The organism is Reyranella sp., assembly GCF_044224635.1.
Classification (GTDB): Bacteria; Pseudomonadota; Alphaproteobacteria; order Reyranellales; family Reyranellaceae; genus Reyranella.
Genome location: NZ_JBGAKA010000012.1, coordinates 1 through 56,111 on the forward strand (window position 1 = coordinate 1; position 56,111 = coordinate 56,111).

Annotated in this window: 54 protein-coding genes and 1 riboswitch (1 of these 55 running past the window's edge); of the genes, 33 read left to right on the forward strand and 21 right to left on the reverse strand. The window is 66.8% G+C overall.

Features of this window, described 5'->3' with window-relative positions; genetic code table 11:
- The first annotated feature begins 172 nt into the window (after positions 1-172).
- Positions 173-2,869 carry a DUF2339 domain-containing protein gene (locus ACILR9_RS13050; protein ID WP_395710367.1) on the forward strand — a complete coding sequence of 899 codons (2,697 nt, stop codon included), beginning with the start codon at positions 173-175 and terminating at the stop codon, positions 2,867-2,869.
- 189 nt (positions 2,870-3,058) lie between these two features.
- Positions 3,059-4,348 (forward strand): AMP-binding protein, encoded by a 1,290-nt coding sequence (locus ACILR9_RS13055; protein WP_395710368.1) that lies wholly within the window; start codon positions 3,059-3,061, stop codon positions 4,346-4,348.
- Between the two features lie 197 nt (positions 4,349-4,545).
- On the opposite strand, the gene ACILR9_RS13060 is transcribed toward ACILR9_RS13055, so the two are convergent.
- The 8 genes from ACILR9_RS13060 to ACILR9_RS13095 all read right to left on the reverse strand — a co-directional run bounded on the left by ACILR9_RS13060 (position 4,546) and on the right by ACILR9_RS13095 (position 11,932).
- Positions 4,546-4,809 carry a hypothetical protein gene (locus ACILR9_RS13060; protein ID WP_395710369.1) on the reverse strand — a complete coding sequence of 88 codons (264 nt, stop codon included), beginning with the start codon at positions 4,807-4,809 and terminating at the stop codon, positions 4,546-4,548.
- Between the two features lie 69 nt (positions 4,810-4,878).
- Entirely contained in the window at positions 4,879-6,291 is a 1,413-nt protein-coding gene (gene pyk, locus ACILR9_RS13065) for a pyruvate kinase (RefSeq protein WP_395710370.1), read from the reverse strand.
- Positions 6,292-6,300: 9 nt separating this feature from the next.
- Complete coding sequence (gene ltnD / locus ACILR9_RS13070; protein ID WP_395710371.1) at positions 6,301-7,215, reverse strand: L-threonate dehydrogenase; 915 nt, start codon at positions 7,213-7,215, stop codon at positions 6,301-6,303.
- 3 nt (positions 7,216-7,218) lie between these two features.
- Positions 7,219-8,004, reverse strand: coding sequence for a 2-oxo-tetronate isomerase (otnI, locus tag ACILR9_RS13075; protein ID WP_395710372.1), 786 nt, complete (start codon positions 8,002-8,004; stop codon positions 7,219-7,221).
- Between the two features lie 195 nt (positions 8,005-8,199).
- Positions 8,200-8,847, reverse strand: a complete 648-nt coding sequence (gene otnC, locus ACILR9_RS13080; RefSeq protein ID WP_395710373.1) for a 3-oxo-tetronate 4-phosphate decarboxylase — start codon at positions 8,845-8,847, stop codon at positions 8,200-8,202.
- Positions 8,844-10,100, reverse strand: a complete 1,257-nt coding sequence (gene otnK, locus ACILR9_RS13085) for a 3-oxo-tetronate kinase (protein WP_395710374.1) — start codon at positions 10,098-10,100, stop codon at positions 8,844-8,846. Before otnK ends, otnC begins: the two co-directional genes overlap by 4 nt.
- 10 nt (positions 10,101-10,110) lie before the next feature.
- Positions 10,111-10,530, reverse strand: coding sequence for a GFA family protein (locus ACILR9_RS13090; RefSeq protein WP_395710375.1), 420 nt, complete (start codon positions 10,528-10,530; stop codon positions 10,111-10,113).
- Positions 10,531-10,654: 124 nt separating this feature from the next.
- Positions 10,655-11,932 (reverse strand): glycerate kinase, encoded by a 1,278-nt coding sequence (locus tag ACILR9_RS13095; RefSeq protein WP_395710376.1) that lies wholly within the window; start codon positions 11,930-11,932, stop codon positions 10,655-10,657.
- Positions 11,933-11,961: 29 nt separating this feature from the next.
- On the opposite strand from ACILR9_RS13095, the gene ACILR9_RS13100 reads away from it, so the two are divergent.
- The 14 genes from ACILR9_RS13100 to ACILR9_RS13165 all read left to right on the forward strand — a co-directional run bounded on the left by ACILR9_RS13100 (position 11,962) and on the right by ACILR9_RS13165 (position 25,190).
- Entirely contained in the window at positions 11,962-12,729 is a 768-nt protein-coding gene (locus ACILR9_RS13100) for an N-formylglutamate amidohydrolase (RefSeq protein ID WP_395710377.1), read from the forward strand.
- 33 nt (positions 12,730-12,762) lie between these two features.
- Positions 12,763-13,539, forward strand: a complete 777-nt coding sequence (locus tag ACILR9_RS13105; protein WP_395710378.1) for an SDR family NAD(P)-dependent oxidoreductase — start codon at positions 12,763-12,765, stop codon at positions 13,537-13,539.
- Between the two features lie 3 nt (positions 13,540-13,542).
- Complete coding sequence (locus ACILR9_RS13110; protein WP_395710379.1) at positions 13,543-14,442, forward strand: polysaccharide deacetylase family protein; 900 nt, start codon at positions 13,543-13,545, stop codon at positions 14,440-14,442.
- Between the two features lie 16 nt (positions 14,443-14,458).
- The gene (locus tag ACILR9_RS13115; RefSeq protein ID WP_395710380.1) at positions 14,459-15,397 is read left to right on the forward strand and encodes a polysaccharide deacetylase family protein; all 939 of its coding nucleotides are present in this window, start codon (positions 14,459-14,461) and stop codon (positions 15,395-15,397) included.
- Positions 15,398-15,464: 67 nt separating this feature from the next.
- On the forward strand, positions 15,465-16,460 hold the full coding sequence (locus ACILR9_RS13120) for a Bug family tripartite tricarboxylate transporter substrate binding protein (protein WP_395710381.1): 996 nt from the start codon (positions 15,465-15,467) through the stop codon (positions 16,458-16,460).
- Positions 16,461-16,717: 257 nt separating this feature from the next.
- Positions 16,718-16,918: riboswitch (cobalamin riboswitch) on the forward strand.
- Between the two features lie 78 nt (positions 16,919-16,996).
- Positions 16,997-18,895 carry a TonB-dependent receptor plug domain-containing protein gene (locus tag ACILR9_RS13125; protein WP_395710382.1) on the forward strand — a complete coding sequence of 633 codons (1,899 nt, stop codon included), beginning with the start codon at positions 16,997-16,999 and terminating at the stop codon, positions 18,893-18,895.
- Complete coding sequence (locus tag ACILR9_RS13130) at positions 18,895-19,656, forward strand: carbon-nitrogen hydrolase family protein (protein ID WP_395710383.1); 762 nt, start codon at positions 18,895-18,897, stop codon at positions 19,654-19,656. The genes ACILR9_RS13125 and ACILR9_RS13130 overlap by 1 nt, the downstream gene beginning before the upstream one ends.
- Positions 19,653-20,507, forward strand: a complete 855-nt coding sequence (locus ACILR9_RS13135; protein WP_395710384.1) for an ABC transporter substrate-binding protein — start codon at positions 19,653-19,655, stop codon at positions 20,505-20,507. Before ACILR9_RS13130 ends, ACILR9_RS13135 begins: the two co-directional genes overlap by 4 nt.
- Entirely contained in the window at positions 20,504-21,460 is a 957-nt protein-coding gene (locus ACILR9_RS13140; protein WP_395710385.1) for a FecCD family ABC transporter permease, read from the forward strand. The genes ACILR9_RS13135 and ACILR9_RS13140 overlap by 4 nt, the downstream gene beginning before the upstream one ends.
- Positions 21,457-22,236, forward strand: coding sequence for an ABC transporter ATP-binding protein (locus ACILR9_RS13145; RefSeq protein WP_395710386.1), 780 nt, complete (start codon positions 21,457-21,459; stop codon positions 22,234-22,236). Before ACILR9_RS13140 ends, ACILR9_RS13145 begins: the two co-directional genes overlap by 4 nt.
- Positions 22,237-22,322: 86 nt before the next feature.
- A complete protein-coding gene (locus tag ACILR9_RS13150) occupies positions 22,323-22,622 on the forward strand; it encodes a DUF1244 domain-containing protein (RefSeq protein ID WP_395710387.1) in 300 nt (99 codons plus the stop codon).
- 116 nt (positions 22,623-22,738) lie between these two features.
- Positions 22,739-23,011: a DUF2312 domain-containing protein gene (locus ACILR9_RS13155; RefSeq protein ID WP_395710388.1), complete on the forward strand. Its 273-nt coding sequence runs from the start codon at positions 22,739-22,741 to the stop codon at positions 23,009-23,011.
- Between the two features lie 68 nt (positions 23,012-23,079).
- Positions 23,080-24,231: a YncE family protein gene (locus ACILR9_RS13160; RefSeq protein ID WP_395710389.1), complete on the forward strand. Its 1,152-nt coding sequence runs from the start codon at positions 23,080-23,082 to the stop codon at positions 24,229-24,231.
- A complete protein-coding gene (locus ACILR9_RS13165; protein WP_395710390.1) occupies positions 24,228-25,190 on the forward strand; it encodes a Bug family tripartite tricarboxylate transporter substrate binding protein in 963 nt (320 codons plus the stop codon). The genes ACILR9_RS13160 and ACILR9_RS13165 overlap by 4 nt, the downstream gene beginning before the upstream one ends.
- Positions 25,191-25,676: 486 nt before the next feature.
- Here ACILR9_RS13165 and ACILR9_RS13170 read toward each other — a convergent pair whose 3' ends face one another.
- The 4 genes from ACILR9_RS13170 to ACILR9_RS13185 all read right to left on the reverse strand — a co-directional run bounded on the left by ACILR9_RS13170 (position 25,677) and on the right by ACILR9_RS13185 (position 30,706).
- On the reverse strand, positions 25,677-26,351 hold the full coding sequence (locus tag ACILR9_RS13170; RefSeq protein WP_395710391.1) for a DUF429 domain-containing protein: 675 nt from the start codon (positions 26,349-26,351) through the stop codon (positions 25,677-25,679).
- A 7-nt stretch (positions 26,352-26,358) separates the two neighbouring features.
- Positions 26,359-27,576, reverse strand: a complete 1,218-nt coding sequence (locus tag ACILR9_RS13175) for an NADP-dependent isocitrate dehydrogenase (RefSeq protein WP_395710392.1) — start codon at positions 27,574-27,576, stop codon at positions 26,359-26,361.
- Between the two features lie 203 nt (positions 27,577-27,779).
- Positions 27,780-30,002 (reverse strand): NADP-dependent isocitrate dehydrogenase, encoded by a 2,223-nt coding sequence (locus ACILR9_RS13180; RefSeq protein ID WP_395710393.1) that lies wholly within the window; start codon positions 30,000-30,002, stop codon positions 27,780-27,782.
- 110 nt (positions 30,003-30,112) lie between these two features.
- The gene (locus ACILR9_RS13185; protein WP_395710394.1) at positions 30,113-30,706 is read right to left on the reverse strand and encodes a TIGR00730 family Rossman fold protein; all 594 of its coding nucleotides are present in this window, start codon (positions 30,704-30,706) and stop codon (positions 30,113-30,115) included.
- Positions 30,707-30,823: 117 nt separating this feature from the next.
- On the opposite strand from ACILR9_RS13185, the gene ACILR9_RS13190 reads away from it, so the two are divergent.
- The 7 genes from ACILR9_RS13190 (at position 30,824) to ACILR9_RS13220 (ending at position 35,423) form a co-directional block, all read left to right on the forward strand.
- A complete protein-coding gene (locus ACILR9_RS13190; RefSeq protein WP_395710395.1) occupies positions 30,824-32,020 on the forward strand; it encodes a LysM peptidoglycan-binding domain-containing protein in 1,197 nt (398 codons plus the stop codon).
- 29 nt (positions 32,021-32,049) lie between these two features.
- On the forward strand, positions 32,050-32,742 hold the full coding sequence (locus ACILR9_RS13195) for a phosphatidylserine decarboxylase (protein WP_395710396.1): 693 nt from the start codon (positions 32,050-32,052) through the stop codon (positions 32,740-32,742).
- A gap of 28 nt (positions 32,743-32,770) precedes the next feature.
- Positions 32,771-33,601: a CDP-diacylglycerol--serine O-phosphatidyltransferase gene (gene pssA, locus ACILR9_RS13200; protein WP_395710397.1), complete on the forward strand. Its 831-nt coding sequence runs from the start codon at positions 32,771-32,773 to the stop codon at positions 33,599-33,601.
- Between the two features lie 17 nt (positions 33,602-33,618).
- On the forward strand, positions 33,619-34,233 hold the full coding sequence (locus ACILR9_RS13205; RefSeq protein WP_395710398.1) for a CDP-alcohol phosphatidyltransferase family protein: 615 nt from the start codon (positions 33,619-33,621) through the stop codon (positions 34,231-34,233).
- 202 nt (positions 34,234-34,435) lie between these two features.
- Positions 34,436-34,582, forward strand: coding sequence for a Flp family type IVb pilin (locus tag ACILR9_RS13210; RefSeq protein ID WP_395710399.1), 147 nt, complete (start codon positions 34,436-34,438; stop codon positions 34,580-34,582).
- Positions 34,583-34,645: 63 nt separating this feature from the next.
- Positions 34,646-35,137: a prepilin peptidase gene (locus ACILR9_RS13215; RefSeq protein WP_395710400.1), complete on the forward strand. Its 492-nt coding sequence runs from the start codon at positions 34,646-34,648 to the stop codon at positions 35,135-35,137.
- An 82-nt stretch (positions 35,138-35,219) separates the two neighbouring features.
- The gene (locus tag ACILR9_RS13220; RefSeq protein ID WP_395710401.1) at positions 35,220-35,423 is read left to right on the forward strand and encodes a hypothetical protein; all 204 of its coding nucleotides are present in this window, start codon (positions 35,220-35,222) and stop codon (positions 35,421-35,423) included.
- Here the strand turns inward: ACILR9_RS13220 and ACILR9_RS13225 are convergent.
- Positions 35,420-36,190, reverse strand: a complete 771-nt coding sequence (locus ACILR9_RS13225) for a glucose 1-dehydrogenase (RefSeq protein WP_395710505.1) — start codon at positions 36,188-36,190, stop codon at positions 35,420-35,422. The two genes, ACILR9_RS13220 and ACILR9_RS13225, sit on opposite strands and share 4 nt — an antisense overlap.
- A 139-nt stretch (positions 36,191-36,329) precedes the next feature.
- Here ACILR9_RS13225 and ACILR9_RS13230 point away from each other — a divergent pair, with 139 nt between their 5' ends.
- Both ACILR9_RS13230 and ACILR9_RS13235 read left to right on the forward strand, forming a co-directional pair.
- Complete coding sequence (locus tag ACILR9_RS13230) at positions 36,330-37,898, forward strand: ABC transporter substrate-binding protein (RefSeq protein ID WP_395710402.1); 1,569 nt, start codon at positions 36,330-36,332, stop codon at positions 37,896-37,898.
- The gene (locus ACILR9_RS13235; protein ID WP_395710403.1) at positions 37,895-38,176 is read left to right on the forward strand and encodes a GNAT family N-acetyltransferase; all 282 of its coding nucleotides are present in this window, start codon (positions 37,895-37,897) and stop codon (positions 38,174-38,176) included. Before ACILR9_RS13230 ends, ACILR9_RS13235 begins: the two co-directional genes overlap by 4 nt.
- Here the strand turns inward: ACILR9_RS13235 and ACILR9_RS13240 are convergent, their stop codons facing one another.
- Together ACILR9_RS13240 and ACILR9_RS13245 are read right to left on the reverse strand one after the other, a co-directional pair.
- Positions 38,177-38,572: a DUF2177 family protein gene (locus ACILR9_RS13240; protein WP_395710404.1), complete on the reverse strand. Its 396-nt coding sequence runs from the start codon at positions 38,570-38,572 to the stop codon at positions 38,177-38,179.
- Positions 38,573-38,801: 229 nt separating this feature from the next.
- Positions 38,802-39,548: a hypothetical protein gene (locus ACILR9_RS13245; RefSeq protein ID WP_395710405.1), complete on the reverse strand. Its 747-nt coding sequence runs from the start codon at positions 39,546-39,548 to the stop codon at positions 38,802-38,804.
- A 321-nt stretch (positions 39,549-39,869) separates the two neighbouring features.
- Here ACILR9_RS13245 and egtB point away from each other — a divergent pair, with 321 nt between their 5' ends.
- Both egtB and egtD read left to right on the forward strand, forming a co-directional pair.
- Positions 39,870-41,006: an ergothioneine biosynthesis protein EgtB gene (gene egtB / locus ACILR9_RS13250; RefSeq protein WP_395710406.1), complete on the forward strand. Its 1,137-nt coding sequence runs from the start codon at positions 39,870-39,872 to the stop codon at positions 41,004-41,006.
- The gene (egtD, locus tag ACILR9_RS13255; RefSeq protein ID WP_395710407.1) at positions 41,003-41,968 is read left to right on the forward strand and encodes an L-histidine N(alpha)-methyltransferase; all 966 of its coding nucleotides are present in this window, start codon (positions 41,003-41,005) and stop codon (positions 41,966-41,968) included. The genes egtB and egtD overlap by 4 nt, the downstream gene beginning before the upstream one ends.
- Here the strand turns inward: egtD and ACILR9_RS13260 are convergent.
- The 6 genes from ACILR9_RS13260 to ACILR9_RS13285 all read right to left on the reverse strand — a co-directional run bounded on the left by ACILR9_RS13260 (position 41,946) and on the right by ACILR9_RS13285 (position 48,913).
- Positions 41,946-42,212: a hypothetical protein gene (locus ACILR9_RS13260; RefSeq protein ID WP_395710408.1), complete on the reverse strand. Its 267-nt coding sequence runs from the start codon at positions 42,210-42,212 to the stop codon at positions 41,946-41,948. The two genes, egtD and ACILR9_RS13260, sit on opposite strands and share 23 nt — an antisense overlap.
- A gap of 328 nt (positions 42,213-42,540) precedes the next feature.
- Positions 42,541-43,668: an amidohydrolase/deacetylase family metallohydrolase gene (locus tag ACILR9_RS13265; protein WP_395710409.1), complete on the reverse strand. Its 1,128-nt coding sequence runs from the start codon at positions 43,666-43,668 to the stop codon at positions 42,541-42,543.
- Positions 43,669-43,706: 38 nt separating this feature from the next.
- Positions 43,707-44,924 carry a winged helix-turn-helix domain-containing protein gene (locus ACILR9_RS13270; protein ID WP_395710506.1) on the reverse strand — a complete coding sequence of 406 codons (1,218 nt, stop codon included), beginning with the start codon at positions 44,922-44,924 and terminating at the stop codon, positions 43,707-43,709.
- Positions 44,924-46,492: a GMC oxidoreductase gene (locus ACILR9_RS13275; protein ID WP_395710410.1), complete on the reverse strand. Its 1,569-nt coding sequence runs from the start codon at positions 46,490-46,492 to the stop codon at positions 44,924-44,926. The genes ACILR9_RS13270 and ACILR9_RS13275 overlap by 1 nt, the downstream gene beginning before the upstream one ends.
- A gap of 11 nt (positions 46,493-46,503) precedes the next feature.
- The gene (locus ACILR9_RS13280) at positions 46,504-47,328 is read right to left on the reverse strand and encodes an aldo/keto reductase (protein WP_395710411.1); all 825 of its coding nucleotides are present in this window, start codon (positions 47,326-47,328) and stop codon (positions 46,504-46,506) included.
- A 208-nt stretch (positions 47,329-47,536) separates the two neighbouring features.
- Entirely contained in the window at positions 47,537-48,913 is a 1,377-nt protein-coding gene (locus ACILR9_RS13285; RefSeq protein ID WP_395710412.1) for an amidase, read from the reverse strand.
- A 55-nt stretch (positions 48,914-48,968) separates the two neighbouring features.
- Here ACILR9_RS13285 and ACILR9_RS13290 point away from each other — a divergent pair, with 55 nt between their 5' ends.
- From ACILR9_RS13290 to asnB, 6 genes are all read left to right on the forward strand, one after another.
- Positions 48,969-49,625 carry a DUF2161 domain-containing phosphodiesterase gene (locus ACILR9_RS13290; RefSeq protein ID WP_395710413.1) on the forward strand — a complete coding sequence of 219 codons (657 nt, stop codon included), beginning with the start codon at positions 48,969-48,971 and terminating at the stop codon, positions 49,623-49,625.
- Positions 49,622-50,557: a class I SAM-dependent methyltransferase gene (locus ACILR9_RS13295; protein ID WP_395710414.1), complete on the forward strand. Its 936-nt coding sequence runs from the start codon at positions 49,622-49,624 to the stop codon at positions 50,555-50,557. Before ACILR9_RS13290 ends, ACILR9_RS13295 begins: the two co-directional genes overlap by 4 nt.
- Before the next feature lie 139 nt (positions 50,558-50,696).
- The gene (locus tag ACILR9_RS13300) at positions 50,697-51,389 is read left to right on the forward strand and encodes a hypothetical protein (protein WP_395710415.1); all 693 of its coding nucleotides are present in this window, start codon (positions 50,697-50,699) and stop codon (positions 51,387-51,389) included.
- Positions 51,386-52,855 carry an O-antigen ligase family protein gene (locus tag ACILR9_RS13305; RefSeq protein WP_395710416.1) on the forward strand — a complete coding sequence of 490 codons (1,470 nt, stop codon included), beginning with the start codon at positions 51,386-51,388 and terminating at the stop codon, positions 52,853-52,855. The genes ACILR9_RS13300 and ACILR9_RS13305 overlap by 4 nt, the downstream gene beginning before the upstream one ends.
- A 218-nt stretch (positions 52,856-53,073) precedes the next feature.
- On the forward strand, positions 53,074-54,333 hold the full coding sequence (locus tag ACILR9_RS13310; RefSeq protein WP_395710417.1) for a sugar transferase: 1,260 nt from the start codon (positions 53,074-53,076) through the stop codon (positions 54,331-54,333).
- Between the two features lie 234 nt (positions 54,334-54,567).
- Positions 54,568-56,111: the 5' portion of an asparagine synthase (glutamine-hydrolyzing) gene (asnB, locus tag ACILR9_RS13315; RefSeq protein WP_395710418.1), read on the forward strand. The gene runs 295 nt beyond the window's last position; only the first 1,544 of its 1,839 coding nucleotides appear in the window; the start codon lies at positions 54,568-54,570; its stop codon lies beyond the right edge, outside the window.

A 56,111-nucleotide genomic window follows, 5' to 3' on the forward strand; every position in this document is an offset into this window, starting at 1 on the left:
CTGCGCTCGGGATGACACCATTGTTGTCATCCCGAGCGCAGCGAGGGACCTTTCTTTCTTCATCCTGCAGTCGACAGCACAGGCGTCGAAAAAGTCACAGGCTCTCAGGATGAGGTGGGGGTGTTGCGCGCGCCAGGCGTGTTGTGTCCCCTGGCTGGGCCAGGACTAGCCGGTGGACGAAGTCCTTTTGATCCTGCTGGGGATCGTCTGGGCCATCGGCACGCCGATCCTTGCGATCGTTGCCGTCGTGCGCACAGGGACGTTGCGTCGGCAGAACGAGCAACTGGTGGCGGAATTCGCGGCGCTGAAGCGTCAGCTGGCGAGCGGCGAGGCGCCGTTGCCGCCGGCTTTCGCCGAGCAGGGCCCGGCGTCGCTGGCGCCGCCGCCACAGGCGGAACCAGCGGTGGCCGCACCTGCACCCCCTTTCGAGCCGTCGGCACCGCCGGTCGAAGCCGCCGCATCCGCACCCAAGGCCGCGGCCGACGGAGCGGCACCACCCGCGCCGCCGTTCGAGCCGGCGCCGGAGCTGCCCGGCGAGCCTCTGCCGCCCCTCGTCGAGGCTGCAATGGTGCCGCCGCGCGTCGGTTGGGAGCAGCGGTTGGGCGCACGCGCCTTCGTCTGGGTGGGCGCGATCACGCTGGCGCTCGCCGGAATCTTCCTCGTCCGCTACTCGATCGAGGAGGGCTATCTCTCCGAGGAAGTGCGGGTGATCCTGGCGGCCGTGTTCGGCTTCGCCCTGGTGGGTATCGCCGAACGCGTCAGGTCGCGTGACGATCGCATCGCCCAGGCCCTGGCGGCCGCCGGTGTCGCGGCCTTGTACGGCGCGCTGTTCTCCGCCGTCACCCTCTACGAGATGGTCTCGAAGGCGGCCGGGGGCGGCGGCGCCATCGCGCTGACCGCCTTCGCGATCGGCCTGTCGCTGCGTCACGGTCCCTTCGTTGCCGGCCTGGCCTTCGTCGGCGGCTTCGTGAGCCCGGCGATCATCGGCAGCAATTCGCCCAACATACCCGCGCTGTTCGGCTATCTGCTGGCGATCGCGGTCGGCACGCTCGCGGTCATTCGCCTGCGCGGCTGGTGGCCGCTCGGCTGGGGCGTGCTGGCCGGCACGGCCATCTGGGCGATGCTGTGGATCGCCTCCGAGCCAGGCGGCCTGCACTGGGCCTGTCTGTTCCTGGTCGGCGTGGCCGGGTCGTTCGTGTGGGCGACCTGGCGGCGGATCAGCGAAAGCGAGAACCCGCCGATCGACGTCGTCGGCCTGGTCTGGTCGGCGCTCGTTGTCACCGGCGCCTTGCTGGTCGCGATCGTGGTTCGCGACGAGTGGACTCAGACAGCGGGGTGGATCGCGCTGGCCGCGCACGGCGTCGGCCTGTACGTCCTCGGCCGCTGGGTGCCGCGTTACCAGTACATAGCCGGCCTGGCGCCGCTCCTGTCGCTGGCCGGGCTGTTCCTGTGGTGGTCGACGACGCTCGGCAGCGGGCCCAACTGGGACGTCGATCGCTTCACCTGGGCGGCGGTCATGTTCGGCGGCTTCTATGCCGCCGCGGCCTTCGCCCTTATGTGGAACGCCGGCCGCCCGGGCTTCTGGGCGGCGCTGTCGGTCGGCACCGTCTTCGTGTATTTCCTGCTGTGCTGGTACGTCCTGCGCAACAGCGTGCCCGGCATACCGTGGGGCCTGATCAGCATCGGCCTCGCCGTTCCGTTCCTGGTCGGCGCCGAGCGCCTGACGCGCTGGCGCGAGTCGATGCCGGGCGGCACCGAGGCGCTGGGCTATCTCGCGATCGGCGTCGTCTTCTTCATCGCCGCCGCCATCGCCCTCGAGCTGCAGCGCGAATGGATCACAGTGGCGTATGCGGTCGAGTTTGCGGCGGTGGCCGTGATCGCCAAACGGCTCGACCTGCATGCGATGCGCCAGCTGTGCTGGCTGCTGCTCGCCGTTGTCGTGGTGCGGTTCGTGGTCAATCCGATGATCCTGAGCTATCCGCTCGGGGTCACGCCGATCTTCAACTGGATCCTGTGGGGCTATGGCCTGACGATTGCCGCGCTCTGGGTCGGGCTGCGGGCGTTGCGGCCGACGGGCGATCCGCTTCTGGTGCGCGCCACCGAGGCGGCCATCGCCCTGCTGGCCTTCGTGCTGGCGACGCTGGAGGTGCGCAGCGTCTTCCAGCCGGGCTCGATGACCAGCCCCGGCGCCGACTTCATGGAGCGCACCTTCTACGTTCTGGTGTGGGGCGGCTTCGCGCTGACCACGCTCTGGATCGCGCGCCTCAAGCACGATGTGGTGGCGCTGTGGGCATGGCGGCTGAGCGGCGCCCTGGCGGCGCTGACAGTCCTCGTGGTCCAGGTCCTGATCGCCAACCCGGTCTTCGAGAATGCGGGGGTCGGCCGGTTGCCGATCCTGAACGGGCTGCTGCTGGCCTATGCGCTGCCCGCCGTGATGGCCGCCCTGGCGGCGCGCTGGGTCGACATCGAGCCGAACAAGCACGTGGCTGCCCTGGCCGGCGGGACGGCGTCGATCCTGGCCTTCGTCTACGCATCGCTCGAGGTCCGGCATCTCTTCGATCCCGGCTTCGAGCGCAGCGGACTGGGAGCGGAGGGGCTCGAGCTCTACACCTATTCCATCGTCTGGCTGCTGTTCGGCGTCGCCTTGCTGGCCTGGGGATTCCGGCGCGGCGCGGCAATGCTGCGTCACGCCGGCATGGCGCTGGTTTGTATCGTGGTGTTGAAAGTGTTCCTGATCGACATGGCAGGCCTGCAGGGCCTGTTGCGCGTCTTCTCCTTCCTGGGGCTCGGCGCGGCCCTGATCGGCCTGGGCTATGCCTATCGCCGCTTCGGCTTCGACAAAGGTCAAGGGGGAGCAGGGGCCCCATAGGCGCTGGCTTTGCCGAAAAAAAGCGTCATGCGCCGGGAGCGCGCCACTCCGATGGCGCTCTTCTTGTTGATTGCACATCCTATGAGCGCCATCGGAGTGGCGCGCTCCCAGCAAAAGGGCGAAGTCGATGGCAAAAGTGAGCGCCTATGAGCAGGGGCCCCGAGGGGCGCGGAGCCCAGGGAAGCCGGCATGACGGCGCCGCGCTTCGATGAGCTCGGCCTGTCGCTCGATGCATTGCGTGCCCTGCAGCTCGAGCGGCTGAAGCAGGCGCTGGCGCACGCCTACGCCAACCAGGCGCCGTATCGTGCCAAGTGCCGGGCGGCCGGCATCCATCCCGACGACCTGCATCAGCTTGCCGACCTTGCCCGCTTTCCGTTCACCGTGAAGGCCGACCTGCGCGAGGCCTATCCGTTCGGCATGTTCGCCGTGCCGCGGGAGAAATGCGTGCGCGTTCACGCCTCGAGCGGCACGACGGGCCGGCCGACGGTGGTCGGCTACACGGCGGGCGACATCGCCCTGTGGGGCGACCTGATGGCGCGCTCGCTTTCTGTCGGCGGCGCGCGGCCTGGCGACATCGTGCACAACGCCTACGGCTACGGCCTGTTCACCGGCGGCCTGGGTGCGCACTACGGCGCCGAGCGGCTCGGCTGCACGGTGGTGCCGATGTCGGGCGGTTTCGGCGAACGCCAGATCCAGCTGATCCGCGAGTTCGGCGCCCAGGTCCTGATGCTGACGCCGTCCTACATGATGGCGCTGGCCGACGAGTTCGACCGGCAAGGCATCGATCCGCGCAAGACGGCGATCCGCGTCGGCTTCTTCGGCGCCGAGCCGTGGACGGAAGGCATGCGCACCGAGATCGAGGGGCGGCTCGGCATCGACGCCATCGATCTCTACGGGCTGAGCGAGGTGATGGGGCCGGGCGTTGCCTGCGAGTTCGCTGCGACCAAGGACGGTCCGACGATCTGGGAGGATCATTTCTATCCCGAGATCGTCGACCCTGACTCGGGCGAGCCGGTCGCCGATGGCGAGGCTGGAGAGCTCGTCCTGACCTCGCTCACCAAGGAAGCCCTGCCGGTCATCCGCTATCGCACGCGCGACCTGACGCGCCTGCTGCCCGGCTCCGCGGCGGTCATGCGGCGCATGGCCAAGATCACCGGCCGCAGCGACGACATGCTGATCGTGCGCGGCGTCAATCTGTTTCCGAGCCAGGTCGAGGAGCAGATCCTGCGCGACTCGGCCTTGAGCGGCCACTACGTGATCGAGCTCAGCCGGTCCGGCGCGCTCGATGATCTGCTGGTGCGCGTCGAGTCGCGTATCGCCTTGTCGGCAGACGAGAGGGCCCGCGCGACCGTCGACCTGTCACGTCGCCTCAAGGGCATGTGCGGCCTCAGCGCCGAGATCGAGATCGCCGCCATCGGCACGATCGAGCGCTCCATGGGCAAAGCCCGCCGCGTCATCGACAAGCGCCCGAAGGGGTGACGCATCGCTGGAGGCGCGCCACTTCAGTGGCGCGGTCTTCTTTGATCCCGGCGAAGACGCGCAACTGGAGTCGCGCGCCCCCAACGGCATGAACCGCAAAAGCAAAGGTCCCTCGCTACGCTCGGGATGACATCCTCTTTGTCATCCCGAGCGTAGCGAGGGACCTTTCTCTCGTTCCTTTGCGAGCTGTTGCGCGATCAGCCCCAAGGACCACCGGAGGCCAGCCTTATTCTTGCCTTGATCAGGTTTGCATCGCTCGGGACCAGGCCGATCTCGGAGCTGAATTCCGGGACGGTCGTGCGCTGATGCTGCGCGGACGCCTTGTTGCGGGTGATGGTCGTGCCAAGGACGACGGAAAACGTCAGAACTATGGCGCCAATCACCAGGAAATCGATCCAGGTCAGTGTCGGCCGACGATAGCGTCGAGCGACGGCTGCAGCCTTGTCGGTCGTGGTATCCACCTTCGCCTCACGATATGCACTGAACTCGTTACGGGTGGACCATCGCCCCCATCCCTGCAGATTTCAGGGTCATACGTAGGCGATTCTAAGAATATTTGTGGCGCCTGGTGTCCCGAACGGCACCCCGGCCGTTATGACCAGCCGCTCGCCGACCTTGGCCATCCCTTCCTTGCGGGCCACGCGCACGGCGCGCTGGACCATGTCGGCAAAATTCTGGGCGTCCTCGCCATGAATCGGATGGACGCCCCAGGTGAGGGTCATGCGCCGGGCGGTGTCGAGGCTCGGTGTCAGGCAGAGAATGCGCACGTCGGGCCGCTCCCGCGCGGCGCGCAGCGTCGTCGAGCCGGTGGACGTGTAGGTGACAATGGCGGCGGCAGCGAGGGTGTGCGCGCACTGCCGCGCGGCGGCGCTGATCGCATCGGCCGTGGTGGCTTCCGGCTCGCGCCGGCTTGCATCCATCAGCCGGCGATAAAGAGGATCGGCTTCGACGCTCTTTAGGATGCGGTCCATGATGGTAACCGCCTCGACAGGATAATCACCTGAAGCGGACTCGGCCGAGAGCATGACGGCATCGGCGCCGTCATAGACTGCCGTCGCCACGTCTGAGGCTTCGGCGCGCGTCGGCGTCGGCGAATGGACCATCGAATCGAGCATCTGCGTCGCCACGATCGCCGGCCGGCCGGCGGCGCGGCACGCGGCGAGGATGCGCTTCTGCAGCGGCGGCACGGCTTCCGGCGGCATCTCTACGCCGAGATCGCCGCGCGCCACCATGATGCCGTCGCTCTGCTCGATGATCTCGTCGAGATGCTCGATGGCTGCCGGCTTCTCGAGCTTTGCCATCACCGCGGCGCGCCCGGCGACGAGCTTCTTCAGCTCGGCGATGTCGTGCGCGTGTTGGACGAAGGAGAGCGCCACCCAGTCGACGCCGAGCGACAGGCCGTAGTCGAGATCCTTGCGATCCTTCGGCGTCATCGGCGACAGCGGCACGACCAGGTTGGGTAGGTTGACGCCCTTGCGGTCGCTGATTGGGCCGGCGACCTCGACCACGGTATCGATCGTGTCCTCGGTATGCGCCGCGATGCGCAGCCGCACCTTGCCGTCGTCGATCAACAGGAGCCCGTCCGGCTTGGCGGCGGCGAAGATCTCGGGATGGGGCAGGGGGATGCGCTTGGCCGTGCCGGGGGCCTTGTCCATGTCGAAGCGCAGCTTCTGGCCCTTCTTCAGCTCCAGCGGGCCCTTGGCGAAGGACCCCAGCCGCAACTTCGGTCCCTGCAGGTCCATCAGAATGGCGATCGGGTGATTGTATTCCTGCTCCAGGCCACGCAGCAGCTCGACGCGCTGGCGGTGATCGTCCTGCGTGCCGTGGCTGAAATTGAGGCGGAACACGTCGGCGCCGGCCTCGAACAGCTCACGCAGCCGTTCAACAGTCGATGAGGCCGGACCGAGCGTGGCGACGATCTTGGCGAATCGCTGACGGCGCATGCCCATAGTCTACTTCTTCGGCGACGACACTTTGAAGTCACCGGCCTGCTCGTAGACCTTGACGACAGCTGCGTCGTCGAGTCGCCCCCAGCCGGCGCCGGCAGCAGCGAGGAAGAGCTGATGCGCCGCCGCCGCCATCGGCAGCGGCAGGCGCAACTCGTGGCCGGTCCCCAGCACCAGGCCGAGGTCCTTGACGAAGATCTCGATGGCGGAGAGCGGCGAGTAGTCGTCGTCCAGCATGTGCGGCACGCGGTTGCCGAACATCCACGAGTTGCCGGCGCTTGCCGAGATCACCTCGTAGACGGCGCGCGTATCGGCGCCGGCCTTGGCGGCGAGCGCCATGGCTTCGGCGGCGGAAGCGATGTGTACCCCGGCGAGGAGCTGGTTCACCGTCTTCACCAGCGAGCCGATGCCCGGAGCATCGCCCAGCCGGAAGACCTTGGCCGAGGTCGCGGCCAGGATCGACTCGGCGGCGGCAAACGCGTTGGCCGTTCCCGAGGCCATGAAGGTGAGCTCGCCCGACTCGGCCCGTGCGCGTCCGCCCGACATCGGCGCGTCGAGCAGCGCGTGATCGGACCTGGCCAGGCGTTCGCCGAGCGTCTTCGCAAAAGCCGCCGGCACGGTGGCGCATTGCATGACCACACCGTCCTTGCGCAAGGTCGAGACGGCGCCGCCGTCGCCGAACAGCACGGCCTCAACCTGCTGGGCGTTGACGACGGCCACGACCACCGCATCGGCCGAGGCGGCCGCCTCGGCCGGCGACGTCGCCACGACGCCACCGGCGGCCACGAAGGCCTCGCGCGCCACCGCACTGGGATCGACGCCGATCACCTTGTGGCCGCTCTTCAGCAGGTTCTTCGCCATGCCGAGCCCCATCGAGCCCAGGCCGACGAACGCGACGACCGGCGTGTTCTTGTCCGTCATGCCTCAGGCCTCGATGCCGTATTTCCTGGCCCAGCCGAGACCGGCGCCCGTCGTGGTCTTCGGCTTGTACTCCAGGCCGACATAGCCCTGGTAGCCCAGCCGGTCGAGAACATCGAGCAGGTAGAGATGGTTGGCTTCGCCGACGTCCGGCTCGTTGCGGTCCGGATTGCCGGCGATCTGGACGTGCGCCGTGATCGGGAACAGCTTCTCCGTGCGCTTGGTGAGGTCACCCTCCGTGACCTGCATGTGATAAAGGTCGAGCTGCAGGCGCAGATGCGGCGCGCCGACCTCGTCGATGATCCGCCTCACTTGGTCCGTGGTGTTGGTGAAGTAGCCGGGAATGTCGCGATGGTTGATCGGCTCGAGCACCAGCGTGAGCCCGCTCTTGGCGGTCTTGTCGCACGCCATCTTGAGATTGGCGATGAAGGTGCGATGCATCGCCTTGGTGTCGGCGCCGGGTGCGATCATGCCCGACATGATGTGCAGCGTGCGGCACTCCAGGACCTTGGCATAGTCGAGCGCCGTCGTGAGGGCCGCCGCGAACTCGGCCTCGCGGCCGGGCAGGGCGGCGAGGCCGCGCTCGCCCTTGCTGGCGTCGCCCGGCGGCAGATTGAACAGCGCCTGGGTGAGCTTGTGCTTCTTGAGCTCGGCGGCGATGTCGGCCGCCGGCGCCTCGTAGGGGAACAGGATCTCGACGGCCTTGAAGCCGTGCGCGGCGGCGGCGGCGAAGCGTTGCAGGAACGGCACCTCCTGGTAGATCCAGGAGAGATTGGCGGCGAGCTTGGGCATGGCGTTCTGTCCGGTCAGGAGGCGGGATATTCGAATACAACAAAAAAACCGTCATCCCGACTGGAGCCGAGCGTAGCGAGGTGTAGTGGAGGAACCTTTCTTGTTGCACCAGCAAGAAAGGTCCCTCGACTGCACCGCCCTTCGGGCGGTGCCGCTCGGGATGACAGTATTTCTTTCATAGACAAACGCCCTGGGTCAGGAGGGAAAGGCTTCTTCGACCTCGCGCACCTGCATGTCGCTCAGGAGGCGGACCTTGAAGCCCTGCAGCAACAGGTGGAGCTTGGCGGTTTCCTCGAGTTCCTCGATCGACGCGGAGGCCGCCGACAGAGACGTGCCGGCGACGACCGGGCCGTGATTGGCCAGCAGCACCGCGCGATGTCCCTTGGCATAATCGCGGATTGCATCGGCGAGCTTGGGATCGCCCGGCTTGAAGTAAGGCACCAGCGGCAGCTTGCCGACACGCATCACAAAGTAGGGCGTGATCGGCGGCAGCGTCGTTTCGGCATTGTGATGGCAGCTTGGGTCGAGGCACGAGATCGCCACTGCGTGCGTGCAATGCAGGTGGACGATGGCGCCATCCTTGGGCCGCACGTCGTAGACCGAGCGATGCAGCAGCGCCTCCTTGGTCGGCGGATCGCCGCCGACATGCTTGCCCGACAGATCGAGCTTGGAGAGCTGCCTGGGCTCGAGCTCGCCCAGCGATGAATTGGTCGGCGTCATCAGCCAGCCGTCGGCGACGCGCGCGCTGATGTTGCCCGAGGTGCCGGGACACAGGCCACGCGCGGCGAGCTTGGCGCCCAGCGTGCAGATGGCGTCGCGCATCTTCGACTCGGTGGTGCTCATGCGACTTTGAACGCCTTGGTGAAGAAATCGACGGCACCGAAATTGCCGGATTTCAGCGCGAGCAGCAGCGGCCTGGCGCCGACCGACGCCGTCCATGGCACGCCGGGATCGATCTCCGGGCCGATGCGCAGCGCCGTCACGTCGAGCGCGCCGACGACGGCGCCCGAGGTCTCGCCGCCGGCCACCACGAGCCGGCCGACGCCGGCGGCGATGAGGCCCCTGGCCAGGGCAGCCATGGTCTTCTCGATCGCCTGGCTCGACTTTTCGATGCCGTACTTGGCCTGCAGGGCCTTGACCGCGTCGGGTTTGTCGCTGGCCGAGAGCAGGATCGGGCCGTTGCCGAGCTTGTCCCTGGCCCAGGCCAAGGCCTTCTCGCCGACCGGTTCGCCGCGGCAGATGGCGTCGGTATCGAGGTGAAGGTGCGGGCCGCCGAAGGCGGCGATCTGGTCCAGGGTCGCGGCCGAGCAGGAGCCGGCCAGCACCGCGGCCGCGCCCGCGACCCTGGGCAGCGTGTCGGCGTTGGCCTTGTGGGCCAGCAGGCCGCGCCGGCGATAGGCTGCGGGCAGGCCGAGCGCCACGCCCGAGCCGCCGGTGACCAGCAGATCGTCGCCGACCGCCTCGCCGATGATGCCGAGATCGGTATCGGCGATGGCATCGACCACGACATGCCGCACCGAATCGGCGGCGAGGCCGTCGAGCGCCGCGCGCAGGGTGGCCGATCCAGACTGCACCTGCTTCAGGGCCACGAGCCCGACCTTGTGCGGCGTCTGGCGCGCCAGCACGCGCACCAGGCTGGCGTCGGTCATCGGCGTGAGCGGATGGTGGCGCATGTGCGAATCGGAGAGCAGCACGCTGCCGACGAAAAGATGGCCGAAGAAGATCGTGCGGCCGTTCTCGGGGAAGGCCGGGCAGTAGATCGCCTGCCTGCCGTTCAAGGCATCGAGCAGGGCGTCGCCCACCGGTCCGATATTTCCGGCATCGGTCGAATCGAAGGTCGAGCAATATTTGAAGAAGAAGCGCTGGCAGCCCGCCGCCTGCAGGACGGCGAGGGCTTCGAGCGACTGGGCGATGGCATCCTTTGCGGCGATCGAGCGTGTCTTGAGCGCGACCACGACGGCATCGACGTCGTCGGGAATCGTGCCGGCCGCCGGCACGCCGATCGTCTGGATGGTGCGCATGCCGCCCCTGACCAGCATGCCCGCAATGTCGGTTGCGCCGGTGAAGTCGTCGGCGATCACTCCGAGAACAGCCATAAGCTTGACGTTAGGCGATGACGGACGCCTTCATCCAGAACTTTCGGCGCCGGGAGCGCCGTCGCGCCTCGTCCTCGCCGTCGTAGTGATGCAGCGGGGGCGCCGGATCGAACGTATCGCGAATTTCTAGGGAATTGACATTGACGATGCCGATTGGCCCGCCATCGTCGGGCATCACGGCGCCGACATAGGCCCCGCACCGGGCGCACAGCAGGTAGTCAGTGATGCCGAGCCCAAAGCGGTAGCGCAGCAAGCGCTGCGGCGCGGCTCGGAACTCGACCGAGCCGACCGGATCACCCATGGTCCGCGCGCCGTGGCGGCGACAGAAGCTGCAGCCGCACCGCCCGACCCGCAGCTCCTGGGGCTTCTTCTCCGAGGTGAGGGCGATGGTGATGGCACCGCAGTGGCAGGATCCGGGGTAGGTGGTCATGGCCCAAGGATACGACTGATTGCCAGAGCGTGCTCCTATTCTCCTCCCCAATTTCTCGTTCTCCTCCCCAAGCGCAGCTTGGGGAGGGACATGATTGGAAGGTCCCTTCGCTCAGCAAAGTCGATCAAGGCACGATCAACGTCGCCCTGAAGTCGTTGACGTTGGTGCGGGTCGGTCCCGTGACGAGGCTGTCGCCCAGCATCTCGAAGAACGAATGACCGTCATTGTTGTCGAGCATCGCCTGCGGGTCGTGCCCGAGCTTGCGGGCTCGAGCCAGCGTGTCCGGCATGAAGATGGCGCCGGCGATATCCTCGGCGCCGTCCACACCGTCGGTGTCGGCGGCGAGGCCCCAGAGATGCGGCGAGCCGCCGGCGGCGATTGCCTGGGCCAGCAGGTACTCGACGTTGCGGCCGCCGCGCCCTTTGCCGCGCACGGTGACGGTGGTCTCGCCGCCGGACAGGATCACTGACGGCTTGCCGCCGCGAAGCGCGCGCTCGATCGCCTGGCGCGCGTGCAGCGCTCCCAGCTCGCGTGCTTCTCCTTCGAGATTGTCGCCCAGGATCACAGCATCGAGGCCGCGGTCGAGGGCGATCGATGCGGCAGCCTCCAGCGAGCGGCGCGGCGTCGCCACGATGATGGTCTCGGTCCGCGCGAGGCGGGGGTCGCCGGGCTTGGGCGTTTCCTCGATTTGTCCTGCTGCTCCCTTTTCCAGATGAGCGAGCACCGACGCCGGCGGATCGATGGCGTACTTCGCAAGCACAGTCAGCGCGTCGGCGAAAGTCGTCCGATCTGGCACCGTCGGGCCGGAGCCGATCACCCCGGGGTCGTCGTTCGGCACATCGGAGATCAACCACGACAGAACGCGCGCCGGCTGCGCGGCGATGGCGAGGCGTCCGCCCTTGATCGCCGAGAGGTGCTTTCGCACCGTGTTCATCTCGACGATGTTGGCGCCCGATTTGAGCAGCGCCCGATTGACCGCCTGCTTGTCCGCCAGCGTGAGTCCCGGCGCGGGCAAGGCGAGCAGGGCCGATGCGCCGCCCGAGATCAGGCAGAGGACGAGATCTTCCGGACTCAACCCTTCGACGCGTTGCAGGATGCGGCCGGCGGCGGCGCGGCCCTTCTCGTCGGGCACGGGGTGAGCCGCCTCGACGATCTCGATCCGCCGGCAAGCTTCGCCATAGCCGTAGCGCGTGACGACGAGACCTTCGACGGCATGCGGCCACTGCTCCTCGACGGCCTGCGCCATCGCCGCGCTCGCCTTGCCGGCGCCGATCACGATCGTGCGGCCCCGCGGCGGATGCAGCGCGCCGATGTAGGGTGTCAGGCAGGTGGCGGGGCGGGCTGCGGCCAGGGCGGCGTCGAACAGATCGCGCAGCAGGGCGCGGGCATCGGCATCTTTCATTTGCGCAATCTTCACACTATAGGGGCGCGATGCAACCATTGCTCGGGCCGCACGATCCGCCTGCTTTTTCCGTCCACAATGCCGGCGGCAGGGCACCTCTGCTGCTGCTCTGCGATCATGCCAGCAAGGCGGTGCCGCAGGCGCTGGGAACGCTGGGCATATCCGAAGAGGAGCTCTCGCGTCACATCGGTTGGGATATCGGCGGCCTGGATGCGGCGATCGAGCTGTCGAAGGTGCTGGATGCACCGCTCGTCGCGTCGGGCTATTCGCGCCTGGTCATCGATTGCAACCGCTGGCCGGGCGGCGAAGGGTCGACGCCCGAGGTGAGCGACGGCACGCCGGTGCCTGCCAATCGCGGCCTGACCGACGAGCAGGTGCAGGCGCGCGCCGAGGCCTGCTTCTGGCCGTATCACCGCGAGGTCGATCGTCAGCTCGATCTGATGACCGCCGGCGGACGCAAGGTTGGCATGCTGGTGATGCACAGCTTCACGCCGCAGATGAACGGCTCCGAGCGGCCATGGCACGTCGGCGTGCTGTGGAACGACGATGCGCGCCTGCCGGAACCCTTGCTCGCCGAGCTGCGCCGCGACGCTGCTCTCATTGTCGGCGACAACGAGCCCTACTCGGCGCGCGCTTCGTACGAATACACGCTGACGGCCCATGCGCGCTCGCGTGCGCTGCCGCATTGCTCGCTCGAGGTGCGTCAGGACCTGATCCGCACGCCCGACGACGCGCGCGCCTGGGGCCGCCGGCTCGCGCCGGCCATCGACGCGGCGCTTGCGCTCGCCTTGGGGTGAGGGGGTACGATACGGGGCAGCAGGGAGGGCGTCGTGGCGAAAGGTGCAAGCGGTCGGGTGGCCGGCAAGGTCGCCATCGTGACAGGGGCGGCGGCAGGCCTCGGTCGGGCGATCGCGCTGAGACTCTCGGAGGAGGGCGCGGCGCTTGCCATTGCCGATATCGATGCGAAGGGCCTCGCCGAAACAGAGCGGCTGATCAGGCAGAGTGGGCGCCCGGTGCAGGCGACCGTTGCCGACGTCACCGAGGAGGCGCCGGTCAAGGACCTCTTTGCCGCCATCCTCGCCGCGCACGGGCACATCGACATCCTCGTGAACGACGTCGGCGGCGGGCTGTCCGGCCGTATCTGGGAAGCCAAGGTCGAGGATTGGGACTTCGTCATGCGCCTCAACCTGCGCTCGGCCTTCCTGTGCACGCGCGAGGCGACCCGGCATATGCGCGAGCGCCGCGCCGGACGAATCGTCAATCTGTCCTCCGGCTCGCGTGAGGGCACGCCCTGGATGGCGTATTACACTGGTAATTCCGCCTACGCGGCGGCCAAGGCCGCCATCCACGGCTTCACCCGCAACGTGGCGCTCGAGATGGCCGAATACGGCGTGACCGCGAACGCGGTGGCGCCGGGGCCGATCGAGACCGAAAAGAACCGCGAGAGCTTCCAGGCGCTCGAAGGGTTGGAATACGGGCCGACCCGTGCGACGCCGTTGCGCCGGCTGGGAATGCCCGCCGATATTGCCAATGCCGTGCTCTATCTCGCCTCAGACGAGGCCAACTACATCACCGGAACGACGCTCGCCGTCGCAGGAGGTCGTTGAATCATGGCCGCGGATCATCTCGATCAGGAACTCAGCCGTCTCGGCGCCAAGGCGGCCGACTACGCTGCCCGCCACCAGGTGATCGACAAGATCACGTGGCCCAACGGAGCGCGCGTCGCGGTGAACTTCACCGCCGACTTCGACGCCATGCTGCTGCGGCGCGTGCTCAACGAGCCGCCGATGCAGCTCGCCAAGGGCGAGTTCGGCGGCCGGGTCGGCATCTGGCGCCTGATCGAGCTGTTCAACGGCCACGGCATCAAGGCGACGATCTTCACGCCGGGCCGCATCTGCGAGCTCTATCCGCAGGCCGTGAAGGCGGCGTCGAAGAGCGGCCACGAGATCGGCGACCACATGTGGGAGCACCGGGTGCCCGATGACGCCGCGCTCGAGCGCGATCACCTCGAGAAGGCGTCGTCGGCGATCGAGAAGCTGACCGGCCGCCGTCCGGTCGGCACGCGCAGCTGGCATACCCGCAGCCTCCTCAGCGACAATGGCTTCATCTACAACTCGCACGACACGCCCGATCACCGGCCGCACTACGTCAGCGACGCCGACGGATCGCGGCCGCTGCTCAACCTGCCGTTCCATCTCGCCATCGATGACGCCATGTTCTTCAGCTTCACCTGGCTGAACAGCGAGAACGAGGCGCAGCGCATGATGGACCCCGACCACGTGTTCGACATCTGGTGGGCAGCCTTCGAGCGCGAGTACCAGCAGGGCGGCTATCTGAATGTCTGCCTGCATCCCTTCGTCTCGGGCCGTGCCCTGCGCATCGCCATGCTCGATCGGCTGATCACCCGGATGAAGAGCCTGCCCGGGGTGTGGTTCCCGACCTGCGAGCAGGTGGCGCGGCATTGCCTGGAGACCAATCCGCCGCGGTTGTCGAACACGCGCGTGCACTGACGGGGGAGGGCGGGTCATGCCGTGGAAGGAACGCTACACGATCAGCGACGAGAAGAGCCTGCTCGATTCGGAGATCGGCTGGCCGGATGGGCAGCGTTGCTGCTTCCGGGTCGTGGTCGATCTCAGCCCGCCGTGCGGGCCCGATGGCATCACGGCGCCCGATATCGCCAAGCCCGACGCCTATTTCGGCATGCATGGCGGGCTCGAGTCACTGTGCGAGACCCTGCAGCGCCATTCGATCCCGGCGACCTTCGCGGTCCCGGCCGTGATCGCAGAAATATATGCCGACAAGATCCGCGCCTTGCACGCCAAGGGTCACGAGATCGCCGCGCACGGCTTCAAGCATGAGGACCTGAGCAAGCTCGAGCGCGACGAGGAGCAGGCGCGTGTGCGGCGCACGACGGAAATCCTGAGCGCCATCACCGGTGAACGGCCGGCGGGTTGGTTTTCGCTGCCGCGTCCCGGCGACAAGTATGCCGGCGGCAGCATCAGCGGCGCCACGATGGATCTGCTGATCGACGCAGGCTACGCCTACTTCGGCAACGGGCTCGCCGACGACGCGCCGCATTACTGGGTGACCGACTTCGCCAGCCGCCGCGCCATTCTGGCGCTGCCGTACTACTACCATTTCGACGATCAGTTCTTCCTGATGTTCCCCGAGAAAGGCACGGGGCTGGAGAACCCCAGTGGGCTGTTCCGCAACTGCAAGGCGGAGCTCGATGCCCAGTACAAGCGAGGCCGTCAATTCAGCATGACTTTGCATCCGCACGGCATCGGCTGGCCAAGCCGCCTGCACATGCTGGAGCAGTTCCTTGACCATGCCCGTCGCCTGCCCGGCATGTGGTTCACGACGAGTGCGGCATGTGCGCGTCACTGGACGAGCGTGTTTCCGGCGAGCACGCATCTCAGGCTCGAGCCGTCGATCTGGCAGGACCACCCCGGCAGCCTGAGCTGAGAGGGATGCCGCCGTCTTTCCGCTTCCTCGACATGGTTGAAGCCAGGACGCACCGAGAGAGGATACGATGCCTTACACCCCGCGTTTACCCATGTCGCGCCGCGGCCTCTTGGCCGGCGCGGCGACGCTGCCGCTGCTTGGGCGGGCCGCCGCAGCCGACGCCTATCCCTCGAAGCCGATCCGGGTCGTTCTGCCCGGGCCGGCGGGCGGCATCATCGATGTCGCCATCCGGAGCCTTTCCGATGTGCTGGCCGCCGACCTCGGCCAGCCGATCGTCGTCGACCCGCGGCCGGGCGGCAATGGGGTTGTGGCGGGCCAGATCGTCGTTGCGGCGCCGAAGGACGGCTACACCGTGGAGCTCACGGTGTCGGCCTACTACGCTCTGCCGTTCCTGATGAAGGTGCCGTTCGACGTCGTCGAGGACTTTACGCCGATCGCCATGGTCGGCGTATCGGCCGCGGTGCTGTGCGTCGCCAAATCCCTGCCGATCCGCACCATCGACGAGTTGGTGGCTTATGCGCGGCAGAACCCGCAGGCGCTCAACTATCTCAATCCCGGCAATGGGACGCCCTCGCATCTCGTGCTCGAGCAGGTCCGCCTCGACAAGAAGGTCGAGCTGGCGTCCGTGCCCTACAAAGGGCTGCCGCCCGGCGTGCAGGACCTGCTGGGCGAACGCATCCAACTGGGGCTTATCAGCGCACCACTGGTGCTGGGTCACATCCGCTCCGGCGCGCTCCGGGCGATCGCGGTGTCAGGAGGTGCGCGCCTGCCTGAGCTGCCCGGCGTGGCGACCTTCCGGGAGCAGGGCTACGGCGGCCTCGAGGTGCAGTCGGCAATCCCGCTGCTCGGGCCCAAGGGGCTGCCGGACCCGATCGTCGAGCGGCTCAACGGCGCGTTTGCCAAGGCGCTGGCCGATCCGCAGGTCCGCAGCCGTCTGGCAGCCGCCTGCATCCAGCCTCAGCCGATGACGGTGGCCGAAATGAAGGCTTGGGCGAAGAACGAGAACCAGCGGCTGGGCCGGCTGATCACGCAGCTCGGCATCAAGGCCGACGGCAGCGACTGATACTGCATACTGCATCCGGAGGTGGGTCGCCGGCCCGGCGGCATCGATGGTCGGGGCATGGCACTGTCGGCTCTGCTGACGCCGGGTTGAAGCCAGCTTCATAGGCTCCCGCACCACACGGAATTCGCAAATCAGCCCGCCCTTCTGTCTCGCTCCCGGCGTGCGGGGAGGAGGCAGAAGGGCGGGCTGATTTGCGAATGGCCTGCCCCGGACCGGCAGTCTGGCCGCAGGTCCCTTGACGCATCGGGCTGTTTCGGCAAGCTTGATCCATCGACGGTCCTCCTTAACGGAAGCGAAGAGGGAACGCCGTGGTGCCCGCGTTCGGGCCAATCGGCGGCTGTACCCGCAGCTGTGAGCGGCGAGCGAAAGCCTATCGAGCCACTGGATTTCGGTCCGGGAAGGCGGGCAGGAGCGACGATCCGCAAGCCAGAAGACCTGCCGGCGATAGCGTCGCTCTTCCGATGGACGGGATGTTCCAACGGGACGGTCAACCGAGCGGTGACGCGCCTTGCGTGTCTGGCCTGGGAGATCGTTCGATGCGATCGATTCGTCTTTGTCTGTCCGTCCTCCTGTTGTTTGCGCCACTGTCCGCCCTGGCCCAGACCGAGCCGGTCGGGATGGCTCCCGACGTGGTGATCACGGCAGATCGCTTTCCCACCGATCCGGCCAAGGTCACCGGGAGCGTCACCGTCATCACCAATGACGACATGCAGAAGCGCCAGCTGCGCACCGTGGCCGACGTGCTGCGATCCGTGCCGGGCGTGTCGGTGCAGCAATCGGGCGGACCGGGTACCCAGACCGCGGTCTTCGTGCGCGGCTCGAACGCCAACCACGTGCTCGTGCTTATCGACGGCGTCAACGTGAGCGATCCTTCGTCGTCCAACGGTGCCGTCGATTTCGCACACTTCCTGACCGAGAATCTCGACCGCGTCGAGGTCGTGCGCGGCCCGATGAGCACGATGTACGGCTCGCAGGCGATCGGCGGCGTCATCAACATGGTGACCAAGGCGGGCAAGGGGCCGATCAACGGCGCGGCCTTCACCGAGCTCGGTACCCGGCTGCAGAGCAACAGCGGTGCCTATGTGCGGGGCAGCGAGGGTCGCTTCAACTACAACCTGACCTTCGCCGGCACCTTCTCGCCGAACGATTCGCCGGTGCCGGCCCGCTTCTGGCCGCCCGGCGGCTACGTCGACGTCGATCCCTATCGCAATATCACCCTGGCTTCGCGCCTGGGCGTCGAGCTCACCGACACGACCAATCTCACCTGGTTCACGCGCTACATCGACACCCAGGTCCGGTACGACCAGGTCGGGCTGGAAGATCCCAATGCGACCGGCTTCACCCAGCAGCTCTTCAATCGCGTGGAGCTGGACGGCAGCTATCTCAGCGGCCGCTGGAGGCCGACCGTCGGCATCTCCTATTCGAGCATCTATCGCCACGACCAGGATTTCCCGAGCTTTCAGAATCCCTTCCCCTTCGCGCAGGACGCCTACTACAACGGTCGGCGTCTGCAGGCCGATTGGAAGAACCTGGTCAGCCTCAGCGAGCAGATCGACGTTATTGCCGGCATCGACTTCGATCGGACGTGGGCCTACAACAATGTCGATGGCAGCCAGGGCTGGGGCACCATGGCGCAGACTGGATTCTACGGGCAGTTGCGCGGCACGTTCTTCGACACGCTGAACCTCAACCTCGCGGGCCGCGTCGACGTCAACGACACGTACGGCACGGTGTCGACATGGCGCGCGGGGGCGTCCTACCTGTTCCAGCCGACCGACACCAAGATCAAGGGCTCGTACGGCACGGCCTTCAAGGCGCCCTCGCTCTTCGAGCTCTACGGCACCGGCTTCTTCTGTGCCGGCAACCTCAGCCTGCAGCCGGAATACAGCCGTGGCTACGAATTCGGCGTGGAGCAGGGGGTGTTCGATCGAAAGCTCACCGCGGGGATCACCTATTTCTTCAACACCTTCAGCAACCTCATCCAGTGCCCGCCGCCCTTCACCTCGCTGGCCAACGTCGCCAATGCGCAGAGCGAGGGGTTCGAGACTTTCGTCCAGATCAGGCCGTTCCGCTGGCTCGACTTCAACTTCGAGTACACGTTCACCATCGCGCGCAACGTCGATGCCAATCAGCCGCTGGTCCGTCGGCCGCAGGATTCGTTCAACATCCGCGGCGAGGTGCGTCCGTGGGACGATGTGCGGCTGGGGTTCGGGGTGAGCCAGGTCAGCAATCGCTACGATTTCGACGCCGTCACCGGCGCCATCATCCAGCCGTCGGCCTACACGCTGGTCCGCTTCACGGCAGCCTACGACATCCGCAGCAACGTCCAGCTCTATGCCCGTGCGGAGAACGTGCTCAACCAGATATACGAGGAGCCGGAAGGCTTCCAGGCGCCGTACTTCCAGGCCTTTTTCGGCGTGAAGGCGAAATTCTGATGGCGGTCACGCTGGCGTTGCTCCATCTGGCATCCTGGCCGGGTGAGGTCGAGCGGAACAAGTCGGAGATCGAACGGGCGGTGCGCCGCGCGGCCGCCCTCGGCGCGCGGTTCGCCGTCACACCGGAACTGGCGGTGAGCGGCTACGGGTTCCGCGACGTCATCGGCACGGACTGGATTGCACGCGGGCAGCCGGCGCTGTTCGCCTGGGCAGGCGTGCTGGCGCGGCAGGAGTCGATGTTCCTGGCGCTCGGGACGCCCGAGGCGGAGGCATTGGGCGGCGGCTTGTTCAACAGCATCACGGTGTTCGCGCCCGATGGCCGCTTGGTGGGACGCCATCGCAAGATCAACGTCCTGAGAGTGGGCTCAGAATCCTGGTCGGCCGCGGGGGACAGGCCCGCGGTCGTGGAACTCGCCGGGCTCGGTCGCATCGGGCTCTTCATCTGTGCCGACATGTACTCCGAGCGTCTGGTCGCCGAGACGGCGGCAGGCGACGTCGACCTCCTCCTTTCCTCGGCCGCTTGGGCGCCGGGGCTCCACGGCCCGGACGGCGAATGGGAGCGCGCATCCGCGACGACCGGCAGACCCGTCCTGGTCTGCAACCGCACCGGCCGCGACGTCCTGGACTTCACCGCAGCCAGGTCGATCGCCGCGGTCGGGGGCATCGTGCGCCATTGTCACGCATCGGTCGAGTCGGCGATCGTCCTGGTCGACTGGGATCGGCAGGATCGCCAACTGACCGGCTGGCGCGTCTTCCCATGAAGCGGCGTCCACATCTGCGGAAGACCCTGGTCCTGTGGCTGCGTCTGCTGCTCGGCCTGGTCCTCCCGCTGACGGCGTCTGCACCGGGATCGACGCAGGCGCCGCAGCGGGTCGTCACGGTCAACCTCTGTCTCGATCAGATTGCCTTGCGTCTCGCCGCGCCCGGTCAGCTTGCCGGCGTCAGCATGCTGTCGCACGACCCGCGGCTGTCGGTCCTGGTGGATCAGGCGCGCGCCATCGCCCCGGTTCGTCCCAGCGTCGAGGCGATCCTCGCCCTGCGCCCTGATCTGGTGATCTTCGATGCGGTGGCGCAGTCCGGCCTCAAGGATCTCGTGCGCCGGGCGGGCGTCGCCGTTCTGGAAGTCCCCTGGGCGGCATCGCTCGCGGAAGCGGAGACACTGTTCGGCCAGATTGCCGCCGCCCTTGGCCGCCTCGAGGTCGGCCGGGCCGTGGTGGCCGACATGCGCCGGCAACGATCCGGACTGGCTTCGCAGTCGCGTCCGGTCGCACTGGCAGCCGTCCTGCAAGCCAACGGCGCCACGACCGGCAAGGGCAGCCTGATGGGCGAGCTGCTGCACCTCGCAGGCTTTCGCAACCTCGCCGCCGAGCTCGGCATTCCGGCTTACGGACGCTGGTCGCTGGAGACGGTTCTCGCCGGCCGGCCGGATTTGCTGGTGATCGATGCCGAGGCCAATCTGGACCCGGCCCGCGCCACCGAGTTCGTCGATCACGCCGCTCTCCGGAGCTTGGCCGGCAAGGCCCATGTGGTCTCCGTGCCGACGAAATACGCGATCTGCGCCGGACCGGAGAATTTCCACGCGATCCGCCTCCTGGCCGAGGCACGGCGATGAGAGGCGGGCTGCTTGCCCTGGTCCTGCTGCTGTTCGGTGCTTCGCTGGCCGTCGGTCCGGTGCCGTGGCCGTGGCGGCTCGGCGACGAGGTCGGTTGGACCATCGTCTGGCAGCTGCGTGTGCCGCGGGCGAGCCTTGGATTGCTGATCGGCGGGTCACTCGGGCTGAGCGGCGCCATCCTGCAGGGCTGGCTGCGCAACCCGCTGGCCGAGCCAGGCGTAATCGGCGTCTCCGCCTGTGCGAGCTTCGCCGCGGTCTGCGCGTTCTACGGCGGCCTCGCCGCCATCGTGTCGCTTGCCTTGCCGCTGGCCGGGATCCTCGGCGCGATCGTCGCCGTCGGTCTTCTGGCGGCGGCGGTGCGCGCCGGCACCGGAACGGTGTCCCTGCTGCTGACGGGCGTCGCCATCAACGCCATTGCCGCCGCCCTGATCTCGCTCGTGCTGGCATCGTCACCCAACCCGTTCGCTTTCCAGGAAATCTCGCTGTGGCTGGCCGGGTCGATCGCCGATCGCGACCTGCGCTACTTGGCGGTCTCGGCGCCGTTCATGATCGGCGGCGGTGCCATCGTGCTGGGGGCAGGGCGGTGGCTCGATGCCCTGTCGCTCGGCGAGGAAACGGCGCGCAGCCTGGGGGCCGATACCAAGGCCCTCGGCCTGCGCCTGACCGCGGGAGTCGGCCTGATGGTCGGGGCCGCCACGTCGGTGGCGGGCGTCATCGGCTTCGTCGGCCTGATCGCTCCCCATCTCGTGCGCGCCCGGGTGGGATACAGGCCGGGCGCGACACTTTGGCCCGCCACCTTGGTCGGTGCCGCCCTGGTGCTTGCGGCCGACATTCTCGTGCGCCTCCTGCCCACCGCCTACGAGCTGCAGCTCGGCGTCTTCACATCGCTGGTCGGCGCACCGTTCCTCGTCCACGTCGTGCGCCGCTCGCGCGCGGCATGGCTCGCCGCATGAGCTGCCTGTCGACGCGCGGTCTCGCTTGCCACCACGGCAGCCGGCCCGTCCTGACGGGCGTCGAGATCGCTTTTGCCGGCGGCGAACTGACGGCAATCGTCGGCCCCAACGGGGCCGGCAAGACCACGCTGCTGCGCCATCTCGCCGGCCTCGATACACCCGCCGCCGGCGGCATCGAGCTCGACGGTGCGCCGCTGTCGGCCATCGCCTTGGGCCTGCGCGCTCGACGCATCGCCTATCTGGCCCAGGGTGCGCATGCCTATTGGCCGCTGCTCGGACGCGACCTGGTGCGCCTGGGCAGGCTTCCGCACGGCGCGGACCTGGGCAGGCCGTCGAGCGGAGCCGATGGCGATGCCGTCGAGCAGGCGCTGAGGCGCGTCGATGCCGTCGCGCTGGCTGCGCGGCCGGTCGATACGCTGTCGCAGGGCGAGCGGGCGCGCGTGATGCTGGCACGGATCCTCGCCACGGAGGCCGATGTCGTGCTGGCCGACGAGCCGGTGGCAAGCCTGGATCCCGGCTACGCTCTCGACGCCATGGCCGTCCTGCGCGCGGAGGCCGGGCGCGGCGCCGTTGTGATCGTCAGCCTGCACGATCTCGGCCTTGCCGCCCGCTTCGCCGACCGTGTCGTGGTGCTGGCGGGCGGCAGGGTGGTGGCCGATGGGGGTCCGTCGGCGGCATTGCGGCCGGCGGTGCTGGAGGCGGCCTACGGTATCGGCTTTCGAACCGTCACCGTCGATGGCGTTGTCCAGGTCGTGGCCTGGAGCCGACAGCCGTGAGACCAGGACAAGCCGGCTGGCGTATCCGCCGGCCGCAGCCTATATCCCCGAACAGAATTCCGATTGCGCGTTCTCAGGAGGCCGTCATGGATGACAAGACCCGCACCGAACTCGAAGCCGCCGCCTTTCGCCGGCTGGTGGCGCATCTGCAGCAGCGCACGGATGTGCAGAACATCGACCTGATGAACTTGGCCGGCTTCTGCCGCAACTGCCTGTCGCGCTGGTACCGCGAGGAGGCCGGCACGCGCGGTATCGAGATTGCCGATCCCAAGGCCCGCGAGATCGTCTACGGCATGCCCTACGACGACTGGAAGGCGAGGTACCAGAAGGAGGCCAGCGGCGAGCAGAAGAAGGCTTTCGCGAAGTCGCACCCCAATCACGGGTGATGCCGCGCCCTTCGGCCCGCAGTCCCCGTTATCCCCATCATTAATCGCGGCGCCGTCATTGAGTGGACATGGCCGCCGCTTCTATGGTCCGCGCGACAGGATCAAGGAGTGTGGACATGCCGGATGGAAGCGCCGTTTCCAAGAAAGTCAAGGCCGGGCCGATCTCGGCCGACCGGTTGAAGAGCTTCGTCGAGCGCATCGAGAAGCTCGAGGAGGAGCGCAAGGCGATCGGCGGCGATATCAAGGACGTCTACAGCGAGGCCAAGGGCGTCGGCTACGACGTCAAGACGATGCGCAAGATCGTGTCGCTTCGGGCCATGGACGCGGCAGACCGCGCCGAGCAGGAGACCCTGCTCGACACCTACAAGCATGCGCTGGGCATGGTCTGACAAAGTGCGCTAGGGTCCCTTCACGGCTCGAACGCTCCCATCAACGGAGCTAGCCGGGGAGGACTACCATGCGAACAACCGTCACGATTGGAGCCTGCATTGCGTTGAGTGTTGCGGCTGCGTCGGCCCAGGCGCAGCTCGCTGTCTCGTCGAACGATCACAAGGTCAAGCAGGAGAACGGCGTCACCGGCAACGTTGCCGATCCGCAACCCGACTCCATCACCATCCTCGATCTCGGTGTCGTCCCGGTGAAGGTGGTCGGCACCATTGCCAACGTGCCCGGCAGCGTCGTCGGGCCACCGACGTCGGTCGCCCTTACGCCGGACGAATCGCTGGCGCTGGTCGCCTCGTCGACCATCATCGATCCTGCCGACAAGACCAAGACCAAGCCCGACAACCGGGTGAGCGTGATCGATCTCAAGGACCGAAAGGTCGTCGACACGCTCAACACCGGAGCGGGCGCGGCCGGCGTGTCGATCACCAAGGACGGCAAGCGCGCCTACGTGTCCAACCGCATGGCCGGCTCGGTTTCCATTCTGGGCATCGATGGCAAGAAGGTGACCGTGCTGAAGACGGTCGACCTGGTTCCGGCGGCGGCCCTGTTGAGCCATGTCGCGGTGTCGCCCGACGGCGCGACCGGCGTGGCGACCCGCAACGGCGATGCCAAGGTCGCCGTGCTGAAGCTCGGCGGCGACTCGCTGGCCGAGAAGGCCACGCTCGACGTCGCGCCCAGGCCCTATGCCGTGTCGATCACGCCCGACGGCAAGTATGCCGTGGTGGCCAGCCTGGGCGATCCCAAGGGCAACGGCGTGTTCACCGTGATCGATATCTCGGGCGACGCGCCCAAGATCGTCGGCACGGTGGATATCGGCCACGAGAATCTCGAGGGTGCGATGATGTCGAACGACGGCAAATGGGTCGCCGGCGTGGCCCATGGCGGGTCGACGCGGCCCAAGGACGCGCCGCAGCACAAGCCCAACGGCATGGTCGTGCTCTATCGGCTCGACGACGGCAAGCTCACCAAGACCAGCGAGGCGCCGATCGGCGCCTGGTCGCAGGGCGCTTCGTTCTCCAAGGACGGCAAGACCGTCGCGGTACAGAACATGATCCAGAAGAACATCCAGGTGTTCAAGAACGACGACGGCAAGCTCACCGACACCGGGCAGAAGATCGACACCGGCGGCGGCGCCGCCGCCATTCGCGCGTCGACCGACCGATGAGGCGACGCACGCTCATTCTCGCTTCGCTCGCCGCCCCCTTGGCGGGCGGGGCGACCCGCGCGCAGACCTTCCCGTCGCAGCCGGTGAAGGTGGTCGTGCCGTTTCCACCCGGAGGCGGCACGGACGCGCTGGCCCGCGCCATCCAGGAGCCGATGCAGAAAGCGCTCGGCCAGCCGGTGATCATCGACAACAAGGGCGGCGCCGGCGGCAATCTCGCGCACGAGTTCGCAGCCAAGCAGCCGCCCGACGGGCATACCGTGCTGTTCAGCAGCAACAACCAGATGCTCTACCCTTTTCTGGTCGCCAAGCTCGGCTACGACCCGGCCGCCTTCGTGCCGGTGGGGTTCGTCGCCAAGCAGGAATCGGTGTTCGTCGGCGCCGCCGATGCGCCGTGGGCCGATCTCGCGGCGATCACCGAGGCGGCGCGCAAAGCGCCTGGTGAGGTGCAGTACGGAACCGCCGGCGTCAGCACGCCGATGCACCTGTCGACCGAGCGCTACGCGCTCCTGAACAAGATCAGGCTGACGCACGTTCCCTTTCGCGGCACCGGTCCGCTGGTCACCGACCTGCTGGGCGGCCACATCAAGCTTGGCATGTCGAGCCTGACCAGCGTATGGCCGCACATCCAGAGCGGCAAGCTCAAGGCCTACGGCATGGCCGCGCCGGAGCGCGCCGCCCTGGCGCCCGACATCAAGACCTTCAAGGAGCAGGGCTTCGGCGACGTCGACGGCACCATCGTCTACACGCTGATCGCGCCGCCCGGCACGCCGGCTCCCATCGTTGCCAGGCTGAACGAGGCGCTGAACGCCGGCGTCGCCACGCCGGAGATGCGCGAGGAGCTACGCAAGCGCGGCTTCGTCGCCATGGGCGGCACGCCCAAGGAGCTGGCCGACTGGCTGGCAGTGCAGGCCGGCATCTGGGGTCCGGTGCTGCAGGCTGCGGGTATCAAGCCGGAATAGGCGCCTCCACCGGCGGGTCGTCGAGACGCAGCAACGAGCCCGAAGACGGGCTTGATGATCCACGGAAGATTGAGGACGGCGATGTAGGCCGCGACCTGGAGCGGCGTCCAATTGAGCCCTTTCAGATAGTGATTGAGCGGCTGGTAGATGATTCCGACGCGCGCCTGACCGATGCCTTCGACAACGTAGACGACGGCGAAGAACAGCAGCAGCCGGTTGATGTGCCGCTGTTCGTCTGCCGTTCGTGAGGGCGCGGTAGCGACGATGGATCTGTCTCCCGTCTTCTATTCCTCCCCAAGCGTAGCTTGGGGAGGTGTCGCCGTCTTCGGCGACGGAGGAGTCATGAGCAGCGGGACTGAGGCTCATGACCCCTCCGCCCCGTATGACGGGGCACCTCCCCAGCAAAGCTGGGGAGGAGAGTGAAGGGCGCGCCCATACGAGAATGCCTTGCCCGATTGCGGGGAGGCGAGAGAAGAGCAGACATCCTCAATACCAGATGTTCATCGGCAGGCCGCAGCTGTCGCGGGCGCGGGCCGGGCCGAGGCGGGTGGCGGCGCTCTGGGCGATGAGCAGGGCCGTGCGGCAGACGGCTATGGCGTCGAGGATGTCGTCGCGCGCGGCGCCGGACAGGCGATCGGCCGGGCAGGGGAAGCCGTGCTCGGTCAGCAGCCGGCAGCGCTCGGCATAGCCGTCGGGCTGGCGTTTCTTGCTGAGCACGGGCCGGCCGCCGTTCATGCGCGCGAAGGCAAGCTCGGGATGGGCCTCGTAGACGATGCGCTTCAGCCGCGGTCGCGAGCGCAACAGCCCGTCGACCTCGCGCATCTTGGGGAAGAGATGAAAGGTCTGCTGGTTGATGCCGATGCCGAGCTTGCGGCTGGTGGCATTGGCTTCGGCGTGCGTGGTGCAGGCAAGCGCCGGTCGGCACGGTGTCGGGAAGACCGAGCTCGCCTTGCCGGGCAGCAGCTTGCGCGCCTCGGCCTCGCAGGCGCGCGGCGGGCGCGGTACGTCGACGAAGCCGATCGGCATGTCGACGGCCAAAATGGAAAGACCCTCGCAGGCTTCTGCGAGGGTCTTCACGACTCGAATGTCGAGCGCGCCGCGGTCGTCGCGCCGGCAGATCACCCAGCCGGTGCGGCAGCCGTCGGCGCCTCCGATGATCAAGGGGCGATCACCACGCCGCCATCTTGGCCTTGAGGTTGCCGTCGAGGGTCGCGAGGAAGTCCTCGGTGTTCTGGAACGGATGGTTCTTGTCGATCAGGATCGCCAGATCCTTGGTCATCTTGCCACTCTCAACCGTCTCGACGCAGACCTTCTCGAGCGCCTCGGCGAACTTCACCACATCAGGCGTGCCGTCGAAGGTGCCGCGATAATGCAGGCCCTGGGTCCAGGCGAAGATCGAGGCGATCGGGTTGGTCGAGGTCGGCCGGCCCTTCTGGTGCTCGCGGTAATGGCGGGTCACCGTGCCGTGCGCAGCTTCCGCCTCGACCGTCTTGCCGTCCGGCGTCAACAGCACGGAGGTCATCAGGCCGAGCGAGCCGAAGCCCTGGGCCACCGTGTCGGACTGCACGTCGCCGTCGTAGTTCTTGCATGCCCAGATGAAGGCGCCTTCCCACTTCAGCGCCGAGGCGACCATGTCGTCGATCAGGCGATGTTCGTAGGTGATGTTCCTGGCCTTGAACTTGTCGGCGAATTCCTTGTCGAACACCTCCTGGAAGAGGTCCTTGAAGCGGCCGTCGTAGCGCTTGAGGATGGTGTTCTTGGTCGACAGATAGACCGGCCAGCCGCGCATCAGGCCGTAATTGAACGAGCTGCGGGCGAAGCCGATGATCGACTCGTCGGTGTTGTACATCGCGAGCGCCACGCCGGCGCCCGGGAAGTCGTAGACGTTGTGCTCGATCTTCTTGCCGTCGGCGCCCTCGAAGGTGATGGTGAGCTTGCCCTTGCCCGGCACGACGAAATCGGTGGCGCGATACTGGTCGCCGAAGGCGTGACGGCCGATCACGATCGGCTTGGTCCATCCCGGCACCAGGCGCGGCACGTTCTTGCACACGATCGGCTCGCGGAAAATGGTGCCGCCGATGATGTTGCGGATGGTGCCGTTGGGCGACCGCCACATCTCCTTGAGGTTGAACTCCTTCACGCGCGCTTCGTCGGGCGTGATGGTGGCGCACTTCACGGCGACGCCGTATTGCTGCGTCGCCTTGGCCGAATCGACGGTCACCTGGTCGCGGGTCTGGTCGCGATGCTCGACTCCCAGGTCGTAGTACTTCAGGTCGATGTCGAGGTAGGGAAGGATCAGCCTGTCCTTGATGAACTTCCAGATGATGCGGGTCATCTCGTCGCCGTCCATCTCGACGACCGGATTCTTCACCTTGATCTTCGGCATCGTGCTCTCCTTCGAGCCTCGCGATTCTTGACGCTCGCGGCCTCTTCAGTTTCCTCCCCAGCTCCGCTGGGGAGGTGTCTCGGTAATCCGAGACGGAGGGGTCAGGAGCTTCAGTGGGGCTTTCGACCCCTCCGTCGCCGTATGACGGCGACACCTCCCCACGCAAAGCGTGGGGAGGAAAGGGGGTTCTACCTGACGCGGCGTCAAAGAGCAGCGAGTGCCGCGTTCAACGTCGCGCTCGGCCGCATCCCGGCCGATGTCTTGGCCTGATCGGGCAGATAATAGCCACCAGTATCGACCGGCTTGCCCTGCGCGGCGATCAGCTCGGAATCGATCTTCGCTTCGTTGGCCGCCAGCGTCTCCGCCAGAGGCTTGAAGCGGGCCGACAGGGCCGTGCTGTTGTCTCGCCTGGCCAGCGCCTGTGCCCAATACAGTGCCAGGTAGAAATGGCTGCCACGATTGTCGATTTCGCCGACCTTGCGTGCCGGCGAACGGTTGTTCTCGAGGATCTTGCCGTTGGCCTCGTCGAGCGTCTCGGCCAGGACCTTCACGTCCTCGCTTCCGGTCGTCTGCGCCAGATGTTCCAGCGAAGCGCCGAGCGCCAGGAACTCGCCCAGCGAATCCCAGCGCAGATACCCTTCGTGCTGGAACTGCTCGACATGCTTGGGCGCCGAGCCGCCGGCGCCGGTCTCGAACAGACCGCCGCCCTGCAGCAACGGAACGATCGACAGCATCTTGGCCGACGTGCCGAGCTCCATGATCGGGAACAGATCGGTCAGGTAGTCGCGCAGCACGTTGCCGGTGACGGAGATCGTGTCGAGCCCCTTGCGGATGCGCTCGAGCGAGAGCTTCATCGCCTCGACCGGCGCCAGGATGCGGATGTCGAGGCCCTTGGTATCCTCGTTCTTGAGGTACTTCTCGACCTTGGCGATCAGCTGCGCGTCGTGCGCGCGCTTGGCGTCGAGCCAGAACACCGCCGGGGTATTGGTCAGGCGCGCGCGCCGCACGCCGAGCTTGACCCAGTCCTGGATCGGCTCGTCCTTGACCTGGCACATGCGGAAGACGTCGCCGGCCTCGACCTTCTGCGACATCAGGACGGTGCCGTCGTCGGCGACCACGCGCACCGTTCCAGCGGTGGCGACCTCGAACGTCTTGTCGTGCGAGCCATACTCCTCGGCCTGCTGCGCCATCAGGCCGACGTTCGGCACCGATCCCATCGTCTTCGGATCGAAGGCGCCGTTGGCCTTGCAGTCCTCGATGACGGCCTGGAACAGCGTCGAGTAGCAACGATCGGGGATCGCGGCGATCACGTCCTTCAGCTTGCCATCAGGGCCCCACATCTTGCCCGACTCGCGGATCATCGCCGGCATCGATGCGTCGACGATCACGTCGCTCGGCACGTGCAGGTTGGTGATGCCCTTGTCGGAGTTGACCATGGCGAGGCCCGGCCGCTTGGCATAGGTCGCCTGGATGTCGGCCTTGATCGCCGCCTTCTCGGCCTCCGGCAGCGTCTCGATGCGGGTCATCATGTCGCCCACGCCGTTGTCCGGATCGACGCCGAGCTTCTTCAGCGTGGCGCCATGCTTCTCGAACACGTCGGCGAAGAACACCGAAACGCAATGACCGAACAGGATGGGATCGGAGATCTTCATCATGGTCGTCTTGACGTGCAGCGAGAACAGGACGTCGTCCTTCTTCGCGGCGTCGATCTGCGCGGCGAAGAAGGCGCGCAATGCCTTGGCGCTCATCACCGAGCAATCGATGATCTCGCCGGCCTTGAGCGGCGTCTTGGCCTTCAGCACCGTGGTCGTGCCGTCGCCGGCGACCAGCTCGATGCGGGCATTGGTCGGTGCCGCGACGGTCGTCGCGACCTCCGAACCGTAGAAGTCGTTGCCCGACATGTAGGCCACGCGCGTCTTCGAGTCCTTGGTCCAGGGACCCATCTTGTGCGGATGCTTGCGTGCGTACTGCTTGACGGCGCCGGCGGCGCGGCGGTCGGAATTGCCCTCGCGCAGCACCGGATTGACGGCGCTGCCGAGCACCTTGCCGTAGCGGGCGCGAATCTCCTTGTCCGCCGGCGTCGCGTCGCTGTCCGGATAGTTCGGCACGTCGTAACCCTTGCCCTGCAGCTCCTTGATCGCGGCCTTGAGCTGCGGGATCGACGCAGAGATATTGGGCAGCTTGATGATGTTGGCCTCGGGGCGCATCGCAAGCTTGCCGAGCTCGGCGAGCTCGTCGTTGATCCTTTGCTCGGGCTTCAGCTTGTCCGGGAAGTTGGCGATGATGCGGCCGGTCAGCGAAATGTCCTTCAGCTTCATCTTCACGCCAGCCGTCGCGACGAAGGCCTCGACGATCGGCAGCAGGGAAAACGTCGCAAGCCCGGGCGCTTCATCGACCTTCGTCCAGACGATTTCGAGATCTGACATACTTGCACCTCCGTGTGCCGCTTCGGTTCGGCTGAGTTGATCAATTGCTGATTATGGCCAGTCTTGTTGCATCGCCGTGAGGCAAAGGCAATTACAGCCGTTCGACCGCGTCAGACTCGATCCAGCCGCTTTTCGAGGCCGGCCGAGCGCGGCATCGCGGCGATGGTCGGCAGAAGCTGATCGAGGTCCTGGATGAAGGCCAGATGGTCGAGGTGGCTCGCTTCGGCAAAGCCTCGATCGACGATCGATCGCAGCAGGATGGCAAGGGGGGCCCAATAACCGCCCTGGTCGATGATCACGATCGGCTTGGTATGCAGCCCAAGCGTGCGCCACGACAGGACCTCGAACAACTCCTCCAAGGTGCCGATGCCGCCCGGCAGAACGACAAAGGCCTCGGAACGCTCGAACATCTGGAGCTTTCGCTCGTGCATGTTGCGGACGACGATGGTCTTGGACAGGGCCGGGTGGCCCGCTTCACGCTGCAGGAGAAAATCCGGGATGATGCCCACCACCCTGCCGCCGCCGGCCAGGGCGGCGTTGGCCACCAAGCCCATCAGACCGACCCCGCCACCGCCATAGACCAGCGTTATGCCAAGTCGGGCCAGGCTTTCGCCCAGCCGGACGGCAATATCCCGGGCCTCGGGATCAGACCCGAAGCGGGAACCACAAAAAACGCAGACGGAGGAGAGGGGCGGAACTGACACCGAGGCTACTTTTTACAGTCGAACCGACAGCTTTCCGGATCGCAATGACATGGTATCATTTCGCATAGACTGGTCGCGACGCCAAATGGGGTGCTGGGTCGCACCACTGGGAGGGTGATGTCACGGACGCTAATCACGCTGGTTGCGATCGGTGCGGTCGTCGCTGCCGCGCTGGGGGTGGGCTGGCGCGCCAAGCTCGACGATCAGGCCACGCTCGATCGCGCAGCCAAGCCTGCGGTCGCGACGGCGCCGTCGGCGCCGGCCTCGGCCCCTGCGTCGCCGCCGCCGACAGGCGCGGCATCGACGGCGCTGCCGTCGACGACGGGCGCCCAGGCAGCGACCCCTCAATCACCGTCAGGAGCGCCGGCATCGCCTGCCGAGCCGTCCTCGTCGGCAGCTGCATCATCAGCGCCCGCGCCGGCAGCGCCGGCTAGCGCGACCGTTGCTGCCAGACCTTCGCAGGCTGAGTCCCCAAGACCGCTCGGGCCGCCGACCTTCGACATCGCCCGCATCGGCACCGATGGCCGCGCGGTCATCGCCGGCCGCGGAGCGCCGGGAGCGAAGATCGTGCTGTTGAACGGCGGCAAGGAGATTGCGCGCTCCGAGGCCGACTCGCGCGGCGAATGGGTGATCATCGCCCAGGATCCGCCGCTTGGCGTCGGTCAGCACGAGCTGCGCGTGCTGCAGCATATCGAGGGTCGTGCGCCGGTGACCTCGGAGCAGGTCGTCGTCGCGGTCGTGCCGGCACTGCCATCGGCGGGGGCGGCGAAGCCCGCCGTCAAGGAGGAGACGCTGGTCATGATCGTGCCGCCCGGCGGCGCGACCAAGCTGGTGCAGCCGCCGTCGGCGGCCGGGGTGCCGAAGTCGGGCGATCTCGGCGTGTCGACGATAGATTACGACGAGCGCGGCAAGGTCACGATCTCGGGCGACGCCGCGCCCGGCGCGGCCGTGCGGGCGTATGTCGATGACAAGCTGGTGGCCGAGGGCACGGCAGGGCCGGATGGACGATGGCGGTTGACGCCGTCCGATCTCGTCGAGGCGGGCAAGCACCAGCTTCGCGTCGATCGGCTCGCCGGCGATGGCAAGCCGGTGGCGCGTCTCGAGTTGTCCTTCGAGCGCGTGGCTGCGGCAACCACGTCGGGAGACACGCGACGCCTGATCGTGGTGCGCGGCGACAATCTATGGAACATCGCGCGCCGCCACTATGGCGCCGGCTACCACCACACCGTCATTTTCGGGGCGAATCAGGGTCAGATTCGCAATCCGGACCTGATCTATCCCGGCCAGGTATTCACCCTGCCGAAGGTGAACTGACCCGCGGCGACGAAGGGAAGACCGTCTGCATGCTGGCGAATTTTCTGGTGCCGATCCTCGAGGACGGCTGGCGTTTCGTCGCCGTGTTCGCGGCCGCGACCCTGATTGCGGCCTTGACCGGCGTCGCCTGGCTGTTCTGGCCGTTGCTGCTGCTCACGCTGTGGTCGATCTATTTCTTTCGCGATCCATCGCGTTGCGTGCCGCAGGATGACGGCATCCTGATCGCGCCGGCCGACGGGCTGGTGCAGATGATCGTCGACGCCGTGCCGCCGGCCGAACTGGGCCTGGGCGACCGGCCGCTGACCCGGGTCTCGATCTTCCTGAGCGTGTTCGACGTTCACATCAACCGGGCGCCCTGTAGCGGCATGGTCGACGTGGTGGCCTATCGACCGGGTCTGTTCCTCAACGCCTCGGCCGACAAGGCGAGCGACGACAACGAACGCATGGCGATCACGCTGCGTCGCGCGGACGGCCGGCTGGTCGGCTGCGTGCAGATCGCCGGCTGGGTGGCGCGCCGCATCGTCTGCTACATCAAGCCCGGCCAGATTGTGGCAGCCGGCGAGCGCTTCGGCCATATCCGCTTCGGCAGTCGCACCGACCTCTACCTGCCGGGCGGCGCACGATTGCTGGTGGCGGCGGGCCAGCGCATGATCGGCGGCGAGACCGTGATTGCGGAACTCGATCCGGTCGCGAGCGTTCCCCGCCAGGCGATCGAGTTCTAGCAGCGATCGAATTCCAGGAGAGCCTTCCATGGACAGGGACTTTCGTTCCCGCGGACGGTTGCGAGGCTTTTCGATCAACCGTCTGATCCCCAACGTGCTGACTTTGGCGGCGCTGTGCTCGGGGTTGACCGCGATCCGCTTTGCCTTGCAGGGCCAGCTGCGTCTCGCCGTCATCGCCATCATCGTGGCTGCGATCTTCGATGCGCTGGACGGCCGAGTCGCGCGCCGTCTCGGTGTGACCAGCCGGTTCGGCGCCGAGCTCGATTCGCTGTCGGATTTCCTCTGCTTCGGCGTGTCGCCCGCACTGGTTCTCTATCTTGCCTCGATGCAGGGCGCGGGGTCGCTGGGCTGGGTGATCACCCTGATGTTCCCGATCTGCTCGGCGTTGCGCTTGGCGCGCTTCAACACCGCGCTCCTGTCCGATACGCCGCCGCCGGCTTGGACGGGCTCCTTCTTCACCGGTGTTCCGGCGCCGGCAGGCGCGCTGCTGGCGCTGATCCCGCTCATGGTGAGCTTCGAGATCGAGGCCGCCTGGCCGCGACACCCTGCGGTCGTCGGTACCGTGCTGATCGTGGTCGGCGGCCTCATGGTGAGCCGGCTGCCGACCTTCTCCTTCAAGAAGGGAAGGGTGCCGCGCCATCTCGTGCTGCCGCTGCTGCTCGGCGCGGCGCTGGTCATGGGCGTGTTGGCAAGCTCGCCGTGGATCGGCATGTCGCTGCTCGGCCTCGCCTACGCCTTGCTCATACCGTTCAGTGGGCTCTCCTATCGACGCCAGGCACGGCAGGATCGCCAGGCCGCGGCGCTGAACGAGGTGGTGACCTTGCGCGCCGTCGACTCGGGAGTGTCGCGACCCGACTGATCGCGCGCTCGATCGCAATGTTCGACCCGCTGCTGCGGCGCCTGGTGGATCCGCCGCTCGATCGCACCGGCGCCTGGCTGGCGGCGCGCGGGGCGTCGGCCAATGCGCTGACGCTCGGCGGACTGGCCATCGGGCTGCTGAGTGTGCCCCTGGTGGCCTACGGCTCCTATGGTGCGGCCCTGCTTGCGATCGTGATCAATCGCGTGGTTGATGGCCTCGACGGCGCCGTGGCACGGCACCGCGGCGTCCAGCCGTTCGGGGGTTATCTCGACATCGTGTGCGACATGGCGTTCTACGCCGCCGTACCCGTGGGATTCGCACTTGCCGATCAGCACAATGCCGTGTGGGCGTCCGTGCTGCTGGCCTCGTTCATCTGTACGGCGTCCTCCTTTCTTGCGCGCGCCGTGCTGGCGCAGCAACGCGGCGAGGTCGACGACGGCAAGCGCGGCCGCAAATCTTTCTTCTTCTCCGCCGGGATCATCGAGGGCAGCGAGACCATCTTGGCCTTTGTCCTGTTCTGCCTCTTCCCGTCCGCCTTTCCCTGGCTCGCCGCGACCCTGGCGCTGCTGTGCTTCTGGACGGCCGCCGCGCGCGTCGTCGACGGCTTTCGGGCGGGCGATAATCCGGGCTAGCGACATGCAGTGGTAGTGTGCCAAAGATCATACCAGCCTTTGTTTTGCCATTGATAAGATAATTAAAATCAATGGCTTAGATGAAGATCTTCAAGATTTTTCCCAATTCTGGTTGACCTGAGATTCCACCTTAAGTACCGTCTCTACTATTATTGGTGCTTGGGTCCGTGTGGGCCGCGCCCGACCGACTATTGGAGCGAACATGTTGTCCCTTTTTCGCCGAATGATGAAAAACCAGCAGGGCGCTGCCGTCGTCGAGTTCACGCTGATCGTTTCGTTGATCGCCGTTGCGGCGATCGCCTCGATGCGTTCGGTGGGTGGCAAGCTTTCGAGTGTCATCGGCAACTGATCGTTGCGTGTGCGCAAGAAGCGAGGGCGGCCTGAAAGGGCCGCCCTTTTTTGTTGGTTGGTGATGTCGCGCGCCGACATCCTGCAGGTGCCCTGCCTGGTCGCGTACGCCGTCGTGCTGTTGCTCGCCGCGTGGCGGGATTGGCAAACCCTGAAGATCGCCGACGTCTTTCCCTTGATGATCATCGCTGCGTTCGCCGTCTGGGCGGCGGGCGGTTACGTCGGCGGTCGAACGTCGGTCGCGGAGATCGCACTTGCGGCGGCGGCCGCGCTTGTTCTTCTTGTTGTTGGCGCTGCTGCCTTTGCCGCCGGTGTGCTCGGAGGTGGCGACGTGAAGCTGCTGGCCGCTGCGGGATTGTTTGCCGGGCCCGCGCACGTCGTCGCGTTCCTGATGGTCGTCGCGTTGGTGGGCGGTGCAGTGGCGGTCGCGGTTCTCGCGGGCGTGAGGGTCGGTCCCCGGATGGCCGAGGATGCCGGACTGCGGAGACGGCTGCCTTACGGTCCGGCAATCGCGGCAGGCGGATTGTGGGTCACGGCCGCACGGCTCTTCGCCTGAGGGGGCAGGAGCGACCGACGATCGACGGTGGCTGATAATGCGCCGTCGGGCGACGGGGAGAGGGCCATGTCGCGTTGGCAGGGTGCCAGGCAAGCGCTGGCAGGTCGTGCTCTACCTCGACAACAACAGCGGCAAGTTCGTCGTGCCGATGATCAACTGCCGCTTCACCGACGCCGGCGAGCTTGTCGAGCAGACTCATGCGTCGGTGCCGCCGGAGCGGGTTGCCCGGTTCGGGAGAGCGATATTCTCGAGTGATCGGTTGGTGCGGAATTGGCGGCGTCGCTAGGCGAGCACCGAGTAGCCTCCGTCGACGGTGATCGCCGCGCCAGTGACGAAATCCGATGCCGGCGCCGAAAGAAACACAGCGATCCCGGCGAAGTCGTTCGGCACACCCCAGCGGCCGGCGGGCGTGCGGCGCAGCACGTTGTCGTGCAGGCCTTCGACCTGCTCGCGCGCCCGCTTGGTGAGCGCGGTGTCGATCCAGCCCGGCAGGATGGCATTGACCTGGATGTTGTCCTTGGCCCAGGCGGTGGCCATCGACTTTGTCATCTGCACCATGCCGCCCTTGCTCGCGGCATAGGCTGTCGCGAAAGGCGCGCCGAAGATCGACATCATCGAGCCGATATTGATGATCTTGCCGGCGCCGCCCTTCTTCATCTCGGGATAGGCGGCGTGGCTGCACACGAAGGCGCTGGTGAGGTTGCTGTCCATCACGGTGTGCCATTCAGCCAGCGTGTACTGCTCGGGCTGCTTGCGGATGCTCATGCCGGCATTGTTCACCAGGATGTCGAGCCGGCCGTAAGTCTTCATCGTCTCGGTGATCAGCGCGCGGCAGGACTCTTCCTTCAGCACGTCGACCGGGATGGCGGTCGCCTTGGCGCCCTTGGCCTGGATCTGAGCTACAGCTGTCTTGTTCTTTTCCGCATCGCGAGCCGCGACGACGATCGTCGCACCGGCTCCGGCCATGCCCAGCGCCATGCCGAGGCCGATGCCACCATTGCCGCCGGTGACGACCGCCACGCGGCCGGAAAGATCGAAAAGCTCCATGGCCATTTCCCCCTGTGCGAAGCGGGTTTGTATAGCCGAGGCCCGCGGCGGGAAACAGAACGATCCGCCATTCTCATTGCCGGCGATGGCCGTTCTCATTGTCGACGATCCCCGCTACGGTGCCGACAGGAGTAGGAGGGTGTGCATGCATAGGCTTGTGGGACGCCGGGCGGTCGTGGCTGGCAGTGCGGCGTTGGCGACCGCGTCGTTGATTCGTCCGCGCGAGGCGCGCGCGGCGAAGGCGCTGACGGTGGTGCTCGAATCGGAAGTCACCATCCTCGACCCGCACGTCATCACGGCGACCATCACGCGCACGTTCGGCCTGCATGTCTTCGACATGCTGTTCGCCATGAACGAGAAGGGAGAGATCAAGCCGCAGATGGTCGGGAGCTATGACAGCAGCCCCGACAAGCTCACCTGGAGCTTTGTGCTGCGCGATGGCCTCAAGTGGCACGACGGCGCGGCGGTCACGGCCGAGGATTGCGTCGCCTCGCTCAAGCGCTGGTCGGTGCGCGATCCGCTGGGCAAGATGCTGATGGCCGACACGGCCTCGCTCGATGCCGTCGACGCCAGGACCTTCAAGCTCGTGCTGAAGCAGCCCTTTCCGTTGCTGCTCGAGGTTCTGGGCAAACCCAATGCGCCGCTGCCGGTGATGATGCCGGCGCGGCTCGCGGCGACGCCGGCCGATCAGCGCATCGCCGAGCCGATCGGCTCCGGCCCGTTCCGTTTCCTCAAGGACCAGTGGCGGCCAGGCAACGCCATGGTGCTGGAACGCAATCCGGCCTACGTGGCGCGCAAGGAAGCGCCCGATTTCCTGGCCGGCGGCAAGAACGTCAAGATCGACCAGCTCACGCTGCGCGTCATGCCCGACCAGTCGACCGGCGCCAACGCACTGATGGCGGGCGAGATCGACTACATGCAGTACCTGCCGTTCGACATGCTGCCGGTGCTCGAGAAGGACAAGTCGGTCAAGCTGATGGGGCTGGGCGGCATCCATCAGTTCCAGGGCAATTTCCGGCTCAATCACGCGGCACCGCCCTTCGACAACCCGGCGGTACGAAAGGTGATGTGGAAGCTGGTCGACCAGGACGCGACCCTGACGGCGATCGGCGTGCCGGAGCGCTATCGCAGCAAGACGTGCCCTTCGTTCTGGATGTGCGGCACGCCGCTCTCGACCGATGCCGGCGCCGGCATCGCCAAGGTCGACCTCGCGGCGGCCAAGGCCGAGCTCAAGGCCTCGGGCTACAAGGGCGAGCCGGTGATCATCCTCGAGGTGGCGGGCTCGATCAGCCAGACGGCGTCGCGGGTGCTGGTCCAGAACATGCGCGACGTCGGTTTCACGGTCGAGCAGCAACCGCGCGACTGGCCGACCGTTCTCGCCCGCCGTGCCAAGAAGGAGGGCTGGTCGATGTTTCCGGTCTACTCCAACGGCACCGACATGTACTCGCCGCTGACCCATTTCTATGTCGCTGCAACCTGCAATGACTTTCCGGGTTGGTCCTGCGACAACCGGGTCCCTGAGCTGATGAAGGCGTTTACGCGCGCCGCCACCCTGGAGGAGCGTCGCAAGATCGCGGCGGACATCCAGGTGGTGGCCTACGAGATGGTGCCCTCGCTGATGTGGGGGCAGTTCACCATCCCGGCGGGCTATCGCACGGACCTCAAGGGCCTGATCCAGTCCTCCTATCCGATGTTCTGGGAGGTCGACCGATGAGCGATCTGCGAGGTGAGGGCATGGTGAAGCACAACGAGGCGGAACACCGCTACGAGCTGGCAACGGACCATGGCCTCGCCGTCGCCGTGTATCGCCAGCAGGGCGACAGCGCGATCTTCACCCACACCGAGGTGCCGCCGGAAGATGAGGGCAAGGGAATCGGCGGCCGGCTGGTGCGCGCCGCGCTCGACGACACGCGCCGGCGTGGCCTGAAGATCGTTCCGGCGTGCAGCTTCGTCGTCGCCTTCGTGCGGCGCCATCCGGAGTATGCCGGCTGATCAGGCCGCGATCGCGCGGACGGCAAGGAAGGCCGCGGCGGCAGCCGCTGCCGTCGCGACGGCACCCCAGGCGAGATCGACCAGGCTGACCGCCCACGGCCAGCCGCGCACGGTTGCGAGATTGGTGAAATCGTAGGCGGCGTAGACGCAGAAGCCGAACAGCGCGCCAAACAGAACCGCGCCGGACCACGAGCCGGCGGCCGGCAGGACGAACACGACGATGCCGAGCGTGTGGATCAGGTAGAACGCCGCGGCCGGCACCCAGTTGGGTCTTTCGAGCAACAACGAGCCGAGGCGAGCATAATAGAAGTCGCGCGCCACGACGCCGAGCCACAGCGCGTCCAGCACGACGATCGTGAGCAGCGCGGCGGCATAACCGATGGGGACAGCTTTCATGATGGCTCCTGTCGACCCTCCGGCATTCGAATAGCAACAAAGATTCCGTCATCCCGAGCGGAGCCGCCCGAAGGGCGGCGCGATCGAGGGACCTTTCTTGGCGAAGCTGCAACAAGAAAGGTCCCTCCACTACGCCGCGCTACGCGCGGCTCCGGTCGGGATGACGGGACTTCTTATATGCGAATGCCCTACTATGGACCCGACTACTTCTTACGGGCCGCACGCGCGCTCAGATTACCGCGAAATGAGCGCGCAGCATGTCGCGCGCGGCACTGCCGGCAGCCAGCGTCCAGCAATTGACGATGGCGACGCGAAAGCCGCCCGGTGGCATCGCATGGCGGCCGGGCGGCAGGTCCTCGTGGAAAGTGATCTGCAGGCTGGAGACGTCCGGCACGCGGCGCACCGCCTGCTGCAGCTCGAGCGGCGGATGGCGATACTGTTCGCGATGCGGCACGAAGAGCACGACGCTGTAGCCAGTACGACGGGCCGAATCGTCGAACTGCCACACCTTGCGCGCGTACAGGTCGATCAAGGCCTCGACCCACCCGCTACCGTACAGGTCGGGCCACTGGTCGGCGAAGCGCAGGTGGGCTTCGATGATGCGCGCTCCGATGGTCTCGAGGTTCAGCATGCCGGTGTAGCCGCGCAGGTGCTCGCGACACCAGCGGCCGCACCAGTCTTCGACGGCGGGCACCGCGTCGGCATGGACCTCCCAGTAGTCGAACGTGCCCTCGCCGCTGGCAATGCCCCGGGCGTGACGCCACCAGCGCGGATCGCCATCGACGACCGCGACGTCGCTGCTGACGTGATCGCCTTCGAGCAGCGTCGACCACATGTGGCCGGGCCGGTAGGCCTCGGTATAGTCGGCCGGGGAGGCGAGCACGCGGCTGCCGACGCCCATGCCTTTCAGGTTGTAGATCGGTTTGGAAAACACGGGGTAGCTCGGCGGCGGAACGCCGTGGGGGGCTGCTGCCATTTTTTGGCTGGTAGCCACGCTAAGCTTGTCATAGACCCAACGATGACCCGGATTCCACAGCCAGCCGTCACTGTCCTCAGTCGGTATGAAAACGTCGGCCGGACAGATGGCACTCTCAAAATATTGAGTGCGCCAAGGATCGATCTCGCAAATCGGCACTTGAATTCCTGAATGGCGCAGGGGGACGATGTAGAGTGAGCGCGCGACTGTATCATTGCAACCGGGTACTGTGTCGTGCGTTGCAGGCGGTGCGGAGGTGACGTGTCGGACCAGCAGACGCTGAGCAAGCGGGTAGTCGAGTCTCCTGGTCCAGAACGGTTCATGACCGTACGCGACCATACCGAACGTCTGGCGGATCCCCTGTCGCCCGAGGACCAGACGGTTCAATCGATGCCCGACGCCAGCCCGACCAAGTGGCATCTCGCACATACGACGTGGTTCTTCGAAACCTTCGTGCTGAAGCCGTTTGCGCCGCGCTATCAGGCGTTCGATCCAGCCTACGAGTATCTGTTCAATTCCTACTACGAGGCGGTCGGCCCGCGACATCCGCGACCGCAGCGCGGCATGATCACGCGACCCGGCGTCGAGGAGATCCTGGCCTATCGCCGCTATGTCTCCGAGGAGATGGTCAAGCTGCTGCACGCCGGCGACAACCGCATCGAGCCGCTGGTGGAACTCGGCCTCCATCACGAGCAGCAGCACCAGGAATTGGTGCTGATGGATGCCAAGCACCTGTTGTCGCTCAATCCCTCGCATCCGAGCTATAGCGCGGCGGCGCCGGCGCTTTCGCCTCAGGACGGTGCGCTGGGTTGGCGAGAATTCGCCGGCGGGCTGCAGGAGATCGGCCATGGAGGTCCGGGCTTTGCCTTCGACAACGAGGGACCGCGGCATCGCGTGTGGCTGGAGCCGTTCGCCCTGGCGGCAAGGCCGGTGACCTGCGGCGACTATCTGGCCTTCATCGACGATGCTGGCTACCGACGCCCGGAACTTTGGCTGTCAGCCGGTTGGGACTGCGTCAATCAGCGGGGCTGGGAGGCGCCGCTCTACTGGCGGAGGGACGGCCAGGACTGGCACGTCTTCACGCTGGCCGGCATGAAGCCTGTCGATCCTGCCGAGCCGGTCTGCCACGTCAGCGCCTTCGAGGCGGCGGCCTTCGCCAAGTGGGCGGGCAAGCGCCTGCCGCGGGAGCAGGAGTGGGAAATTGCCGCCGGCTCGACGAGCGGCGTCGGGCAGGTTTGGGAATGGACCGCCAGTCCCTATATCGCCTACCCGGGCTACCGCGAACCGGCGGGCGCCATCGGCGAGTACAATGGCAAGTTCATGGCTAACCAGATGGTGTTGCGCGGCGGCTGCGCCTTCACGCCCCCCGGTCACGTGAGGCCGACCTACCGGAATTTCTTTCCCGCGGATGCGCGCTGGATGTTCGGCGGCCTTCGTCTGGCAGAGGATTTGCGATGAACGTTTCGGCATTGGCGATCGATCGGCTCGAGGCCGTCGATCGGAGTGAATTCGCGGACGCGGTGCTCGCGGGACTGTCGCGCCATCCGCGCGCCATTCCTGCCAGGTTCCTGTACGACGAGCGCGGCTCGGAGCTGTTCGACCAGATCTGCGAGCTGCCCGAGTATTACCTCACGCGCACCGAGACCAGCATTCTCGAGTCGTGTGCGCCGGAGATCGCGGCGCTCGCGGGACCCGGCTGCGCGCTGATCGAGTACGGCAGCGGTTCGAGCGTCAAGTCGCGCCTGTTGCTCGACGCCCTGGTCGATCTCTCGGTCTATGTGCCGATCGACGTCTCGCGCCGCCATCTCGACGGCACGGCGGCTGCCTTGCGGCGGGACTATCCCAGCCTCGATGTGCGTCCGGTCTGCGCCGATTACATGGCGTTGAGCGAACTGCCCGAGGAGGTGAATGGCGCGCGGCGGCTCGGCTTCTTCCCGGGCTCGACCATCGGCAACCTGACGCCCGGGGAGGCGACGGCGTTCCTGCGCCGCGCCCGCGCACTGCTGGGTGACAAGGGTGCCCTGGTGCTCGGCGTCGACCTGAAGAAGGATCCGCGCCGTCTGCACGACGCCTACAACGACTCCGCGGAAGTCACGGCGCAGTTCTCGCTCAATCTGCTGCACCGCATGAATCGCGAGCTGGGCGCCGATTTCGATCTGGCCGGCTTCGCCCACGACGCCTTCTACAACGCCCTCGAAGGGCGCATCGAAATTTACCTGCGCAGCCTACGTCCGCAGGTTGTGACGGTGGCTGGCCGGCGCTTCAGCTTCTCGGCGGGCGAGCGGATCCACACGGAATGGTCCTACAAATTCGACAGCGCCGGCATCGCTGCGCTCGCCGCAAGCGCCAGTTTCGCCATTGCCCGCACCTGGACCGATCCGGCGAACCTGTTTGCCGTCACGTACCTGGTTGCGGCTTGAGTCTGGCCGAGAGCTCCCGGTGAAGATGATCGTCGCGTATCCGCGGCAGCATGCGGCGTAGCATCTCGTCGGCCGGCTGACCCAGGCGTTCGGCCTCGGCCAGCTCGGCGAGGAAGGCGGCAATCTCCGCCTTCGAGGCGAAGCCCATGTAGCTATCGTCCGCCTCGTCGATGTAGCAGACCGGTGAGCTCGACTCGGGCGATATCGCCTCGGGCGGGACGGGTTTGTCGCGCTTGCCGGTCATGTCGCAGGGCATTCGTATGTGAGAGAATTTCCGTCATCCCGACCGGAGCCGCGCGCAGCGAGGCGTAGTGGAGGGACCTCGCTTGGGACCTGTAGCGAAATAAGCGCTTCGTTTGCGACGACACTACTGTCATCCCGAGCGCAGCGAGGGACCTTTGAGGCAGCGATAAAGGTCCCTCGCTGCGCTCGGGATGACAGCGATTTTGGATCGATTGTTTGGTCACAGGCCCTTACTGCAGAATCAGCAAGAAAGGTCCCTCGACTGCGCCGCCCTTCGGACGGCTCCGCTCGGGATGACGGGATTTTTGTCCGTAGGCAAATGCCGTTGGTCATGTCGGATGCCACCATTGGCCGGCCAGCACGACACCGGCCGACAACAGGCGCTTGTCACCCATCATGTGCTCGCCGATCGAATCGGCATAGTCGAAGGTGCCGCTCACCTGGTCGATCACGGTCGCCTCGCCGACGCTGCCGACCTTCAGGGTGCCGAGATCGGGGCGCTTGATCGCCGCGGCGGCATTGACAGTGGCGAGCTTGATCACCGTCGGCAAATCGACGCCGAGGCACAGGAACTTCGACATCGTGGTCAGCAGGTCGAACGCTGGTCCCTCGATTGAGATCACGTGCACGTCGGAGGAGATGACGTCGGGCAGGAACCCGGCCGCCAGCATGCCGCGCGTCGTGCCGAAGCCGAACGAGCCGCCGCCATGGCCGATGTCGAAGATCACGCCGCGCGCGCGGGCGGCCAGGATCTCGTCGCGCACCTTGCCGTCGGCGCGCACCGGCGCATTGGGGAAGGGGCGGAAGCAATGGGTGAGAATGTCGCCCGGCCGCAGCTGATCGACGACCTCGCGGCGCGACGGCGGCGGCGCATCGAGATGGGCCATCACCGGCAGGCCGACCTCCTCGGCGACGTCGAGGGCGATGTCGAGCGGCTTGACGCCGGAATCGCCGCTCGCCGAGCGGCCGACGCGCACCTTGATGCCGAGCACCAGGTCCTTGTGCTCGCGCGCCACGCGCACCGCCTCGCGCGGGTCGATCAGGCGCATGTCGCTGTTCTCGCCGACCATGACCGCCTTGGAGAAGGCGAAGATCCCGGGAAAGGACACGTTGAGATAGGGCAGGATGCGGACGGCGGAGGGCTCGATCACGTGCTTGCGGAAGCCGTGGAAGTTGCCCGGCCCGGCGCTGCCGGCATCGATGAAGGTGGTGACGCCGCCGGTGCGTGCGACCAGCTCGGCCTCGACGCCGAGCGAGGTGCCGCCCCAATAGACATGGGTGTGCAGGTCGATCAGCCCGGGCGCCACGATCTTGCCGCTGATGTCGCGCTCGGTGGCGCCGCTCAGCCCGCCGCCGATCGCCGAAACCTTGCCCTTGGCGAAGGCGATATCGGTCACCTTGTCGAGCGCCTGCGACGGGTCGACCACTCTTCCGTTCTTCAGCACCAGATCGTTCATCGCCCTACGCCATCCACTTGTTGGTTTGTTTCGCCGCCTTATCGCATCGTCGCCATGGCCTTCGCCAGCGCACCGGCGCGGGGCAGGGATACGTTTTCGAGGCCGAGCCAGTCGGCCATCAGGCGCAGCTCCTCGCGCAACGGTCCGGCAACGGCGCGGGCCTCCTGCCCGGCCTCGAGATGCAGCGCTGGGACCACCAATGTCGAGGTCGCCCGATCAGCCTTGAGGTCGACCCGGCCGACCAGCCGGTCGCCCAGCAGGAAGGGCAGCACGTAGTAGCCGTGCTTGCGCTTGGCCTGCGGCGTGTAGATCTCGATGCGATAGAAGAAATCGAAGATGCGCTCGGTTCGGTCACGCTCCCAGATCAGCGGATCGAACGGCGCCAGCAGGGCGCGGGCCTCCACGCGCCTCGGCTGACGCGCTGCGGGATCGAGGTACGCCGGGTAGGTCCAGCCCTCGACGTCGGCCGGCAGGAGGTCGCCGGCCTCGACCAGCTCGGCCAGGCGTGCCTTGGTGTCGGCGACCCCGAGGCGATAGTAGTCGCGCAGGTCGAATTCGGTCGCCACGCCCAGGGCGCGGGCCGACAGGCGCAGGAGCTCTCGCTGGGCTTCCTCGGCCGACGGGGTCGGCAGGGCGCGCACACGCTCCGGCAGCACGCGTTCGGTGAGATCGTAGACCCGCTCAAACGTGCCGCGGCGCGTCGCCGTGGTTACTTGGCCGGCGAAGAACAGCCATTCGACGGCGAGCTTGCCGTCGCTCCAGCCCCACCACGCGCCGCGGCCGGCACCGCCATTCGACAGCTCCGATGCGGCGATCGGGCCGCGATCGGCGATCTCGCGCAGGACCTCGTCGATATAGGCGGCCTTCTCGCGGCGGAACTGGTGCAGCTTGCCCTTGCCGTCGCCGGCATTCTCGGCCGCCCGTTGCATGCGCCAGCGCAGCAGGGGCTGGCTGTCGAGCGGCAGCAGCGAGGCTTCGTGAGCCCAGAACTCGAACAGGCCGCGCTGACTCTTGCGCCCCCAGGCCAGACGGTCGAGATGATCCGACTCGTAGTTGCCCAGGCGCGAGAACAGCGGCAGGTAGTGCGCGCGCGCCAGCACGTTCACCGAATCGATCTGCAGCAGCCCCAGCCGGTCGATGGTGCGCCTGACATGGCCTGCATTGACAGGGCCGTCGGGCCGGTCGGCGGCGAAGCCTTGGGCGGCGAGGGCGATCCGGCGGGCTGCCGCGGCGGAGAGCTTGGCTCGTCTGCGCATCATGTCAGTTCTGCTGGCCGCTCTGCCTTTACCAAGCGATCGACCAATCGCGCCGCCAGGGCAAGCAGCGTCAGCGTCGGATTGGAATGCGATGATGTCGGGAACACGGCGGCACTGCAGACGTGGAGGTTGGGGACTCCCCAGACCTGCAGCTGATCGTCGACGACACCGTCGCTTGGCGACGCGCTCATCCGCGCACCGCCCATGTGGTGGTTGACGTCGCTCAAATGGCTCTCGAAATCGGTCGCATCGGCTTGCAAAGCCTCGAACAGTCGCACGCGGCCGAGACCAAGTCTTTGGATTTCGTCGTCGAGGATCCGACAGAAGGCCAGGACGGTGTCCCAGGTCAGGTGCCCGATGCGCCAATGCAGGCGCGCCTTGCGCGCGCCGAAGCGGTCCCGCTCCTCGCCGAGGGCGATGTAGCTGTCGCGCGAGGGCTGCTGCTCGCACATCAGGGAAAGCTTGGCGGCAGCGCCCGGCTTGTAGATCAATCCAGTGCGCGCGAGCGCCCACAGGCCCGCGGCAAGCTGTCGGCTGCTGCTCACCATCTTCACGGCGCCCTCCATCCGCGGCTGCCGTACGAACGACCTTAGCTCGGAGAGCGGTCCGATTTCGTCACCATCGTAGAGCCACATCAGGCTGGCCGAGATGTTGAGCAGCCGGTTCGTGCGCTGCCAGTCGGCGCCGGCGCTGAGGCGCACGGAGAACCGGCGTCCGCCGCGCACGCGGGTGCCGAACACCTCTTGAAGCGTCCGCATGTCGGCTGACTCGACGTAACCGGCATCGAGGCAGGGATGTTCCATGAACGCCTTGCCGAGCCAACCCGAGGCGCTGCCCAGGCCGCCCGGCATCTGATGATCGTTGAGCAGCAGGATTCGGTTGGCCTCGATGCCGCCGCACGCCAGCACCAAGCTGTTGACCGGCATGGTCTGGCGCCGGCCGTGGAAGTCGCCGATCTCGATCGCCTGGACGCGGCCGCTGGTTGCCAGATCGATGCGCAGCAGATGGGCGTTGTAGAGCACGGTGACGTCGCGCTCGAGGGCCTGCCGGTGAAGCTTGTAGAAGTTCGGCTGCCGTGCCCACTTGGAATAGTGATAGTGCAGCAGCGCAGGATCGAACCCCGGATCGCGGCGATCGAGCAGCCCGAGAATGTCCGAATCGTAGTTGCGCTCATCGACACCCATGAAGCGGTTGGCGATGTCGTAGTAGGGCTGCAGCGTGTCGACGGAGATCGGCCAGCTGCTATGCTCGACCCAGTCGCGCGTCTCGAAATCGAGGCGGCCGAAGGGCAGGGACTGGCCACCCCAGGCCGTCGTCGTGCCGCCGATCGCGCGTTTGCGGTTCCACACCGCATTCGACATGGGCTTGGCGGTCTGCTCGATCTCGTTGAGGCTCTGCCTCTCGTCGTCCGGCTCGAAGTGGCCGCTCTCGATCACCATGACACGCCGGCCATGGCGCGCCAGCAGGACGGCGAGCAGGATGCCCGCTGCGCCCGCGCCGACAATGGTCACATCGAACGCCGCCCGATCGCCGTCGGACGACTGTGTGTTGGCGTCGATGAACGGCATGCTTCGCCGGGTTATGCCCGAAGAGCCCCGACATTGTCGCGGATATGCGCCAGGTTCGCCGAGGAGAACAGGACACGGCCCCTGGGATTGGCCGAGACACAGGCCGCCAGGGTGCGCGCCGCCGCGTTGCCGTCGCGGGCCACGCCGCGCAGGCAGCTATGGAAAATGTGGGTCATCGACGGAAACCGGTCAGGCAGCTCGGCATGCTGCGGCCAGGCCGGCCCGTACTCGTACTGCAGCACGTCCCAGTCGGCGAGCTCGCTCGGGGTGAGCGCAAGGGTGCGGCTGCCGCGCGCCGCCACGCCGAGCCGGCCGACCTTGCCGGCTTCCCGCAACTTCAGCAGGAAGTCGACGGCGGCCGGCTCGAGAGAGGACGGCAGCGCCTCGTGCAGCAGGTAGAGATCGATGGTGTCGATGCCGAGCGCACGCCGGCTGGCGTCGAACGATGCCTCGACCTCGGCCCGCCCGATGCGGCGGGGCGGTGGCTCTGCGTCGGCGGCGGATGGTGGATCACTTGCAGGCCGCGCGGCCGCCGGTGTGGGTCTGGACCGCAAACGGCGGCGCAGGGCATTGAGACCCATGGCGAGCTCAATCGGCAAGCGCGGCGCCTGCCCGGCCGGGAGGCCGAACTTGGTGGCGATGCTCACCTGCTGCCGCTTGCCGCGCAGAAAGTCGCCCAGCAGTCGCTCGGAGTAGCCGCGTCCGTAGACCGGTGCCGTATCGAAGTGGCGGATGCCGAGCTCGAGAACACCCTCCAGCAGGTCGCGCGCCCGGCGGGGACTGGCCAGGCCGGCAAGGGCGACACAGCCGAAGCCCAGGCGATCGATTCCGCTCACCGCTGCTCCCCTGCCGGGTTACGGCTATCGCGCTCTACAAAAAAGACCGTCATCCCGACCGGAGCCGAGCGCAGCGCGGCGTAGCGGAGGGACCTTTCTTGTAGCGACGTCGATAAGAAAGGTCCCTCGGCTGCGCCGCCTTTCGGGCGGCTTCGCTCGGGATGACGGAGAAAAGTGGCGTGCGGGCTTGCGCTGCCCACGGTGTTCGTCATGCGCCCAGCGCCGTCTCGGCCCGCTGCGCCATTGCCAGCAGTGGCCGGTCGTGCAGGCGCGGCGCGACGATCTGGAGGCCGACCGGCAGGCCATCGCGGCCGGTGCCGCACGGCACCGAGATCGCCGGCACGAGGGCCAGGTTGAACAGCGGCGTGAAGGCGGCGTGCCCGCGCGGGCCGACCGTCCTGTTCTCGATGGTCGGCGGATAGACCTGCTCGACCGGCCACGACACGCAGGCGGTTGTCGGGGTCAGCAGGTAATCGTAGTCGGTGAAGAACTGGGCGACGCTGCGGGCGCAGGCATCGGCGAAACGAAGGGCGGCAACCACCTCGGTTCCGCGAACCGCATGGCCGCGCTCGATCAGGGCGGCGACGTTGTCGCCGAACAGATCCTTGTCCCTGGCGTGGTGCTCGCCATAGAGCAGCGCGCTCGCTGCCGCATTGACCGCCGTGAAAGCGGTCTCTGACGTATCGGCCGGCCATGTGATGTCGGCCGCTTCGATCCGCCATCCGGCGGCGCGCAACTTTGCTACGGCCGCCTCGAACGCGGCCATGACATCGGCGTCCACCGCAACGTCGAGACCGAGCCGTGGGCTGACCGCGATTCGCGGGTTGGCGGGCGGAGCGGTGTTGAGCAGGGCGACGGAATGCGGATCGCGTCGATCGGGCCCGGCCATGACCTCGAAGGCGACCTTTGTGTCGGCGACGCTGCGGCCCATCGGCGCGGTGACGCCGTAGAGCGGGCCGTACGCCCCACCAAATCCGAACGGCGCGGGGATGGCGCCGGCCGATGTCTTGAAGCCGACGACACCGCAATGCGAGGCGGGACGCCGCCCCGAGCCACCGCCGTCCGTGCCGAGCGCAATCGGCGTGAAGCCCGCCGCCAGCGCTGCTGCGGCGCCGCCCGATGACCCGCCGGGCGTCAGGGACGGGCTGAGCGGGTGCCGGCTCGGTCCGTAGACCTTGTTCTCGGTGTGACCCTTGGCGGCCATCTCCGGCGTGTTGGTCATCCCGAGGAAGACGCCGCCCGCCTGCTTCAATCGCTCGACGGCCACGGCGTCGCGCGGCGGCTTGAAATCCTTCCACAGCAGCGAGCCGTTGGTGACGCGGCGTCCCTGGACCCAGGTCGTGTCCTTCACCGTGTAGGGCACGCCCAGGATCGGGCCGTCGAAGCCCTGTCGGCGGCGCGCGTCGACGGCGTCGGCGGCACTGCGGGCTTCCGCCGGGTCGAAATCGACGATGGCGGTCAAAGCCTGGTTGCGCGCCTCGACGCGGGCGATCGCGGCTTCGGCGACGTCGCGCGCCGTGGTCCTGCCCGAGCGCACGGCCTCGGCAATGGCGGCAGCGCCCTGGTCCAGCAGTTCCCTCGTCATTGGCTCCCCCATGCCCGACGCCGTCCGACATCGAGGCGTGCTACACTGTCCACACATGACGTTGGAGAGCGACCTCTATGCGCCGGTCAAGGCACTTCTCGAAGGACAGGGTTACGTCGTCAAGGGCGAGGTGCGCGGCTGTGACGTGGTCGCCGTGCGCGGCGACGAGCCGCCGGTGGTCGTGGAGCTGAAGCGGGCCTTCAGCCTTTCGCTCGTTTTCCAGGGAGTCGACCGGCTGGCCTTGTCGGAGCGGGTCTATCTCGCGGTCGGCAAATGGCCCAAGCCGATGAAGCCTGTCCGGAAGCTGTGCCGGCGGCTGGGGCTGGGCTTGCTGGTGGTCGACACCGGGCGGGCGGAGATCGTGCTCGATCCCGCGCCCTACCAGCCGCGCCTGAACAAGCACAAGAAGGGCCGCTTGCTGGGCGAGCATGCGCGGCGGGTCGGTGATCCGAACCTCGGCGGCTCGACGACGCGGATCCCGTTGATGACGGCGTACCGCCAGGAGGCGCTGCGCTGTGCCGGGTTGCTGGCCACCAATGGCCCGATGGCGCCCAAGGCAATGCGGGCCGCCGCCGATGTGCCGAACGCGACAAAAATCCTGCAGTCCGACTACTACGGCTGGTTCGAGCGTATCGAGCGCGGCGTTTACGGCATCACGCCAAAGGGCAGATCGGGGCTGGAGCAATTCAGCCGCAAGGATGGAACGACGTGAACGCCCGGGCCCTCAGGACGCTGGCCAAGAGCGGCTGGCATCGTTCGTTCCGCGTGCTGCAGCGTGCCGGCATCAATCTTCTTCCGGCGCACTTCTATTCCTGTGTTCCCGACCTCGATGACCTGGCGCGCCGCACCGACTGGCGCAAGCCGCGCAGCATGTACGGCATCGCCCATCGCGACATCGATGCCCAATTGTCGCTGCTCGGCGAATGGCTGGCGCCGCACAGCGAGCACCTCAGCCAGCATTCCATCCATGCCGAAGCGATCGTCGGCGGCGGCGGTGACGGCGGCTACGGCGAGATCGAAGCGGAAATCCTGTTCGCCTTCATCGCCGCCAACAAACCCGGCCGCATCATTCAGATCGGATGCGGGGTCAGCACGGCCGTCATGGTGATGGCGGCCGAAGCGGTCGGCCACAAGCCGGAGATCATCTGCGTCGAACCCTATCCAAGCTCCTACCTCAAGGAGGTGGAAGGGAGGGGCGTGATTCGTCTGGTCGCCCAGCCGGCCCAGCTCGTCGATCATCGGCAACTCGCGGCACTCGAGCCCGGCGACTTCCTGTTCATCGATTCCACGCATGCCGTAAAGCCGGGCAGCGAGGTGAACTATCTGGTCCATGAAGTGCTGCCGAGGCTCGGCAACGGCGTCTGGGTGCATTTTCACGACATCTACTTTCCCTACGACTACACGCGCGACGCCCTCGGCAACGATCTCTTCTTCCCGCAGGAAAGCACGCTTCTTTATGCCTTCTTGACCGGCAATGAGCGGTATCGCCTGGAAGTTTGCCTCAGCATGATCCACTACGCCGCCGCAGACAGGTTGCAAGGCCTGGTGCCGAAGTATCAGCCCAATGATCAGACAGACGGCCTGGCTGGCAGGAAAGGCAAGCATTTCCCGAGCTCGGCCTGGCTGCGTGTCGTCGGCGGATAGCGAGTCGGCCAGGCAGGGCAGCACTGGCGGAGCCACCGATGAACCGTGTTCTTACGTACTGTTTGAGTAAAATGGGGCAATGATCGCACGACCATCCTGGGCCGGGAGAGCCGCCGGTGACGCTCTCCCGTCAGTTCCGATGGCGTGGATCCTGCGGGCCATCCTCGGAGCCGGCAGCGCCGCCCTGCTGTACCTGGCATGGCCGGTGGCCGCAGGCGCCCTGGAGGCGCAAAAGGCCGACTCGGTAGTGTTCGAATTGCGCACGCGGCAACCCCTGAAGTTGCCGGCCGTGCTGGCGGCACTGCAGGCGCTGGATCGGGCGGTCGAAGCCGACCCGGTGGCTGGCCGGCGCCTCAAGCGGGCAGAGTTGCTGGCCGGCGCGGCCTTGGCGGCGAACCTGCCGGTGAGCAGCGAGCAACGCACGGCATGGCTGAAGAAGGCCGAATCGGACCTCGAATTCGGCCTCACCAACGATCCGGCGCGCGGCATCGCCTGGGCCCAGCTCGCGTCAGTTCGCCAGGCTCTCTACGGCGCGTCGGCAAAGGTCGTTGCTGCGCTTCTGATGTCGATCGAGACGGCGCCCATGCTCAACACCCTGTGGCCGCCCCGGCTCCAACTCATCCTCGACAATTGGCGATTCTTCACGCCGGAGGAACGCGAGCGGATCGTCTCTCATGTCGCTGCGACCTGGCGCCTGAGCAGCGACCGCCGCTGGTTTGCCGACGCCATCCACTCGCCGATCGACGAGCTTTTCCTGCGCCACGCCCTGGCTGACGATCAGAACGCTTGGGACGAGCTCCAGAAGCTCATCATGAACGCGAAGAAGAAATGAGCAGCGACATCGAGGAGACCGACAGACGCCGTCTGTCGGTGCTGGCGATGGCGCGGCAAGCCTGCGACTGGCTGGTCATGGCGGTACTGTTTGGCGTGATCGCCTTCTCGTCCATACCGATGGGCGCCAATCGCGACTGGGCGTGGGCGCCGATCGTCGTCGTCATCGGAGGGCTGGGACTTGCCATGGCGGCGGGCTTGGGGACGCGGTCGGGATTCGAGGTTGCCGAGGTCGAGCGCAGGCCCTTGTGGATTCTGCTCGCCCTGTTCGGTTTGTTCATCATGATCGTGCTGCTGCAGATGACCAGCTGGATGCCGGCGACCGCGGCAGCCTGGTTCTACGAAAGGGCGGCCCGCCTGCTCGGTGGGACGACCTCGTTCGTGCCGTCGTTGGCCATCGACCTGGAACGCAACAGCCTGCTCAAGGCCATGGCGTGCGGCGCCATCTTCCTGATGGTTCGTGCGCTTGGCCGACGCACCTTCCGCCCGCGGCTGTTCCTGATGTTCTTCATCGGCAGTGCCGTGCTCGTCATGATCTACGGTATCACGATGCAGGTCACGACCAACTCGTGCTACGTCGGCAGCTACCTCAAGAAGGACGGCGGCTACTCCTCCTTGACCGATGCCTGTGTGATGTCCGGCACCTTCGTGAACAGCAATTCGTTCGCCGCCTATCTTGGAATGGGCATCGTGGCGGCAGTCGCCTTGATCTTCGCGCCTCGCCGGCGGCCTCGCCTCGTGCCGCACGGCTACGAGGAAGTGGAGGGGGTAATCGCCTCGATCACGGGGTTTCGCCTGACCCTGCTCGCGATCTGCCTGTTCCTGCTGAGCGGAATCCTGATATCGGCGTCGCGGGCCGGCTTCGTTTCCACGCTGGTGGGTGTCGGCCTTGCTGTTGGCCTGCTGATGCGTGGTCGCTGGCGCTCACGGCCGGAGCTGATGCGGATGTTTCTGGCGGCGCTTGTACTGGTCCTTGTGGTCGGCCTGTTCGCCAGCGGCGCGCTGATCTCCAAGTCGATGAAGACGCACGAGGGAGGTAATCGCCTCGACATCTGGCTGGCCTCGCTGCACGCGCTCGGCGAATCGCCCTGGCTGGGCTGGGGACTGGGGAGTTTCGCCGACATCTACACGGTGCTTCAGCCGCCGGCGCTCACCCTGGCCAACGACCTCGCCCATTCGACCCCGCTCGAGATCCTGGTCGAGCTCGGTATCCCCGGTGGGCTCGTGGTCTTTGCCCTCGTGCTTCTACCCCTGGCGGTGTGTCTACGCGGTGCCCTGAGGGCGCCGCGTGGGCTGCGTTATCTTTCCGTCGCTGCCTTTGCGATGCCGGTCGTGCCGATTCTTCACTCTTTCATCGATTTCAGCCTCCAGATGCCGGCCATAGAGTTCGCCGTCAGCGCCATGTTGGCGATCGGCTGGTCAAGGGCCTTTGCAAGTCAGAATGGAAGGCAAAGGCAATTTACCTGACAAGATGCACTGAATTATGATCAGTTCGGGTGCAAATGTATGCCTTGGGAGGCATACGGTGGGTTTGGAAATTGCCTTTAGGAGAGGCATGACGGACGCTTTCATCGATGACTGCGCCAGTTGACGGCCGTGGGGAGCGACGATTGAGCGGTGCCGGTTTCTCCGGCGCGCTGTCTGCCCAGTCGCGCAGCCCTACGGCAGGGCATGTGCCTGCAGGCATGTCCACCATGCGCTCGGCGCCGCAGCGCTTCATCGAGACATGGGTCGACGCCGTCGTCGGCTTCTTGTTCTGCGTCGTGCTGCCGATCCCGATCTATGCCGTCGGTCAGCCGTTTTCGCGCGGTGTGCAGGGTGCCGAGCTCACCATCATCACAACGGCGCTCGCCTATTCGTTCGTCTGGTACTGTGCACGTCGGCTCGACGCCTTCCCGCGTGGTCCCCTGCAGGGCAATTTCGGCTACGTGGCGCCAGTGGCCGTTCTTACCTACGCATTGCTGGCTGCCGCACTGCTGCTGCTGAGGCTGGACTATTCGCGCGTGCAGTTCTTCGGCTCCGGTCTCCTGACCCTGTTGTGGATGGTGGGCGTATCCCAGCTCCGGGCGCGCTACCTGGTACGGGCTTATGCCGTCATTCCGAAGAGCTCGATCGCCGTCATGCCGAAGCTGGCAACCTGCCGCTGGCTTGACTTCGACCAGGCGCACCAGCAGCGCCTCGGCATTGATGCCATCGTGGCCGACCTGGGCGGCGAGCTGGAGAAGGGGCAGCTGGCGGCCCTGGCCGACGCCGCGCTCGCCGGCGTACCGGTGCTCGATCGGCGCTACATCCTCGAGTCGCTGACCGGACGCACGCCGCTCGGCGGGTTGACGCCCAATGAATTCGGGGCGCTGCTGCCGTCGCGGCAGTATCTCGTCATCCGCCGCCTCGTCGAGCTGCTCCTGACTGTGCTGTCCCTGCCGATCCTGCTGCCGGTGATGGTGGTCGTGGCGGTTGCCGTACGGGTCGACAGTCCTGGCCCGATCTTCTTCGTGCAGACCCGCATCGGCCGGCGCAGCAGGCCGTTCCGGATGATCAAGTTCCGCACCATGTATCATGGGGCCGGCGGGCCGAGCTTCACGACAGCGGCGGACAAGCGCATCACCAGGGTCGGCGCCTTCCTGCGGCGCAGCCGGCTCGACGAATTGCCGCAGCTGATCAACGTCTTCATCGGCGACATGAGCTGGGTCGGCCCGCGGCCGGAAGCGGCGACGCTCGAGGAACGCTACGTGCGCGATATCGAGCACTTTGCCCTGCGTGGCATCGTTCGGCCAGGCGTGACCGGCTGGGCCCAGATCAACCAAGGCTATGCCCATGAGGCTGACGAGATGCGGTCGAAACTGGAGTACGATCTCTATTATCTGAAGCATTGCTCGCTGTGGCTCGATCTCGTGATCGTCCTGCGTACCTTCGCCGTGGTTTTTCACGGAACCGGTGCGCGCTGACCACCCATGTTCCCCAGGGCATTCGCATGTGGGCGCTCTTTCATTCTCCTCCCCAGCTTTGCTGGGGAGGTGCCCCGTCATACGGGGCGGAGGGGTCATGGGCCTCAGTCCCACTGCTCATGACCCCTCCGTCGCCGATGACGGCGACACCTCCCCAGCGAAGCTGGGGAGGAGAGTGAAAGGCGCGCCAATGTGCGAATGCCCCGCCATGTTCCCTGACGCGCTTCGACGGCTATGTGCGGAATAGCCGGCGTCCACGCCTATCCGGGAACTGCCTCGCCGGTCGATCGCGGGGAGCTCCTGCGGATGAACGACCGCATGGCAGCGCGCGGGCCGGACGGCAGCGGCCTGTGGCTGAGCGACGACGGCCGCATGGGGTTTGCCCATCGTCGCCTCGCCATCATCGATCTCAGCGACAGCGGCGCCCAGCCGATGCACAGCGCCTGCGGCCGATTCAGCATCACCTTCAACGGCGAGATCTATAACTATCGCGAGCTGCGCGCCGAGCTGCAGTCGAAGGGCTACGCCTTTCGCGGCGGTTCGGATACCGAGGTCATGCTGCAACTCTATGCCGATTGCGGCGTCGAGATGGTCGGCAAGCTGCGCGGCATGTTCGCGTTCGGCCTGTGGGATGCCGAGAAGCGCATCCTGCTGCTGGCGCGCGATCCGCTGGGCATCAAGCCGCTGTACTGGGCCGACGACGGCTGGACGCTGCGCTTCGCCTCGCAGGCCAAGGCGCTGCTGGCCGGCGGCCAGCTCAAATGCCAGCCCGACCCGGCGGGCATCGTGGGCTTCCACCTGTTCGGCAGCGTGCCCGAGCCCTTCACCGTATGGCGTGGCATCCAGGCGTTGCCGGCCGGCACGACACTCACTGTCGATGCGTGCGGGCCCGGGGCCCCGCGGCGCTACTACGACGTCGCCTCGGCGCTTGCGGCACGCGCCGCCAAGGGCGAGAGCGCTGATGCCGATCCGCGCCGGCAGCTCGCCGAGGCGGTGCACGATTCGGTTCGTCACCATCTGGTGGCCGACGTGCCGGTCGCGGTCTTTCTTTCCGCCGGCCTCGATTCCGGCGCCTTGCTGGGGACGATGGCCGAGCTCGGCGCGCGCGATGTCTCTGCCGTGACGCTGGGGTTCAGCGAGTTCGAGGGGCTGGCTCACGACGAGGTGCCGTTGGCCGCGGGAATGGCCAGGCGCTACGGCGCCCGTCACATCGTGCGGACCATAGACCGGGCGGAATTCGAGCACGACCTGCCGGCGATCTTCGACGCCATGGATCTGCCGACCATCGACGGCATCAACACCTGGTTCGTCGCCAAGGCCGCCCGCGAGGTCGGCATCAAGGTCGCCCTGAGCGGGCTGGGAGCCGACGAGTGCTTCGGCGGCTATCCGTCGTTCGTCGACGTGCCCCGCAGCGTGCGCTGGGTTCAGCCTTTCTCCTGGCTGCCCGGCCTCGGCGTGCTGGCCCGCCATGGCCTGTCGACCCGGCTCGCCAAAGGTCTCGGGCTGCATCCCAAGATGGCCGGGATACTCGAGTATGGCGGCAGCTGGGCGGGCGCCTACCTGCTGCGCCGCAGCGTCTACATGCCCTGGGAGCTCGAGGATCTCCTCGAACCGACCCTGCTGCGCGAGGGCTTGCGACGGCTGGCGCCGCTCGGCGTCATCGCCGCCGAGCTACAGGCGGGTCGATTGCTCGACGCCTTCGACAAGGTCGCTGCGCTCGAGACGACGCTCTACATGCGCAATCAGCTGCTGCGCGACGCCGACTGGGCCGGCATGGC

Coding starts and splice junctions, on each gene's coding strand:
- ACILR9_RS13260 (WP_395710408.1), bottom strand. CDS start 42,212: ATGACCGGCAAGCGCGACAAACCCGTCCCGCCCGAGGCGATATCGCCC.
- ACILR9_RS13130 (WP_395710383.1), top strand. CDS start 18,895: ATGGCGGTCACGCTGGCGTTGCTCCATCTGGCATCCTGGCCGGGTGAG.
- ACILR9_RS13285 (WP_395710412.1), bottom strand. CDS start 48,913: ATGACGAGGGAACTGCTGGACCAGGGCGCTGCCGCCATTGCCGAGGCC.
- otnC (WP_395710373.1), bottom strand. CDS start 8,847: ATGAGCACCACCGAGTCGAAGATGCGCGACGCCATCTGCACGCTGGGC.
- ACILR9_RS13195 (WP_395710396.1), top strand. CDS start 32,050: ATGCTGGCGAATTTTCTGGTGCCGATCCTCGAGGACGGCTGGCGTTTC.
- ACILR9_RS13190 (WP_395710395.1), top strand. CDS start 30,824: ATGTCACGGACGCTAATCACGCTGGTTGCGATCGGTGCGGTCGTCGCT.
- ACILR9_RS13215 (WP_395710400.1), top strand. CDS start 34,646: ATGTCGCGCGCCGACATCCTGCAGGTGCCCTGCCTGGTCGCGTACGCC.
- ACILR9_RS13110 (WP_395710379.1), top strand. CDS start 13,543: ATGGCCGCGGATCATCTCGATCAGGAACTCAGCCGTCTCGGCGCCAAG.
- ACILR9_RS13160 (WP_395710389.1), top strand. CDS start 23,080: ATGCGAACAACCGTCACGATTGGAGCCTGCATTGCGTTGAGTGTTGCG.
- ACILR9_RS13290 (WP_395710413.1), top strand. CDS start 48,969: ATGACGTTGGAGAGCGACCTCTATGCGCCGGTCAAGGCACTTCTCGAA.
- ACILR9_RS13100 (WP_395710377.1), top strand. CDS start 11,962: ATGCAACCATTGCTCGGGCCGCACGATCCGCCTGCTTTTTCCGTCCAC.
- ACILR9_RS13155 (WP_395710388.1), top strand. CDS start 22,739: ATGCCGGATGGAAGCGCCGTTTCCAAGAAAGTCAAGGCCGGGCCGATC.
- egtB (WP_395710406.1), top strand. CDS start 39,870: ATGACCGTACGCGACCATACCGAACGTCTGGCGGATCCCCTGTCGCCC.
- ACILR9_RS13135 (WP_395710384.1), top strand. CDS start 19,653: ATGAAGCGGCGTCCACATCTGCGGAAGACCCTGGTCCTGTGGCTGCGT.
- ACILR9_RS13205 (WP_395710398.1), top strand. CDS start 33,619: ATGTTCGACCCGCTGCTGCGGCGCCTGGTGGATCCGCCGCTCGATCGC.
- ACILR9_RS13125 (WP_395710382.1), top strand. CDS start 16,997: ATGCGATCGATTCGTCTTTGTCTGTCCGTCCTCCTGTTGTTTGCGCCA.
- otnK (WP_395710374.1), bottom strand. CDS start 10,100: ATGGCTGTTCTCGGAGTGATCGCCGACGACTTCACCGGCGCAACCGAC.
- ACILR9_RS13150 (WP_395710387.1), top strand. CDS start 22,323: ATGGATGACAAGACCCGCACCGAACTCGAAGCCGCCGCCTTTCGCCGG.
- ACILR9_RS13115 (WP_395710380.1), top strand. CDS start 14,459: ATGCCGTGGAAGGAACGCTACACGATCAGCGACGAGAAGAGCCTGCTC.
- ACILR9_RS13230 (WP_395710402.1), top strand. CDS start 36,330: ATGCATAGGCTTGTGGGACGCCGGGCGGTCGTGGCTGGCAGTGCGGCG.
- ACILR9_RS13265 (WP_395710409.1), bottom strand. CDS start 43,668: ATGAACGATCTGGTGCTGAAGAACGGAAGAGTGGTCGACCCGTCGCAG.
- ACILR9_RS13275 (WP_395710410.1), bottom strand. CDS start 46,492: ATGCCGTTCATCGACGCCAACACACAGTCGTCCGACGGCGATCGGGCG.
- ACILR9_RS13120 (WP_395710381.1), top strand. CDS start 15,465: ATGCCTTACACCCCGCGTTTACCCATGTCGCGCCGCGGCCTCTTGGCC.
- ACILR9_RS13090 (WP_395710375.1), bottom strand. CDS start 10,530: ATGACCACCTACCCCGGATCCTGCCACTGCGGTGCCATCACCATCGCC.
- otnI (WP_395710372.1), bottom strand. CDS start 8,004: ATGCCCAAGCTCGCCGCCAATCTCTCCTGGATCTACCAGGAGGTGCCG.
- ACILR9_RS13225 (WP_395710505.1), bottom strand. CDS start 36,190: ATGGCCATGGAGCTTTTCGATCTTTCCGGCCGCGTGGCGGTCGTCACC.
- ACILR9_RS13165 (WP_395710390.1), top strand. CDS start 24,228: ATGAGGCGACGCACGCTCATTCTCGCTTCGCTCGCCGCCCCCTTGGCG.
- ACILR9_RS13095 (WP_395710376.1), bottom strand. CDS start 11,932: ATGAAAGATGCCGATGCCCGCGCCCTGCTGCGCGATCTGTTCGACGCC.
- ACILR9_RS13180 (WP_395710393.1), bottom strand. CDS start 30,002: ATGTCAGATCTCGAAATCGTCTGGACGAAGGTCGATGAAGCGCCCGGG.
- pyk (WP_395710370.1), bottom strand. CDS start 6,291: ATGCGCCGTCAGCGATTCGCCAAGATCGTCGCCACGCTCGGTCCGGCC.
- ACILR9_RS13240 (WP_395710404.1), bottom strand. CDS start 38,572: ATGAAAGCTGTCCCCATCGGTTATGCCGCCGCGCTGCTCACGATCGTC.
- egtD (WP_395710407.1), top strand. CDS start 41,003: ATGAACGTTTCGGCATTGGCGATCGATCGGCTCGAGGCCGTCGATCGG.
- ACILR9_RS13245 (WP_395710405.1), bottom strand. CDS start 39,548: ATGGCAGCAGCCCCCCACGGCGTTCCGCCGCCGAGCTACCCCGTGTTT.
- ltnD (WP_395710371.1), bottom strand. CDS start 7,215: ATGACGGACAAGAACACGCCGGTCGTCGCGTTCGTCGGCCTGGGCTCG.
- ACILR9_RS13305 (WP_395710416.1), top strand. CDS start 51,386: ATGAGCAGCGACATCGAGGAGACCGACAGACGCCGTCTGTCGGTGCTG.
- ACILR9_RS13175 (WP_395710392.1), bottom strand. CDS start 27,576: ATGCCGAAGATCAAGGTGAAGAATCCGGTCGTCGAGATGGACGGCGAC.
- ACILR9_RS13310 (WP_395710417.1), top strand. CDS start 53,074: ATGTCCACCATGCGCTCGGCGCCGCAGCGCTTCATCGAGACATGGGTC.
- ACILR9_RS13270 (WP_395710506.1), bottom strand. CDS start 44,924: ATGCGCAGACGAGCCAAGCTCTCCGCCGCGGCAGCCCGCCGGATCGCC.
- ACILR9_RS13140 (WP_395710385.1), top strand. CDS start 20,504: ATGAGAGGCGGGCTGCTTGCCCTGGTCCTGCTGCTGTTCGGTGCTTCG.
- ACILR9_RS13145 (WP_395710386.1), top strand. CDS start 21,457: ATGAGCTGCCTGTCGACGCGCGGTCTCGCTTGCCACCACGGCAGCCGG.
- ACILR9_RS13235 (WP_395710403.1), top strand. CDS start 37,895: ATGAGCGATCTGCGAGGTGAGGGCATGGTGAAGCACAACGAGGCGGAA.
- ACILR9_RS13300 (WP_395710415.1), top strand. CDS start 50,697: ATGGCGTGGATCCTGCGGGCCATCCTCGGAGCCGGCAGCGCCGCCCTG.
- ACILR9_RS13210 (WP_395710399.1), top strand. CDS start 34,436: ATGTTGTCCCTTTTTCGCCGAATGATGAAAAACCAGCAGGGCGCTGCC.
- ACILR9_RS13055 (WP_395710368.1), top strand. CDS start 3,059: ATGACGGCGCCGCGCTTCGATGAGCTCGGCCTGTCGCTCGATGCATTG.
- pssA (WP_395710397.1), top strand. CDS start 32,771: ATGGACAGGGACTTTCGTTCCCGCGGACGGTTGCGAGGCTTTTCGATC.